We start from the raw sequence: 54,820 nt of genomic DNA on the forward strand, positions 1-54,820 counted from the left end.
ACCCACTGCCGCTCGCCCGGACATACGCCAGGAAGTCCGCAGCCCGCTCCGGAGCCTCGGGAACCCCGCAGGCCACGACCACCGCGCCGGGCAGCATCCGCGGCTCCATCACCCGCAGCACCGGCAGGAAGCGCTCCGGGGCCCCGCCCAGCACAAGCAGATCCACGGGCCCCGGCGGAACAGCCACGCCGCTGCCCCCCTCGCACTCCACGACCCGCCCCCGCCCGTTCTCCCGCAGCGCCTCGGCGACGAAACCGACCAGCCCGGCCCCGCACACCACCACGCTCTCGGCCCCGGTGGCGATCACCAGCTGCCTCAACAGGGTCCCGGCAGCCTCGACAAGCGGATCGTCGGTCGTACGGACAACGGATGCGGTGTTCGGCATGACAAAGCTCCCCCGTGGACGAGTGCTCGCAATGACCGGCGGTCGATGTGCAGGCCGTCGATGTCCGCTCCCAGCCTTACAGCCCCCGTCCCCACGGGCGACCGTCCTCGACGCTCCCCCCACCCACCGTCGAGCCACCTTCGAGCCACCGGACCGCGCCCCACCGCCACGGCGAGTCACCGCCGCCGCCCGTCCGCACCCCAGCGGCACCACCTGACCAGCGAAGACAACAATCTTGCGAGCCCGGAATCCTTATCCGCTAGGCTAGGCGCCGGATCCCACGGATCCCCCCGCCTTCGTAGCTCAGGGGATAGAGCACCGCTCTCCTAAAGCGGGTGTCGCAGGTTCGAATCCTGCCGGGGGCACAGCGCCTGACCAGGCATGGAGCTTCGAACAGCCCCCTCGGAGTGATCTCCGAGGGGGCTGTTTTCGTGTGTGCGGGGACGTAACGCTAGGCGACGTCCTGGTTACGGGGTTTTCTACCGACCCCACGGGGCGTCGGCGGCCTCCTGCTCGAACTGGGGCATCAGCGAGGTGTAGGTGTCCGTGTGGCTCGCGATCACCCCAACCGGAGAAGTGACCGCTTACCTCGCGGCGGGAAGCACCTCCAAGGTCACCTGGATCAGTCTGGATGGCGCCGCCTGCCGTCTGGACGCACCCGACGAGGTTGACTGAGTCGAGCCCGTCACCGCCCGGCAGCGGTCTGGCTGGCCCTCCATTCAGGAGCCTCGGGCGTGTCCTGGAACTCCAGGAGGTGCTGTCCGGCGAGCCGCTGCAGGGCGGCGCGCACGACTGCCGGTGTGACGTAGAAGAACTCCCGGCGTAGGTTTACCCGGTTGACGCGGCGGGACTCGAACTCCTGGTGCAGGCGGCGTTCCAGGCCGACGGCGTCCTCACTGAAGATCAGGGCGTGTACGTCGAAGCGGAAGGGGACGGACGCGTCCCCGAGTTCGATGACGCGGTCCATGGGATCGAGGCGCCGGGTCATACCGATCTTGACCATGCGTTCGCCGAACGCTCCGACGTTGGAGATGACGTAGACGTATCCGGCCCGGATGTTGGCCTCGCGGGCCTCGACCGCCTCCAGTTCGGCGCCCAACTCGGCGAGTTTTCCTTCGAGTTCGGCGATGGCGGCCTCATCGCCGGTGCCGGGTTGCCGAGTACCAGGGAGCCGACGGATCAGGTCTACCCCGGCCGACCGCTGACACCAGCTCTCCGCAAACCAGAGGTGGTCGACGTCTCTCACGCCAACGTTCGCGCCGCAGAAGACCAGGCCATGGCTACCCTCAAGGCTTGGCGGCTCCTGCGCAAGCTCCGTTGCAGCCCGAGCCGCATCACCGAGCTCGTCCGGGCGGTCCTCGCTCTCCAACTCAACATCCTGATGGATACCCAGACTCCGGGCGTTGCCAGCGAGGAAGCGATCCTTCGAGGAGCGCACCGGATCCACCGCGTCCCCTTGCCCTCTGTGAGGTAACGCTTCCGCTTCCCCACCATGGCCACTTCCCCAGGATCGAAGAATCCAGCGTCCAGGTGTCGAAAGTTCGGGGGGCCGCTCCACTCGACCCTGCCCCTGCACCTCGGCCTCGCCCTCGCCCCGTCCGGGGCCCACGCCGGGCACTCACAGAAGGGGAATCTTGAGTAAGTCCAGATATAATAAACCCACCTATCCATACAGAGGTGTGCCGTGGACAAACCTGCCGAGATGTTCGACCGCGACTTCGAGTGGGCCGAGCTGACCCGCTTCGCCGCCCTACCCGGCCCGCGCGCCACCCTCGGCGTGGTCTCCGGCCGCCGCCGCCAGGGCAAGACCTTCCTCCTGGACGCCGTCACACGGGCAAGCGGCGGCTTCATGTTCACCGCCACCGAGACCACCGAAACCGACGCCCTGCGACAGTTCGGCGAAGCCCTCGCCCGCCACCGCGACCAGCCCACCCCGTTCCGCTTCGCCCACTGGGACGAGGCCGTCACCGAGCTCATGCGCATCGCCGACAGGGGCGGCCCCACCGTCGCGGTCATCGACGAGTTCCCCTTCCTCGCCAAGGCCTCCCCCGCCCTCCCCTCGATCATCCAGCGCGCCCTCGACCCCGCCGCCCAGCACACCAACACCCCCGTACGGCTCCTGCTGTGCGGCTCCGCCCTGTCCTTCATGGGCGGACTCCTCGCCGGCAACGCCCCGCTGCGCGGCCGCGCCGGCCTGGAACTCGTCGTCCCCACCCTGGACTTCCGCCTCGCCGCCGAGTTCTGGGAGATCACCGACCCGCGCACCGCGCTGCTCACCCACGCCATCGTCGGCGGCACCCCCGCCTACCGCCGCGAGTTCACCCAGGGCGACGCTCCCGCCGGTCCCCACGACTTCGACGCCTGGGTCACCCGCGCCGTCCTCAATCCCGCCCGTCCGCTCTTCCGCGAGGCCCGCTACCTGCTCGCAGAGGAACCCGAACTCCACGACACCGCGCTCTACCACTCCGTCCTGGCCGCCATCGCCGCCGGAAACGCCGCACGCGGCGGCATCGCCGACTACCTCGGCCGCAAGTCCACCGACCTCGCCCACCCGCTCAGCGTCCTCCAGGACGTCGGCATGATCACCCACGAGGCCGACGCCTTCCGCCGCAACCGCTCCGCCTACCGCATCGCCGAACCTCTCATCGCCTTCTACCACGCGGTCATGCGCCCCGCCTGGGGCGATCTGGAACGCCCCGGACGCGCCCCCGCCGTCTGGCGCCGCGCCCAGTCCACCTTCCGCAGCAAGGTTGTCGGCCCGCACTTCGAACAGGTCTGCCGCGAATGGGCCCGCTGGCACGCGTCCCCCGCAACCCACGGCGGGCAGGTCACAAGGGTCGCCAGCGGGACCGTCAACGATCCTGCCGCGAAGACCAGCCACGAAGTCGACATCGCGGTCCATGGCGAGACCGACAGCGGCCGCGAAACACTACTCGCCATCGGCGAAGCCAAATGGAACGACGTCATGGGAAAGGGCCACCTCGAACGTCTCCAGCACATCCGTGCTCTCCTCACCGCACGCGGCACCGCCACCGACGTCACCCGGCTACAGTGCTACAGCGGCACCGGCTTCACCGACGAACTGCGCCACCTCGCCGAGAACGACCCCGCCATCCAGCTGATCGATCCAGTTCGCCTCTACCACAGCGACTGACCCGGTCGCAGTCACCGCCCCTGTACGGGGAACATGGCCTCCGGATGGAAGCGCGCCGGAAACCGCCGTCCGGCAGCCGTCTCCCCACCGCCCGCCGAATTCGAACAGATCATCCAGGAAGTGGGCCGGGAGGCGACCCAGACTGAGCAGTTCCCGAACGGAGCAGGAGCGAGCTAGCCTGCAGTCAGGCAGCTGACCTGCAAAAACAGCGAACCATCAAGCCTGCGGAGGACGGATAAGTAAACGTATGATCATGCCCCCAAAGCGGGGGTCGCAGGTTCGAATCCTGCCGGGGGCACAGTTTCTGACCAGCGCGTTTACCTCACGAGGTAAGGCGGACGGCGTTCAAGGCCGACTAGACGGCAGCCGAGTCCCGCCGGGGAACGCCCCTGCCGAGCGCTACAAAGCGCTCGTCGAGACGTTCGGCAACGGCATGCTCGACGGTTTCCGCCGTGTGTTCATGCCGGACGAGCTGATCAAGAGCACCGAGCTGGCGGCGAGGCTGAATCAGGCGGGCTGGGAGCTGCATCCGTCGTTTCCCGCCTCGGGCGGACCGGTGCCCTGGATGGGCAACGAGCACGAGCAGCCGCTCCGGTCCGCGGGGGGATACTCCCGCTGTCCGACGTCCTCGCCACCGTCGTCGGTAGGTGCGGACGGCGCGGCGGCGCACAGGGCGCCGAGCACGTACGGCAGATCCTCGGTGCCCGCGCCGATCAGCACCCGTGCCCCGGGCGCCGGTCCGCCCACGGCCTCGCACTCGGCGACGAGCGGGAACTGCTCCTCCTTCGGCCCGGGCTCCGCCGACCCGTCGGTGCGCCGGTAGCCGAACCGAAGCCGCAGCGGGTCGTCCCGGTGCGGAGACCGCACCCGGACCAGCCGCAGCGCCCCGGGGAACGGCTGTACCCCGAAGGTGCCGGTACCCGTGGCCGGTCCGGGCACGGCAGCAAGCCCCTGCGGGCCCGTCCGCAGCCACCCCGCCGACAGTGCCTTCCACGGGCCCGGCCCCCACACGGCACCGGGGAAGCGGCGCTCGGTCACCGGCGCGAGGGGCTCTATCCGGTCCAGCGCCGGCAGCCTGCGCCGTACCCACCAGTGCGCCCAGCAGGCCATGCCCACCGCGCTCACCGCGCCCACGACACCCGCGGTCCACACCATCGCGCGTGGCGAGGATGCCGAGAACAGCGCGCCCAGGGCCCCGCCGAGCCCCGCCATGGTGAAGGTCACCCCCGGAGCCGCCGTCTGCCAGGGCCAGTTCAACCGGGACGCACCCCCGCGCACGATCCGCCACAGCCCCGCCCACAGAGCCGCCGCGCCCAGCCCGGCGACGGCCGCCCCGAACGCGGCGGGCGGCGTGAACTCCCGGCCGGGATAGTGCGCTGTGCGGATCGTCCGCTCTTCTCCGCCCGCCGAGACCTCCAGCAGCCGCACCGAATCGCGCCACCAGTACAGGGTCGCCTCGCCGCGCCCGCCGGCAGCGGCTTTGATGACGTCCTCGTCTGCACGGTCGACACGCAGCGTGAGGGCCAGCGGGCGCCCGTCGGACCGGCCGAACTCGATCAGGTAACGGTCACCACCCCTTGTTTCCCGCTTCCGTAGGACGTCATCCACCGCCACCGGCTCCGCCCGCAGACAGAAGGGCTCCCGGTAGAGATCCCCGCACACCTTCAGGCGGCCCGTGGCCCGCCCCTCGGCGTCACGTATCGCCAGGCGCGGGAAGCCGAGGTCGTCGGCGCGACCGCGCTCCGCGCTCTGCGCCAGCTGCCACACCACCCCGAACAGCACGATGGCCAGCACGACCCGCACCGTCCCCCACACCACGTCATGCACCCGCCCGCGCACGAGCCCCTACCTCCCTGCCCCGGACGTCAGTTGCGCCGGTGCTGCAGGTCAGAAGTCTGCCATCAGGGGGAATATCGAAGGAATGCGGGGAAAGGTGGTGTGCCAGCCAGCTGGCTGGCCGGCCGGCGGGTCAGCCGGTGCGGTTCAGTCGGCAGACCCCCTGGGCCCGAAGCGGACCGATCGTGATCCGGACTCAGGACGGAGTAGCGGCGTTGCTCGGCCCGCTCGTCGGTCCACTCGGCCAGGTTGAGCTCGTGAGGATCGACTCCATCGACTCCTTCGATGAACTGGTCGTAAGCCGTGCGGCTCAGCGCATCCGCTCCAAGGCGGACGCGATCGGCGGAAGCCCCGGCAGAGACGGACCGCAAGCCGTCCGTTCCGGACTGATCAACAAGTGACCAGTCGGTCTCCCCCGTTCATCTCCGCGAACTCCGCTGTCGCAGCCTGCGCCATGGTGACGAAACGTGCTGTCAGGGGGTGCCCACCGTGCGAGGGGTGGACCAGATTGAGGGGGACCGTCGGTGCGTCCGGGATGGCGAGGAATGATACGAAGGGGTGGATATGCTGCCGCCCGACGAATTCGGGGACGACCCCCATGCCCTTACTGGAGGCGACGGCCTCAAGCCATTCGTCGAAGTTGCTGCACACCACGGAGACACCGGGCCGGTGTTCCGTCGGCCAGTCGGCCAAGTTGGTCGTACCACTCACTTCGTTCAGGACGAGTTGGTGATCGGCGATCTCCCGCCAACTGATCTCGTGCCGTTCGGCGAGTTCGGAACGTGTGGAGACCGCTACGACCCTCCGCTCGTGCAACAGCGTGACGACTTCCATGCCCGGAGCCGTGAGCCGGCCCCTCAGGATCGCGATGTCGGCATCACCGCGATCCACTCCCGCGAGCTTCGCATCATGCCTGTGCGCCTGGACCGATACGCCGGTTTCCTCCTCGAAGCGCGCGATGACCTCTTGGGGCCATCCCGTGGGAAACCCCCATGCGAAGCCCACACGGAAGGTGTCGTCGTCCGACTCGGGGCGCAGCGCCGCCTCCAACTGCGGCAGTAGCACATGAAGTCGGTCATAAAGACTCTCACCGGCCGGCGTGAGGGTCACGTGCCGGGTGGTCCGTTCCAACAGGCGCCGGCCGAGCAGTTCCTCCAGGCGACGGATGTTGCGACTGAGTGTCGGCTGGGACACGTTCATGCGCTTCGCGGCCCGGGTGAAGTGCTTCTCGTCCGCCAAGGCCAGGAACCCACGCAGGTGATGCAGCTCGATGCTCATGGAGAGCAGCATATGAAGTGGCGTGAAAGCAACTGGGGCGCGCGTCGGCCATGTACGGGTCACTGGTCCGACGCGGTGCTCTCACTGAACTGAGCGGCGGGCTCCGCGTCGGACCGGCTTCCCTTCGTCCAGGGGGACTTCAGTCCCGGTACTCCTCCTCCGTCACGTGCTCCTGCCACTCGGTCGGGCCGTCCGTGACGGCGATGTGGGTCATGAACGTCCCCGCTGCCGCGCCGTGCCAGTGCTCCTCACCCGGGTGGCAGATCACCGTGTCACCAGCCCTGATCTCCTGGCGTTCCCCTCCCCGGGACTGCACGACTCCCACGCCTTCCGTGACGTGGAGCACCTGGCCGGCGGGGTGCCGGTGCCAGGCGCTGCGCGAGCCGGGCGTGAACAGCACGTTGCGCACTTCGGCGTTGGCGGTCGCTCCGATACGCGGCCACAGCCAGACATCGCCGGAGAAGCGCTCGTCGGGACCCTTGGTCGCATCGCCCGGGTGACGGTTGACGTCCATGGCATGAACTCCTTGATGGTTGAACGGTCATGGTTGATGGTTGGCAGGAGAGGAATTGGTGGTTGGCAGGAGAGGAAGGAGTGCGCCGCCGTCGACAGACGGTGCGGGACACCCCGGTTCAGCGCTTGGCGGCGGCCTCCCCCGCCCCGGCCTTTCCCGCCCCGGCCTTTCCCGCCCCGGCCTTTCCCGCGAGCACGATCAGGGCTGAGGCGGCGATCGAGAGCGCGGCCAGAACGGCGTTGGTGGTGTTGAACGCGTCCTGCGGCGCCCCGCCGCGGGCGGCGAGGTCCAGGTACACGGTGCCGATGACGGCCACGCCCAGGACTCCGCCGACCTGCAGCGTCGTGTTGAACAGGCCGCTCACATCGGGCGCGAAGCGGGCTTCGACGGATTCGGTCAGATGGGTCAGGGTGCCGCTGAACGCGGCGCCGTAGCCGATGCCGCCGATTCCGAGGAGGACGGTCAGCCAGAGGGTGCTCTGGGCGCCGGCCGCCACCCCGGCGAAGGCGATCGCCATCAGGAGACCTCCCGCCGGCGCGGCAAGCCTTCTGACGCGCGCAGGCAGCCGGCCGAGGAGGGGGCCGACCAGGGCGAATGTCGCCACCCAGGAGATGGGAATCACGCCGGAATAGGCCGCGCTCCGGCCGAGACCCTGTTGCAGGTAGAGGGCCAGGACGAACAGGAGCGCGAAGTAGCCGGCGCGGGTGGCGGCCTGGGACACCAGCGCGAGGGCCACGTGCCTACGGGCGAGCAGCGCGACGTTCATCAACGGGCTGCCCCCGCGGCGCGCGATGCCCTGCTCGACCTTGGCGAAGAGGACGAACGCCGGCAGGGAGCCGGCGAGACACAGCCACGTCCACAGCGGCCAGCCGGCGTCCCGCCCGAGCACCAGAGGGGTCACCAGCAGGAACAGGCCGAGCGACAGAAGCCCGACGCCGCGCATGTCGAGCTTCTTGTCCCGTTCGGTCTCGTCGTCGGGCAGGAAGACGAACGAGGTGATCAGCAGGACGATGCCGATCGGCACATTGATCAGGAAGATCGGCCGCCACCCGGCACCCAGGATGTCCGCCTGCACCAGGATGCCGCCCAGGGCCTGGCCGATGACGGAGCTGACCCCGAGGACACCGGTGTACGCGCCCAGGGCTCTCCGCCGGGCGGCGCCGTCGAAGTGCACCTGGATGCTGGTCAGGACCTGCGAGACCATCAGGGCCGCCCCGATGCCCTGCACGACTCGCGCGCCCACCAGAGTGGCGCTGTCGGGCGCGAGTCCGCAGGCGAGCGAGGACAGCGTGAAGACGGCGAGGCCCCACAGATAGACCCGTCGCCGGCCGCGGATCTCGCCCAGCCGGGCACTGGTGATGAGCAGCATGGCGTACACAAGGGTGTACCCGGAGACGATGAGTTCCAGTTCGCCGCCGGACGCGTGCAGGCGATCACGGATCGAGGGGACCGCGACGTTGACCACGGCGATGTCCACGTTTCCGAGGAACATCCCGCCCAACAGCGAGGCCAGCATCCAGCCTTGCCGCGCTCCGCGCCGCGCCGGCAGCCCTTGACGCGCCCCGGTTCGCGTCGGCTCGTGTGCAACTGACGTGTTCAAGGAATCCACCCCGAGAGTGTAACTACTAGTATGTACAGTCGCAATCGGCGCCGAACGACGGCCGAACGACGGCCCGGCAGCGCTAGACCGCGTCCCGCTGCACCAGCTGGAACTGCATTCCGTCGGACGTCTCGGGCCGGGTCCAGGCATTGAGGTTCGGGCCGACCGGCACGGGCTCGGTGGTGGTGAACTCGACCCCGAGGCCCTGGACCGCCTTGATGATCCGGGGTACGTCGTCGACCTCGACGCCGATGTGCTCGATGCGGGCCTGGTTACCGTCACCGAGCCGACGCCGGCGGGACTCCTCGGTCGTGGGCTCGATGAGCTCGATCCGGCCGTCCCCGCACTGGTAGAACGCGATCCTCACGTTGCGCTCGGGAACGTCCTGCGCTCGTTCCAGACGCATACCCAGGCTCTCGAGGAACGCCTTCGCCTCGTCGATGTCGTCGACCACCACGCCGATGTGGTCGATGCGCTTGAACATGTACGCCTCCTGATGTCGGTCCGACCGTCCGTCGGCCGGTCGGTCGGTCGGTCGGTGGTTTACGCGTGCTCTTCGGAGAAGTTGTTGTGGATCGCCGCCAGTTGGGGCAGATTCGACATGTTGAGCAGCAGCAGATCCTCGTCCGCTGCCGGGTTTTCGAAGTGGTGCGCGGACCAGGCCGGTATGAGGAGGATGTCGCCCGCGCTCAGCCGGGTGGAGTCTCCCGTTTCGTCGAAGATCACGGTGCCCGCACCGGACCGGACGAAATAGAGGTGCCACCAGGAGTGCGCGTGCGGGGTGGTCCGGTCACCGGGCCTGACGGCCTGGAAGGTCATGGACGTACCGGGGATGATCTCGTGGCTGCCGCCGGGCGCGGCCAGGGTGAGCGTGCCGTATTCCGTGTGTTCGGCCGCTTCGAGTTCCTTGGCCAGGGTCTTCCACTGCCATACCACCGGGGCCGGCCGGTCCCGCACATGGCGTTCGCGGAACTCAGGGTACGGAAACTGACTTCCGGTCTGTACCGGCATGGTTGTCCTCCTGGACGAGGTCGTCTCGGTGTCGGATGTCCGCGAACATGTCGCGTACGGAGGTGTCGGCGTCGACGGCGAACTGCGAGGTCAGCCCGTGCCGGGGCAGCGCGTGCGTGTAGAACCGCGGTCCCTCGACGAGATAGCCGACCGCCCAGGCGCCGCGGAGCGGCCCGCCGGCCGCCGTGACCGGCCGACCCTGTTCGTCGACATCGATGCCGCCCGGCTGGAACGTGCCGTTCGCGTACGGGCGTACGAGACCGCGTGCCAGCAGGTTGCGGATCAGCGGTGACCTGTCGCGCTCCGGGTGGAAGGCGTCGAGGCGTGCGATGACCAGCGCGTCGGCATGGCGGATCTCCGTACCGCCGGTGTACTCGGTCCGGATGGCGAACCGCGCCTCGTCCCGGTCGAGGACCACCGTGCTCCCGGGACCGCCGGCCAGGTCCACGATCCCCGCCCGTATCAGCGCGAGGAGCTGGTGGTTGCGGTGCCGGGGCGGGCCGAATGAGACCCGGTTCATGGCCCCGACACAGGTCGAGTTGAACGTCCGGTGGGACTCCGGGGTGAGCCCCGCGAACTCGACGGCTTCCCGCAGGCTCGCCCGGGTGTCGCGGATGACGTCGGTGGCGGCTTTCACGGGACTTGTCCGGTTGCCGAGCTCCGCCTGTTCGAGGTCGTCGACGACGTGCTCGACGAAGAACCTCGTGAACTCGTCCTGGCTCGCGAAGCTTCGTCCGCCCAGCGGGTCGACGATCTCCTCGACGGCGCGCCGGTCGTCAGCGGTGAACTCGTACTCCTCGGGCGCGAGGGGGCGCTGTTCCACTGCCGCGCGGTAGGCGTACCCCATTTCCGTCAGCAGCAGCGGAAGGACTTCCTCCGCGAAGTCGAGACGGGGATCGCCACGGTGAAGAGCGGCCTGCTCCCGAAGGGCTCGTACCGCTTCCTTCGTGAAGAACCGCGGCTGGTGTTGCCCGGTGATGCCCTTCTGGTTCACCCCGCGCGCGCTGAAAGGCAGGCACTGGCGGGAGAACAGCTGGATCCGGGGCTCGCGTCCGGAAGGGCGGTACGCCGTGTCCCACCCCGAGCCGTGGAACTCGCCGCCGCGGCCGACCGTGAGTTCGGAGATGACGTCGTGTGCGGTCAGTCCGAAACCCTGGACCGCGACGGTGGAGCCTGGGGCGACCTCTCCCAGTCGGCCCACCGGGTAGGGGTTCGAGCAGTAGACGAGCCATGGGTTCCGGTCGGCGTTCTCGTGGGCGAACTCCTCGAACGCCCGGTCCTCCGCGGTGGGGATGCGTTCGCAGTGACCGGTGGCGAGGAAGACGTAGTCGCTCGGGACCACGTAGCCCTTCGCCAGATGGACGGTGAAGCCTCCATCGCCGTGCGCCTCGATGTCCACGGCCCGGTCGCGGTGGTGCACGACGCGGACGTGTGACGGCAGGGAGCGTACGGCCCGGTCGAAGACCCAGCTGAGGTAGGTGCCCAGCATCTGCCGGGGCAGGTAGGCGTGTTCACCCAGCGGGTCGCCGGCGTCATCGCCCGTCGGGAGGAACACTCCGCCGAAGTCCCGGTAGCCCGCCGTCGCCGCCCACTCGGTGAACGAGGGGCCGGCGCCGTCGGTGAGCATGGTCACCTGGCTGGCGACCGTGTTGGTCAGCAGGTGGGCAGGCTGGCCTGCCGGGTGTGCGCCCTGGCCGCCGTCGCCCGGGTCGATGAGGTGCACGTCCAGCGTACGGCCCGCCGGCAACCGGTCGGCGAGTTCCGATATCCGCTGCAGGATGCTGAGGCCGCGGGGGCCGACACCGACGACGGACACCTTCAGGGCCGTCATCGCGCGGCTCCGCTCGCCGCCGTGGCGGCCGCGATGCCGTCGAGCACGGGCTCGTGGAGGCACACCCAGTCGGGCGCTTCGGCAAGCCGGGGGAAACGCTCCGCCACCTGCGGATCGTGGCCGGGAATGATGTGGTCGTCGCCGTCCGCCAGGGCCTCGATCCGGTCGTAGCCCTCCAGCATGGGCGTGAGGTGGTCGAGGATCGGGAACGGGCTGCGCAGCCGGATGTTGGCCCAGAGATGGCTGGCGTCACTCGCCAGCACGACCCGGCCCCGGGCGGTGGGGACGCGGACCACCTGGGTGCCCGGCGTGTGGCCCGGGACCGGGTGCACCGTGACGCCGGGGATGATCTCGGCCTCGCCCCGGTGCAGCACGAGCTGGTCCTCGAACAGTCCCTGTACGGCGGTCTGTACGTTGACCGGTTCGAACGGCTTGCGCACGACGTGGTGGCGCATCGCCGGCCCCGTGCAGAACCGGAGCTCCTCCTCCTGGAGGTGGATGCGCGCGTGCGGGAAGCGGTCGAGGTTGCCGGCGTGGTCGTAGTGCATGTGGGTGATCACCACGTCGGAGACGTCCTGCGCCCGCATGCCGAGGTCGGCCAGCGCCGCGACGGGGTCGCGGAAGAGGGTGCGCTTGCGGCGCCGTGCCATCTCCTCGGGGAACCCGGTGTCCACCAGCAGGAAATGCCGGTCGTTGCGGACCACCCACAGGTAGAAGTCCATGGGCATGTCGCTGCCCCGGGTGAACTGCCCTTCGTCCACCAGGAAGTTGTCCCGTGCGGGCCGGTCGGCGTGGGTGCCGAACCGCAGTGCCAGGACTTCGTAGGTGTTCTCGGCCATGTCTCTCACGCCCCCACGAGGTCGAGCGACCGGCCGGGGGCGGGACGCCCGGCCGCGGCCGTCTCGTCTTCGAAGAAGAACCTGGGCTCCTCAAAGGCCGGGACGAGCTGGTCGAACCAGGTGGCCGTGGGGTCGAACCTGGCGTAGAAGGGCCGGCGGACGATGCCGCCCCGGCGCGCCTGCAGGAGTTGCAGGGCGAACACCTTCTCCCCGCGGATCGTCGGTACGCCGTCGATGAGGACCTTGCCCGGGAACGCGCTCATCGACGGGCCCCGCACGGTGCGGGACAGGCCGGAGACGGCGCCGTAGGCGGTGCGGAAGATGTCGTACGCCTCGGCCAGCGGCAGCTCGAAGTAGGCGCGGGCACCGGTGTCGCGCTCGACGAACATGTAGTACGGGATGGCGCCCAGCTTCACGCCCTGGGTCCACAGTTCCCGCCAGGCGTCCGCGTCGTCGTTGATGTGCCGCAGGACAGGGGACTGCATGCGGACGACGGCACCGGTCGCCGTGATGCGGCGCAGGGCGTCCTGCGCGATGGCGGGCCGCAGTTCGGCCGGGTGGTTGTAGTGGCCCATCAGCGCCAGGTGCTTTCCGGCGGCCACCACGCGTTCGAACAGCCGCAGCAGGTCACCGGCGTCCACGTCGCTGACGAAACGCTGCGGCCAGTAGCCCACGGCCTTCGTGCCGATCCTGATGTTCTGGACGTGCTCCAGCCCGGCCGACAGGAGGGGCTCGAGGTACCGCTCCAGCGTGGCCGTCCGCATGATCATGGGATCGCCGCCGGTGATCAGCACGTCGGTGACCTCGGGGTGCTGCTTGAGGTAGGCGACCAGCCCCGCGGCGTCCCGTGCGGCGAAGTGCAGGTCGTCCTCTCCGACGAACTGCGGCCACCGGAAGCAGAACGTGCAGTAGGCGTGGCAGGTCTGGCCGGCGCTCGGGAAGAACAGGACCGTCTCTGCGTACTTGTGCTGGATACCCGGGACGACCTCGCCGTCCAGTTCGGGCACGTTGTGCGTCAACTGGCCGGCCGGGTGCGGGTTCATGCGCGACCGGACCAGGTGGATCTGTTTGGCCAGCTGCTGCTTGTCGCCCGCCCGCAGCAGGTCGCGCAGGGTGGCGTAGTCGTCGGGATCCAGCATCGACTGATGCGGGAAGTTGAGCCGGAATATCGGGTCGTCGGGTATGCGGTCCCAGTCGATGAGCTCATCGAGTACGTATTGGTTGGTCCTGAACGGCAGGACGTGCGATACCACGTCGACCGCCTCGCGAAGTTCCGTCGGAATGCGCTCCCATTGCGGTGTCCGCTGAATCGACGAGCGGTTGTAGGGCCTGTACTTGGCAGGGTCGGCGTCAGCCATGTGAATTCCCCGTCCGAAGGGCGGATAGTTGCGTGAAGTTCCTGACGAGATGGCGGCGAGCGGGGATCGACCGTCGGCGGCCGGTGGTCGGTGGTCGGTGGCTGCATGGACGCAGGCTCCCGCTCCTTGTCTGCTTTCTCGCGCCACCGCACGGCCGACCGGAAGCCGGTCGGGGCGATTCCCCTGCTCGCCGCCGAGAAAGCTAGTCAGCGATTGCGACCGGTGAGAAATAGACAACTCGGCAGATTCATTCGGGCCATGCATGAATGCTTCCATCGACCTGGCGCATAAATCATGTGCATACTGCATCAATGCGCTTGGCCGGCTCCTAGGATTGGCGCCGGCTCAGACAGCGGCAGACGGAATCGGGGAGCTCTCGTTGAACGGTCGGCTCAGTGTCGGCATTGCGGGGACGGGGCCGCGCGGGCTCACCGTGCTGGAACGGCTGTGCGCCGGCGCGGCAGCGCGGCCGCCCGCCGGGCCCGTGATCGTGCATGCCGTCGACCCCGCTCCGGCCGGAGCCGGCCGGGTGTGGCAGACGGATCAGTCGCCGCAGCTGCTGATGAACACGGTCGCGGAGCAGATCACGGTGTTCACCGACGCCAGCGTTTCGTGCGCCGGCGCGGTGGTGCCGGGTCCGAACCTCTACCAGTGGGCAACGGGCCTCTACCAGTGGGCGACGGCCGCGGCGATACGACCGGGGGTCGGCTCCGTGACGCTCGCCGAAGCCAAAGCCGACGCCGACGCCCGCGCGGTCCTCGGACTGGAGTCCGTCCGGCTCTTCGGCGCGATGGAGGCCCGCGCCTCATGAATGCCCTCGTACGGAGCCGACGTCCCCCGCAGGACCGCTCGGCGGGCCTGCCGGCCGCGGCGGGCGTCGCGGCGGTCACCGTCCTGACCTCGCTGCCGGTGTTCCTGCCCGGGGCGGCGAACGGCCTGATCTGCGCGGAGCTCGGGTGGAGTTCGGTGCGGACGGGAGCCATCCTGGCCGCGTACTGGCTGGCGTCCCTGACGGGCGCGTTCCTCAGCAAGCGGGCCGCACTTCCCCGGGCATTGGAACGCACCCTGGCCGTCGCGCTGGCCGGCACCTGTCTGGGGCTGTTCGCGGCGGCGGTGGCGCCCATGGCCGGTCTGTGGATCAGCTCGGTGGTTGGGGGCACGGCCTACGGCTACACCCAGCCGCACACCAACGCCCTGCTCATGCGGCGGTGCGCACCCCGGCTGCGCCCGTTCGCCTTCGGCCTGAAACAGGCCGCCGTACCGGCCGCCACCCTGATGGCCAGCGGAGCAATGCCCCTGCTGGCCGGACCGGTCGGCTGGCGAGCGGTGTTCCTCGCGGCCGCGGTGCCGTGCGCTCTGGGCAGCGTTCTCCTCGCACGGAAAGGGTCCTCGGACGGACCGTCCGCGGTCGCCGCCCCAGGCGGCAGCGAGCCCCTGCGCGGGAACGTCCATCTGCTGGCCCTCAGCTGCGCCGGGTTCTTCGGCGCGATGGTGGGCAACGGACTGGGCGGGTTCCTGGTGCTGGCACTGACGGCACGGGGAGCGTCGCTGTCGACGGCCGGCGCGGTGGCAACCTCGGGTGCCGCGCTGAACATCGTGATCCGCCTGGCCGCAGGCTGGCTCGTCGGCCGCAGGCCCCGTGCCGCGTGGGGTGCGCTGACGGGACTGTTCCTGGCCGGTGCGGCGGGTACCGCACTACTGACGCACCCGGACCCCACCGCGGCCACGGTCGGGGCCCTGCTCGCCTACGGCGGCGGCTGGGGCTGGGCGGGCCTGGTGCACTACGTCATCGGCCTGCCCTACCCCGGCCGGGAGCAACGGGCCACGGCCTACAGCCAGATGGGGGTCTCCCTGGGGGCCGCCGCCGGGCCGCTGATATGCGGCCTGCTGTTCGCCGCCGGGCGCCCTGCCGCCGCATGGTGGGCGCTGACCGCGGCCGGGGCAGCCGCCGCCGCCTGTGTCCTCCTCGCCCGGACGCACGTCCCGCCCCGCCCGGAGGGCGGGACGGTCCACGGTGCCGGCAGCTCCGGAGATCACGGCTGTGACGGCCCGTCAGCCCCTACCGGAGTCGGCCACGAGGCCCGCCACGACCTGCTTCGCACCGTCGACCGCCCGGCGAAACGCCGCAGGGTCCTGATGGGCGCGGGCCAGGACGTAACCGCCCTGCACCGTCGCCATGATCAGTGACGCCATCGCGTCCGGGTCGGTGCCGGGCCTGAACTCTCCTGCCCGCACGCCCTCCGCCAGCACCGCGGACAGTCGCTCACCGAGCCAGGTGAAGAAGTCCGCCGTGGTCGCGCGCAGGTCGTCGTCGGCAACCACCTCGAAGTCCTGCACCAGTCGCCCCATGCGACAGCCGGCGAGCGGGTCCCGTTCGAGGTCCAGGAAGGCGTTGATGCGGGCGACTGCCGACCCGTCCCCGGCCAGCGCCTCCTCCGTACGGGAGCGCAGCTGATCGCTCATCTGCGCCATGGCCGCGACCGCCAGCTCCGCCTTGCCGGAGAAGTGGTGATACATGCTCCCCTGGCCGGCCCCGGCGCGCTCCAGGATCATGGCCGGGCTCGTGCCCGTGTACCCGCGCTCCCACAGCAGCTCGCCTGCAGCCCGGGTCAGCGCCTCCTTCTTGCTCATTCCCTCACTGTACCTACCACTCGTTACGACATGACGGCATGACGACATCGCCGAGACAGCTGCTCCGACGTCGGGCCACCGAGGCGGGCGGGGTGTCGCAGTGCTCGAATCCTGCTGCTGCGGCCCCGCTGACGGCCGCGTGAGTTTTCAGGCGGCCCTCAGGGCATGCCTCGCCGGTGCGCCGGGCCCGGCTCGCGGATCAGCCGGTACGGCTCGCCCGCGAGCCGGAGCCGGTTCTCGTCGTCCACGCGGCAGCCGAGGCGTTCCGGGAGGCCGCGCAGATACGCGAGGGCGGGGGCGGTGAGGCGGATCCTGCCGTTGGCGAGGCGGGTGATGCCTGCGGGTTCGGCGAGCGCGGTGAGCCGGGTGGCGTGGGTGCCGGGCACCTCGGCGGTGTACGTGGTGCCGGAGTCGGCTCGCTGTTCCAGGGCGAAGAGGACGTCGCCGTAGCGGGCGTGGGCAAGGACGGCGAGGACGGCGCGTACGGCCTCCATCACCAGGCCCTGCTCCAGCACCAGTTGCTGTCCCCGATCCCCGAACCCGGCTACGACTGGCAGGAGATGGACATCCGCAGCCGCCTGGGCCGCGCCTACGTGGCGACGGGCCGTATCGGCGAGGCACGCGGGCAGTTCCAGGCAGTGGTCGCCGTTCACCGCGCCCGCGCGGACCGTGCGGCGACGGCGACCGCGACCGCGGGGATCACGCGCGCAACGGGTCCCGGAGACGGCCGGTAGAGGGAGCCACGACCGACTCGGGAACGGCCGCACGCCCGGCGCCGCACGGCCGGCCAGGCCGCCCCGTCCGCCGCGCCCGCCCCGCCCCGCCGCCCCGCCGCCCATCGGCCGTACCGGTCATTTTCCCGGGCCGTTCGGGGGAAGCTGCCGTCCGCTCCGGCGCGTCGGGGGTCGGGCGGGGCAGCGGTGAGTGGAGAGCGCGGGCGCTCACTGTGCCCGTGCGGGAGAAGCGAGAGCGGGGCAGGACCGTCGGGCGTGCCCCCGTACAGAGACGGGAGTGGCTGGATGCTCGAGCGAGCAGCCCGGACGGTGCGGCGCCGGTGGGCGTCGACGGCGACGGCGGTGACAGCGGCGGCGACGGTTGTGGTGACGGCTGGGGCGGTCGGGACGGCGGGGGCGGACCCGGCCGGGCCGAAGACCGCACCGAAGGCCGGGCCGAAGACCGGAGCGATCGTGGTGGACTGCACCCGCAATCCCACCGCCCTGCAGCGGGCGATCGACAGTGCCATCACGAAGTCGGAGCTGAAGGTGAGAGGGACCTGCATCGGGCCCTTCACCATCGACAAGAGCCTGTCCCTGATCGGCGACAAGCACGCGGTCCTCGACGGGAACTTCGAGGGGCCGGCCGTCACCGTCAACGGAGGTGGCTCCCTGGTCCTGCTGAAGAAGCTGACCATCACCAACGGCGCCGGCAACGCCACGGACCCGGCAGGGCTCGGCGGCGGCATCCTCAACAACAACGGCAACGTGACCCTGAGCGACTCCACGGTGCGTCACAACACCGCCGGGTCGGGCGGCGGCATCGCGAACAACGACAGCAACCCCGCCGACGCCTTCACGGCCACGGTGAACGTGATCCGCTCCACGGTGAGGCACAACACCGCGACGGAACGCGGCGGAGGCATCTTCAACAGCAACGGCACGGTGACGCTGTCCCGCTCCACCGTGCGCCACAACATCGCGGTCGAAGGCGGCGGCATCCACAACGACGGCAACACGGTGGCGCTCGCCGACTCCAAGGTGTTCCGCAACGGCGCCACGCAACGCGGCGGCGGCCTCTTCAACAACGCCGGGACCACGACGCTGATCCGCTCCGAAGTGGAGCGGAACACCGCGGGCGCCGGGCTCGGCAGCGGTGGCGGCATCTTCGAGCAGGGCGGCTCGGTGACGCTGAACAAGACCAAGGTCCGCCAGAACCACCCGGACAACTGCGCCCCGGCAGGCACCGTCCCCGACTGCATCGGCTGACGTCCGCGCGTCGCGTGGCAGGGGGCGCTCAGGCCCGGCACACCAGCAGCATCTGTGCCGCCGCGTGATGCGCCCCCACCCGCGCCGCCCTCCCCCAGTCGCGCCCGCGGTCGACCAGCTGCACGGCGAACGTCGCACCGCCCTTGACCGGGTAGCTGCCGACGGGGACCAGCTCGCCGCGGTGGACGGTCTGGCGGACGCCGAAGGCGGTGTACGCGGAGCCGGGGTCGTCCGGGTCGGCGAGGACGCGGTAGACGGTGGGGTCGCCGGCCGTGTCGGTGGCGTGGGTGGTGCGCGGGACGAAGACCGCGAGGGAGCACTGCGCGTAGCGCGCGTCGAGGTCCCAGACCCAGGTCGCCGTGGAGCCCCGGTCGTGGTCGGGGCTGCCGGACATGGGGACGGCCGAGAAGCTGCCGTCGCAGCCGCCCTCGCGCCGGCCGCCGGAGGGGACGGTGTACCAGGCGGCGCGGCCGTTCTCGAAGCGCCCCCTCTCGTGGTAGCGGCCCGTAGGACAGCCCGGGCCCGCCCACTCCTCGAAGCCCTCGCCGCTGGCGTCCGGATCGGGCAGCGACGTCGGGCCGACCCGCGTCGGTATGCCCCTGCCCGCGATGTCGTCGTCGGCCCGGGCCTCGCTGTCGGCGTCCGAGCCGGTGAGCAGCGCGACGGCGGCGACGAAGCAGCCCAGGACGACCACGACTCCGCCGGCCAGCAGGCTCTTGCGGGCCCTGGACAGCGTCGAGACACGGCCCGCGAGCGTCTCCCGCGCGATCCATGAGCCGGCGGAACCGCCCAGGCTGCTGCCCCGCACCACGTATCCGCAGTCGGAGCAGTTCATACCCGGCAGCGGGCCTCGCCTTTCACTGCCGCAACGTTCGCACGCCATACCAGCTCACTATGCAGCAACCCCAGCCGTCACGAGGGGCGAACACCGAGACCACGACGCGCCGCCGGGTTCAGCGCAGTTCCTCCGGGCACGGCGTACCCCGCGGCAGCTGATACGGCGCCGCCAGCCGGTACACACCCGGGCGCGGGGCGAGGAGCTCGGTCCACTCGTCGCCCTCCGCGTCCTCCTCCGCCTTCAGCAGGCAGCCGGCCACGTTGACGTACGTCCTGGGCGATGTGTCGTCGTCCTCCCGCAGCTTCGACGCCTCCGTCTCCCGCGGCTGCTCCACGCTGCGCCCCTGCTCGTCGACGAGGCCGAGCCACGGCGAGTACGGGATGCGGATCAGCACCCGGCCCGCCGCGCGCACGTCGATCCTCAGCTCCCCCGCGCCCGCCCGGTCCACCGTCGCCGGCGGGTCGGCCAGCGGCATCGGGTCCCGGACGGCGAAGAGCTGCCAGTTCGCGTCCGACCAGACCCGCTCGAGATACGGCAGTCCGTCCTCGACCAGCTCGGCCTCCCGGTCGGCGCCCGAGTCCGGCCTGCCGCTCGGCAGCACGACGTAGTGCACCGCCCAGCGGTCGAGCCACTCGCGGTAGTTGCCGGCGTTGAGGGTGTCGTCGTAGAAGAGCGGGTTGCGCTCCATGTCGGCCTGCCGGTTCCAGCCGCGCGCGAGGTTGACGTACGGAGCGAGCGCGGATGCCTCGCGGTGGCTGCTGGCGGGGACGACCTCGACGCGCCCCTTCTCCGCACCGACCACCTGGAGTTCGTTCACGAGCGGGGCGAGTTCGCGGGTCCAGGACGCGGCCGGTGCCGTACGGACGATGTCGTCGACGCTCTTGAAGCCGATCCAGCCGTTGAGCCCGAGGAAGGCGACGAGGACCGCGCCCCACTTGAACGTGCCCGGCACGGTGTACGGCAGCGCCGCCAGCAGCACCACGCCGGCGAACAGCATCGCGAGCCGCGAGACGTTCGAGCCGATCTGCGAGTCGACGAGGAAGGTGAGGAGGGTCCCGGCGGCGTACACCGCGGCCCCGGTGCGGACCGTCCGCCATTCCTTCGGTACGAGGACGAGGACGAGGGCTCCGAAGAGGAGCGGCAGCGACGTCGTCCCGAGCGACATCGGCTGCGTCCCCGCGAACGGGAACAGCCATGCCGACAGCGCCACGACCGCGACCGGCGCGAGCCCCAGCGCGTACGCCCCGGGGCGCCGCTTGTTGAGGAACAGCGCCGCCGCGACGACCCCGAGGAACAGCCCGGCGACCGGGCTCGACGCGGTGGCGAGGCCCGCGAGCGGCGCGGCGGCGGCCGCCTTCGCCCACCGCTTCCTGCGCCAGCGGTAGGGCCAGCAGAAGACGGCCGCGACCGCCCCCAGCGCGAAGAGCATCCCGAGCCCGAACGTGACCCGGCCGGACAGCGCGTTGCACAGGAACGCGAACACCCCGGCGAGTGCGCATGCCATCGGATTGCGGACGGCCCGGATGCGGGTGAGGACCAGCGCGGTCAGCGCTGCGGACAGTGTGCCGACGATCATCATCGTCGTCCGCACGCCGAGGACGGACATGAGGTACGGGGACACCACGCTGTACGAGACGGGGTGCATCCCGCCGTACCAGGCGAGGTTGTACGCGGAGTCGGGGTGCCGTCCGACGAACTCGGCCCAGGCGTCCTGGGCGGCCAGATCGCCGCCGCTGTTCGCGAAGGCGAAGAACCAGACGACGTGGGCGACTCCGGCGAGGAGCGTGGCCGCGGCGACCGGGTGACTCAGGGCGCGGCGGGTGCGCTGCCGCAGGCTGTCGTGGACGTACGCGTCGACCTCGTGGTCGGCGTACGCCGGCGGCGGCTCAGCGGTGATCACTTCGGCTCTTCCCGTCCGTTCCGTTCCCGCGGACGCGGTCCCGTCCCCGTACGTACAGGGACGCGTCACGGGGATGTCACGTTGCCCGGACGCTAGCACGGGCGTTCTCAGGGGCGTTCGGGGACGACAAGGCCGCGGCCCCGGTACGGAGTGGTGCTCCGTACCGCGGCCGCGGGCGCCGGGTTTCGACGGGTCTGACGGGTCCGACGGGTCAGGCGATGCGGGTCAGCTTCGCGCCGAAGCCGGGCTCGACCAGGTCGCCCTGGAGCGCGATGGGCGACGACGCCTTGCCGGTGCCGCTGCCGACCGAGACCTCGCCGACGACCGTGCCGGCCTTCGCGGTGTGCGGGATCGGGGCCTTGCCCGCGCTGATCGTCAGATCGACCTTGAGGCCCGGCCAGCCGAGAGCCTTCACGTCCTTGGTCGCGACAACCGGGTAGCGGCCGCCGAGGCCGTCGTCCACGTACCCGACGACGTCGCCCTTCTTGACGACGGTCGCCGAGGTGACGGCGGACTGCGCCGCCTTGATCAGCTTGAGGCTGTCCTGGAGGGACGCCTGGAGCTTGGCGTCGACGGTGGCCCCGCGCTGGATGCCGAAGACGGCGCCGTAGATGCGGCGGACCTTGCCGTCGACCTCGGTGTTGGCGGACCAGAGGAGGTTGCCGCCGGCCGGGGTCGAGGAGCCGGTCTTGATGCCGCTGACACCGGGGTTCAGCAGGATGTTGTTGTTGTTGTAGATCTTCTGGTCGATGCCCTCGATCGCGATGTCGGGGGTGTCGACGATCTCCCGGAACACGTCGTACTGCATGACCGCCTTGGCCAGCTTCAGCTGGTCGGTTGCGGTGGAGACGGTGGTCTTCTCCAGACCGCTCGGGTCCGTGTACGTCGTGTCGGCCATGCCGAGTTCCTCGGCCGCGGCGTTCATCTTCTCGACGAACGCGGCTTCGGAGTCGGAGTCCCAGCGGGCGAGCAGCCGCGCCGCGTTGTTCCCGGACGGGATCATCAGCAGTTGCAGCATCTGCTTCTCGGTGAACTTCTGGCCCTTGCGAATGGGGGCCGTCGACTCGTCGGCGGCCTTGGACTCGTCGTCCGCCTTCTGGTCGACCTCGATCTGCGGGCCGGTCTCCTTGCCCTTGATCGGGTGGTTCTTGAGGATCACGTACGCGGTCATCGTCTTCGCCACGCTCGCGATCGGGGCGGGCTCCTGGGCACCGTGGGTGCCGAGGCTGCCGACGCCCTCCACGTCGACCGCCGACTGGCCCTCGACGGGCCAGGGCAGTTCGGCCCCGGCGCCGTCGAACGTGTAATCGGACTTGGCGGTCAGCGTGAGGACGGGCTCCGGGAGCGGGCGTACGAGCTGTACGACCGCGAAGACGACCAGGAGCAGCCCGACGAGCGGCGTCCAGATCTTGATCCGCCGCACGACCGTGCGGACCGGGGTCTGGGCCGGCGGAGGCGTGTTCGTCAGCTCGGCGAGCAGGTCGAGCGGGGGCTTGGGCGGCAGCGGCTGCTGCCTGGTCCGCTCGGGCTCCGTGAGCGACGCGGGGCCGGCGGGAGTGGCGGGAGTGGCGACGGCGGGCGCCTTGGGGGCCGCGGGCCGCACGGGCCGCGCGGGCGTGACCACGTCGTCGCGGCGCAGCGCCACGAACTTGCTGGTGCGCTCGGCCTCGGACTCCGGCTTGGGCGCGGGCTCCGAGCCCCCGGCGGACTTCGCGGGCGGCGGCGTGATCTTGAGCGCGGTGGTGGGCTGGTCCACGGCCGGGCGCGGCAGCTTCTTGAACACCGCGGTGGGCTGGTCGACCGGCGCGTCGTCCTCGGACGGACCGCCTTCGGAGTCGCCTTCGGAGCCGTCGTCGGAGTCGTCGTCGGAGTCGTCGTCCTCGGCGGTCACGGCGTCGGCTTCCGGCTGTACGGAGTCGTCGGCGGTGTCCGCGTCGGCGGTGGTCTCGGTGGCCTCGGCTTCCGCGGTGGCCTCGGCACCGTCGGCTTCGGGCTCGTCGGAGTCGTCACCGTGATCCGCGCCCGGCGCCTCGTCGTCCTCGGCGTCGGCGGCATCCTCGGCTTCCGCGTCGGCGTCGGCGTCGGCGTCGGCGTCGGCGTCGGCGTCGGCGTCGGCAGCCTCCGGCTCGACGGCGTCGGCACCCGTTCCCGCGTCCTCCGCGTCCTCCGGGCCCGCCTCGGCATCGTTGTCCGATTCGTCGGCGCCCTCGGGGTCGTCGTCCTCCGCTTCCGCCCGCTCCGCCCTGGACACCCATGCCGCGACCGCCGCCCGCAGCCGGGCGTCGTCGCCGTCCGAGGCGGCCTCCGCGGCCTCGTCCGGCGCCTCTCCGGCCTCCGGGGCGCCGGGGGCCTCGTCCGCACCCTCCGGAGCCTCGTCGGCCTCGTCCGCAGCCTCGTCGCCCGCCTCGGCAGGGGACGGCACGGTCGTGAACACCGCCGTCGGCTGGTCGACCCGGTCGTCGGCCCGGTCGTCACCCCGCTCCTCGACCCGCGACTCGACGCGCGCCTCCGCCCCGCGGAAGACGGCAAGCCTCGGATCGCGTTCGCCCGGAGTCGTCTCCCCCGACGACTTCCGCTGCTCCGACTTGTCGGGGGACTCGCCCGCCACCGTGCCTCCTCCATGCCTACGCGCCGCGAAACGCGCTGTCCGAACCATCTACCAGTGTCCTGTGTGAGCGCTTGGCCCCCGTGCTAGACGAGAACGACATACCTGCCGGTTCCCGTACGAAGCACACAGGCGCTCTCGACAGACCAATGTGAGAGGCGTCACCCTGTCATTCATCCACGCGGGGAGGCATGGATGGGCAGGAGCCGCAGAACACTTCCGGAGGAGCTTCTGCTGCTCGCTCTGGACCCGGCAACGGGTACCACAGCGCAGCCGCAGTCGCTCGACCTCGGCCTGGCGGGAGCGCAGCTAGTGGAGCTGGCTCTGGCAGGACGGATAGCCCCTGACGGGGATCGTATCGCCGTGGTGATGCCACGGCCGACAGGAGATCCGACTCTGGACTCCGCACTGGAACTGCTGCGCAGGCGCGGCAGTCCGGTACGGGCCGTCCACTGGATCGGCGGGCCCCGGCTGGGGTTGCGCCAGACCTACCTCTCGCATCTGGAGCGGTGCGGCATGGTGCATGCCGTGGCGGGCCAGATGTGCGGGGTGCTGCCGACGACTCGCTACCAGGCGACGGACACGGCGATCAGCCGGGAGATCAGGGCCCGGCTGGACAGTGCGATCCGCACCGGCGTACCGCCGGACCCGCGGACCGCGGCGCTCGCCGCGCTGGCCCACGCGGTCGGTCTCGGCAAGCATCTGTACCCCGGCAACGAGGGGCGCTCGTCGCGCTCCCGGCTCCGGGATCTGATCAGGCACGACCCCATGGGCGGTCTCGTGGCGCACGCCGTGATGGACGTCCAGAACGGTGTGGCCGCACAGCCGCGCCGCAATAACCCGGCCGCGGGCGGCCGTCCGTCGGCGGGCGCCGTACCGGTGCAGCCGCGCGGCGGAAGCATGGCCCGCGCCGCCGTGCACTGAGCACCACCACGCACCACCACCAGCACCACCCTGTGCACCAGCGCAGAACAGCAACAGCAGCACCACGTGCAACACCAGGCGTACAAGACCCGGTTCGGGAGCCGCACCGAGCGCGCGGGGCAGTCGTCGAGACTACCCCGCGCGCTCGCCTTGTCATGCGTGTCGTCATTTTCCAGCGCAGGCCGCACCATTGGTGGCAGTCTGCTGAAACGTAGACACGCACAGCGACAAAGCCGTGCGAGAAGCAGGATCCCGCAGCCGGAGGTGCAGTTTCCGTGGCGTCCAGTGTCAACCCCACCGTCAGGCGCCGCCGCTTGGGCCAGGAGCTGCGTCGGCTCCGCGAGCTCAAGGGCATGACCGCGGAGGAGGTGGCGGAGCGCCTTCTCGTCTCCCAGTCGAAGATCAGCCGGCTGGAGAACGGCCGGCGGTCGATCAGCCAGCGCGACGTCCGCGACCTCTGCGGGGTGTACGAGGTCGAGGACCACCGGGTCGTCGACTCCCTGATGCAGATGGCCAAGGACTCCCGCCAGCAGGGCTGGTGGCACGCCTTCGGCGACATCCCCTACAGCGTCTACATCGGCCTGGAGACCGACGCCGCGAGCCTGCGGGTGTACGAGCCGCAGATCGTGCCGGGTCTGCTCCAGACCCGGACGTACGCGGAGGCCCTCATCACCGGCGCGCTGCCCGAGTCGCCGGTCAGCGACGTCGAGAAGCGCGTCCAGGTCCGGTTGCGCCGGCAGGAGCGCATCCAGACACCCGACAACCCGCTGCGGCTGTGGGCGGTGGTCGACGAGGCGGCCCTGCGCCGGGTGGTGGGCAACCGGCAGCTGATGCGCGAGCAGTTGGAGTTCCTCGTCGAGCAGTCGCAGCTGCCGCATGTCACGGTCCAGGTGCTGCCGTTCGACATGGGTGCGCACCCGGGCATCACCGGGCATTACGCCGTGCTCGAATTCCCCGACGCGTCGGACTCGAGCGTCGTCTACATCGAGGGCGTCACCAGCGACCTTTATCTGGAGAAGGCGAACGACGTCCACAAATACACCGTGATGTACGAGCACTTGCGCGCCCAGGCGCTCAACGCGGACCAGACCCGCGAGTTCATCGAGGACATCGCCAAGGGGTACGCAAGGTGACGTCCGGGTAACGAAGTTGCGGGGCGGGCACGGTACACCGTGGCAACCGGTTCCCGGAAGCCCAGTGCGGAATATGCCATCCGGTCGGGTGAACGGCCGTTCTCAGAAACAGGGGCCGCCAAGTAGCGTCGTGATCACGCCGTCAAGAACGTCGGCGGCAACGGCCAACCTGAACCGGAGATTCACATGGCTATTCAAAAGGGCGCCCTGGACACGTGGACCAAGTCCTCGTACTCCGGCGGAAACGGCGCTTGTGTCGAGGTCAAGTCCCCTGTCGAGCAGGCCGTCGCCGTACGCGACTCCAAAGTCCCCGCCGGCCCCAACCTCACCTTCGTCCCCGCATCGTGGAACGCGTTCGTGCACGAGGTGGGCAACGGTTCCCTCTAGGCACCGGACCCACGCCTCACCTCCTCAACCCATCGTCGCTCGACCGTACTCACACCGTTCGGCAACGAAAAGAGCCCTCTCGACTGGTCCGCCGTCCCGGCCGAGGGGGCTCGGCGTTTTCCGACAGGCCCTGAGGCACCCGTTCAGCGCAGCTGGTCCACGTAGCGGTCCGTCCCCGGCACCGTGGGAATGAACGGCGCCACCAGCTCCACCCGCCCCAGCTCCCCCGCGTCCAGGTCCGCGAAGTGCTCCTCCCAGCAGGCGCGGGGGTCCTGGTCCAGGAACCAGAGCAGGGTGAGCCGCGTGTCGACACCCTCCACCTGCTTCACGTACGACATCCGGTCGAGCGGCAGCGGCGTCGGCCGGAAGACCGTCACCATCGCGGCCGGAGAGCCCGCGAGCCGCTTCGGCAGCGACCGCGACCGCAGCCACTCCAGCAGCTCCGTCCGCCGCTCCGGCCCGTCCGCGTCGATCACCTCCACCACCAGACCGGCGTAGGGATGGTCGAGCGCGTGATAGTCGCGCGGGCCCGCGGCGCCGTCCCGGTAGACGGTCGCGGCATGGTCCTGGAAGGCCGTGAAGACGTGCGTACGGTCGTGGTAGACGCGGCCGTCGCGGTTGAGCCGCTTGTTGATGCCGACGGTCCACTTCATGTGGTCGTCGTAGCGCCCCTCGGTGATCCAGTATGTGGAGATGTAGCACCCGGCGGTCACCGGCTGGGCGATGGCGGACTTCTCCGGATAACGCAGCAGTTGCAGCTCCCGGGTCGCCACCCAGCGCCGCCCCGCGTACATCCAGGGCATCGCCATCGCGCCCGCGTAGTAGTGGTCGTCCTCGTACCAGCGGTTGTACGCGTACTCATGGCCCGGCTGCGGCTCGACCATGGTGATCAGGGCATGGCCGGGGTGGACTCCGTACGGGCCCACGGCCGCCAGATCCGCGTACACCTCCGACAGGGTGTCCTCGCTCACGACGCTCCCCTTCCTTCCTCCGTCCGACGGACCTACTCTGACGCTCCGTCAGATGGATGACCAGAGCCGGGAGCCGCACAGATGCTGCTGCAAGGGAAGACCGTCATCGTGTCCGGCGTCGGCGCCGGGCTCGGGCACCAGGTCGCCGCGACCGTCGTACGGGACGGCGGCAACGCCGTCCTCGGCGCGCGCACCGAGGCGAACCTCGCCAAGACCGCCGCCGAGCTGGACCCCGAGGGCGCGCACACCGCCCACCGGTCCACCGACATCACCGACGAGACCCAGTGCGAGGCGCTCGCGGCCCTGGCCGTGGAGCGCTTCGGGGGGATCGACGCGGTCGTCCATGTCGCGGCCTGGGACAGCTACTTCGGCGGCCTGGAGGACGCCGACTTCGCCACCTGGCAGCGGGTCGTCGACGTCAACCTGCTGGGCACCCTGCGGATGACCCGCGCCTGCCTCCCGGCGCTCAAGGAGCGCGGCGGTTCCGTCGTCGTCATCGGCACCCAGTCGTCGGTGGCCGCACCCTCCCAGGTCCGCCAGGCGGCGTACGCGGCCTCCAAGGGGGCGCTCACCTCGGCGATGTACTCCCTGGCGCGCGAGCTCGGCCCCCACCGGATCCGGGTCAACACCGTGCTGCCGGGCTGGATGTGGGGTCCGCCGGTCGAGGCGTACGTCCAGTTCACGGCGCACACCGAGGGCGTACCGGAGCCCGAGGTGCTCGGCCGGCTGACCGAGCGGATGGCGCTGCCCGAACTCGCCACGGACGGGGACGTGGCGGACGCGGTGGCCTTCCTCGCATCCGACCGGGCGCGGTCGATCACGGGGCAGTCGCTCCTCGTCAACGCGGGCGAGCTGATGCGGTAGCCGCACTCCCCGCCCCTCCTGGGCCGCACGGGCGAAGTCCGCCCGGTGCGGCCCTCTTTGCGCCCCTTCTCAGTCATGGATATGAACAGAGGTCAATGAATCGAACGATTTTACTTCCCCTTGACCTTTCAACGCGTTGTCGCGGCCAGTCGCATGGCCACACCATGAACGGCGTTCACAAGGCGGACCCCTGGAGGGGGACAGGACATGAACAGTCTCGACTGGACCGTGCTCATCGGCTACTTCGGCGTGATGGTCGCCATCGGCATCTGGTCCCACAAGCGTGTGGACAACGTCAGCGACTTCTTCACCGCCGGCGGCAAGATGCCATGGTGGCTGTCGGGCATCTCGCACCACATGTCCGGCTACAGCGCGGTGATGTTCACGGGGTACGCGGGCATCGCCTACACCTACGGCGTCACGTCCTTCGTCACATGGTCCCTCCCCATCGCCATCGGCATCTTCATCGGCGCCAAACTCTTCGCACCGCGGCTGAACCGGCTGCGCTCGCGGCTGCATGTCGCCTCGCCGCTCGAGTACCTCAAGAACCGCTACAACCTGAAGACCCAGCAGGCCCTGGCCTGGTCGGGCGTGCTGCTGAAGATCGTGGACGTCGGCGCCAAGTGGGCCGCGATCGCCACCCTGCTGTCGGTCTTCACCGGGATCTCCCTGAACCAGGGCATCCTCATCACCGGTGTCATCACCGGCATCTACTGCACGGTCGGTGGACTCTGGGCCGACGCACTGACCGAAATGGGCCAGTTCATCATCCAGTTCTTCGCCGGTATCGCCATGCTCATCGCGGTCATGGCCGAGCTGGACGGCTTCTCCACCCTCTGGACCATCTGGGACAAGCCCGAGCTCCAGGGCCACGGCGCGCCCACGGCCGGCCCGTACACGGTGACGTTCCTGCTCGCGTTCCTCTTCATCAAGACGTTTGAATACAACGGCGGGATGTGGAACCAGGCGCAGCGCTACATGGCCACCTCCAGCCCCACGGAGGCGACCCGCTCCGCCCGCCTCTCGGCCATCCTGTGGTTCGTCTGGCCGCTGGTCCTCTTCTTCCCGATGTGGTGCGCGCCGCTGCTCGTCGAGACGCAGAAGGCGGACGCCTCGGACTCCTACGCGCTGATGACCGAGCAGCTGCTGCCGCACGGCCTTCTCGGCCTGGTCATCGTCGGCTTCTTCTCGCACACGATGGCCATGTGCTCCTCGGACGCCAACGCCATCGCCGCCGTCTTCACCCGCGACATCATGCCGGTGCTCTCGAAGAAGGCCCGGACGTGGACCGAGCGAGCGGGTCTTTACGCCGCGCGCTGGACCACGGTCGCCTTCCTCGGTCTGTCGATGGCCATCGCCACCCAGGTCAACTCGCCGACGTTCAAGAACATCATCACGGTCGTGATCACCTGGGTCGCCGGTCTGATGGGACCGATCGCGATCCCGTTCATGCTGGGTCTGCTGAAGTCGTTCCGTAAGTCCGGGCCGACCGCGGCGCTCAGCAGCTGGGCGCTCGGCCTGCTCGCCTTCTGGCTGGTCAACTACCCGATCAGCTGGAGCATCGAGGGCGGTACGCCGCTCCAGTACAAGGTCTCGGTGCCGCTGGCGATCTCGCTGGTCGTGTACGTCCTGGTCGGCTTCGTCAAGCCCGAGGACACCCCGGAGCGGGACGCGGTCCTCGCGCAGATCAACGGCGACGGGGACGACGGCGCGGCGACGGCCGCCGTCCCGGCCCCGGCGGGTCCGGCGGCGGTGCCTCCGGTCCGGGAGGGCGCGGACGGCTGAGGTCCCCGCTCCGGCGGTCCTCGCCCGGCCCGAGGGGCCCGGCACCTCACGGGGGTGCCGGGCCCCTCGTCCGCGGTCCGTACGGCCGTCAGCCGCGCGGGTAGCGCTGGAGCCAGCCCTCGCCGGAGACGGCCGGGCCGTGGAGGGCGGGGCCCTGGGTCATCTCCATGGCGAAGTCGTCGGCGAGTTCGAGGATCGTGGAGCGGCCCTCCAGCTCCGCGAGCCAGGCGGGCGGCAGCGCCGTCTCGCCGTGCAGCGCGCCGAGGAGCGCGCCGCAGAGGGTGCCGGTGATGTGGGAGGCGCCGTCGTGGTTGACGGCGAGGCGCAGGCCGTGGCGGGCGTCCTCGCTGACGAGGGTGGCGTAGACGGCGACGGCGAGGGCCTCCTCGGCGTGCTCCGGGTCGCCCAGGGCGGCGACGCGGGCCGGGCCGGGGATGCCCTGCCGTACGGCGCCGAGGGCCTGCTTCAGGGCGTCGGTGACGGGCAGGTGGCCGGGGCGCGGGGCGAGGAGGGCGAGGGCGCGCTGGACCGAGCCGTCGACGGTCTCGCCGCGGGCCAGTCCGTGCACGATCACGGCGAAGGCGCCGGCCGAGAGATACGCGGTGGGATGTCCGTGGGTCTGGGTCGCGCACTCCACGGCGAGCTGGCAGACGAGTTGCGGCTCCCAGCCCACCAGCAGTCCGAAGGGTGCCGAGCGGACCAGGGCTCCGGCGTCGCGGGCAGTGGGGTTCTTGGGCTTGTCGAGGGTGCCGAGGGTCTCGTCCCCGAGGCCGGTGAGGCTGGCCCTGTCGGGGTCGCGGCGGGCGTAGAGCCACTCCTCGCGGGCGAGCCAGCCGTTGTCCTTGCGGCGTTCGTCGGGGCCCCAGTCGCGCTGGGTCGCGGCCCAGCGCAGATGGGCGCGGTGCACGTCGGTGGGCGGGTGCCAGGCCCCGGTGTCGCGGCGCACCTGGGCGCGTATGAGGCCGTCGACGGTGAAGAGGGTCAGCTGGGTGGCGGCGGTGACGGCGCCGCGGCGGCCGTAGGCGGGTACGTAGTCGCCGACGCCGTCGGTTCCGTGGCCGGTGCGGATCTCGTCGAGGGTCAGCTCCGCGACGCCGGCGCCGAGCGCGTCCCCGATGGCGGCACCGAGCAGACAGCCGCGTACCCGGGCGCGGAAGTCCTGCTGCTCGGCTCGGCCCCAGACGGCTGAGGCTGCGCTGGTCGCTGTGGTCACGCGGCGTCCCCTCCTCACTTGTGCGCAGCACTGTAATCGAACGCGAGAGATCGCCTCACGGGCGGAATCCTGCCGGGGCGGTTCGGGACACGCCGACGACCGGGCGTCCTTCAGGCCGGATTCGATCGCTGTTCATGACGGATTTCCGGATGGGCCGTGCGGAACCCATTGGATCCGTTCCATGACCCTTCTTACTCGTGTCACTTCAGTGAAGGCCCCCGCCACCTGCGCCGCGGTCGCCGCCGCCGCGCTGCTCACCGGACTGGTCGCGCCCGGTGCCGCCGCGGCCCACCCGCACCACTCCCCCGCCCACCACGGCCAGTCCCGCACGGAGGTCCCGTTCGTCGCCGCCACCGTGACGGCGGGCGACGACGGCTCGTACACCGTCAGCTGGAACGCCCCCGGAGTCCGCAGGGTCGGCGTCCGCGCGGGCGGCAGGACCGTGGCGCACGGCGACGGCCGCGACTCGGTCGTCGTGCGCGGGCTGCCGGCGGCCGACCGCCAGTGGTTCGACCTCGTCCCCGAGCGCGGCGGCTCACTGCGCCTCGCCGACCGCCTCGTCAAGCTGGAGGGCACGGTCAACTTCCGTGACGCGGGCGGCTACCGCACCCGCAACGGCCAGTGGGTGAGGATGGGCGAGGTCTACCGCTCGGACTCGTTGGAGAAGCTGACCGCCGGTGACCTGGCCAAGCTGGCGCGGCTCGGCATCCGTACGGTCTTCGACCTGCGCATGGCGTCCGAGCGCACCGCCGCGCCGGACAAGGTCCCGGCCGGCGCCACGCACGTCGTCGCCGACGTCATCGGGGACTCCCCCGTCTTCGGCGCCATGCCGACGACCGAGGCGGAGGCGGTGAAGATGATGGTGGACGGCGAGAAGGTCATGGTCAGCGGCGAGTCCGCGAAGGCCGCGTACACCTCCGTCCTCGGCGGCATCGCCGACGACGACAAGCACGCCGTCGTCTTCCACTGCACCGCGGGCAAGGACCGCACCGGCTGGTCGAACGCCGCCCTGCTGACCGCGCTCGGCATCCCGCGCGAGACGGTCATGGCCGACTACCTCGCCAGCAACGCCTACCGCCGCGCCGCCAACGAGGCGATCCTCGCCCATATGCCGGCCGAGCAGGCGGAAGTCTACAAGCCGCTGCTCGACGTGCGGCCCGAGTACCTGAACTCCGGTTTCGACGAGGTCCAGGACGAGTACGGCTCCTTCAACCGCTACCTGGACAAGGCGCTCGGCATCGACGCCCGGGAGCTGCGGGAGCTGCGCAAGGACCTGCTGGTCGGCTGAGACCGGCACCCCGCAGGCATCCGTACCGCCCAGAAAGGCTGAAACACCCATGCAGCGACGCCACTTCGCCGCCGCCCTCGCAGCCGCGACCGCCGGCCTGGCGACCGCGGGCACCGCGACCGCCGCCACCCACCACCCGGGCGCCGTCCCCGGCGGGGACGCCGCGCTCCTGCGCACCATGCTCGCGGCCCTGTCGGAGGAGCTCGACGACCGGCAGACCGCCCGCACCCTCGTCCCGTACCTCCAGGACATCGGCTTCGACTGGCACCCGGAGACGGCGCCCCTGGAGAAGCTCGACTTCATCGTCGCGTACGGGTTCGGGAACCGCGCACCGGCCGGCGGCGGGGACCCGTCCAAGGTCCTGTACGAGCCGGGTCCGGTCAACGAGGAGCTGGCCGACACCGTCGCCCGGGTCCGTGCGAAGCGGGACATCCCGGTCTACGCCCAGTGGGAGATCGCGCGTTTCCTCGACTCCAAGTACGGCATGGACCGGGTGGTCTCGATCGAGCCGGTGATCGCGCCGGACGGCACGATCACCTACCTCAGCACCGACGGGGTCGCCGCGCAGGTCGTGGAGGCCCGCAAGCAGCTGCCCGGCGGGATCGGCACCGCGGGCGTGATCGGTTTCCGCGACCACGTCAAGCGCTGTGTGCTGACGACGCGGGACCGGGGCATGACGGCATACGCCCCGCGCGGCTTCGCGATGCCGGGGACGTACGACCCCGAGTCGGGGCAGCCCTGGACGCGCCGGCGCGATCTGTACCTGGTCACCGACATGATGGCCCAGTGGACGATGCTCCAGAAGAAGCTGATCACCGCGGCCTACCCCAACGGCTGACCTGCCGGCCCCCGGTGCGCTACTCCAGCACCGGCAGCAGCTCGGGGAGGTGCCCGTCCGACGCGAGCCCCGCGGCGACGCGCTCGGGCGGGACCTCCCCGTATGTCGTCGTACGGGGCCGTGCCGGCCTTCCCGCCGCCTCCGCGATCGCGACCAGGTCGCGGATGGAGCGGTACGAGCCGTAACCGGAGCCGGCCATCCGGGAGATGGTCTCCTCCATCAGCGTGCCGCCCAGGTCGTTCGCCCCCGAGCGGAGCATCTCGGCGGCGCCTTCCGCGCCCAGCTTCACCCAGCTGGTCTGGATGTTGGTGATGTGGGGGTGGAGGAGCAGCCGCGCCATCGCGGTCACCGCCCGGTTGTCGCGGGCGCTCGGGCCGGGGCGGGCGATGCCGGCCAGATAGACCGGTGCGTTGGTGTGGATGAAGGGCAGGGTCACGAACTCGGTGAACCCGCCGGTCTCCTGCTGGATCCGGGCCAGGGTCCGCAAGTGCCCGAGCCAGTGCCGCGGCTGGTCCACGTGCCCGTACATCATCGTGGACGAGGAGCGGATGCCCAGCTCGTGGGCGGTGGTGACGACCTCGATCCAGGTGGCCGTGGGCAGTTTGCCCTTCGTCAGCACCCAGCGGACCTCGTCGTCGAGGATCTCGGCGGCGGTGCCCGGGATGGAGTCGAGCCCGGCCTCCTTCGCGGCCGTGAGCCACTCGCGGATCGACATCCCGGTGCGGCTCGCCCCGTTGACGACCTCCATCGGCGAGAAGGCGTGCACATGCATGTCCGGGACGCGCTGCTTCACGGCGCGCGCGATGTCGAAGTAGGCCGTGCCCGGCAGGTCCGGGTGGATGCCGCCCTGCATGCAGACCTCGACGGCGCCGACGTCCCACGCCTGTGCCGCCCGGTCGGCGACCTGGTCGAGGGAGAGCGTGTAGGCGTCGGCGTCGGTGCGGCGCTGGGCGAAGGCGCAGAAACGGCAGCCGGTGTAGCAGACGTTGGTGAAGTTGATGTTGCGGGTGACGATGTACGTCACCTCGTCGCCGACGACGTCGCGCCGCAGATCGTCGGCGATCCGGCAGAGCGCGTCGAGCGCGGGCCCGTCCGCGTGGAGGAGGGCGAGGGCCTCGTCGTCGCCGAGCCTCGTCGGGTCGTCGGCGGCGGTGGCCAGGGCGGCGCGTACGTCCGTGTCGATACGGGACGGCACCATGCCGGGCGCGGCGGCCTCGCGGAGCGCCTCCCAGTCGCCGTAGACGTGGTCGAAGTCCTCGCGGCGGTCGGAGGTCCTGCCGTCGGTGTCGATGGTGCGGTGCAGATCGGTCCGGCCGCCTGCGGTGAAGCCCTCGTCGGGCTCCTGCCACGGCAGTCCTGCGGGCCTGGCGTCCTCGTCCGCGAGGCCGGTGTCCGGGTCGGCCAGCGCCCGCACGTGCGGCAGCAGCCGCGGATCCAGCCAGGGCTCGCCGCGCTGGACGAACTCCGGGTACACGCAGAGCCGTTCGCGCAGCTCGAAGCCGGCCGCTGCGGACTGCTCGGCGAGCCGCTCGATCCCGGGCCAGGGCCGCTCGGGGTTGACGTGGTCGATGGTGAGCGGCGAGACCCCGCCCCAGTCGTCGATCCCTGCGTCGATCAGCCGCCGGTACTCGCCGTCGACGAGGTTCGGCGGCGCCTGGAGGCAGCCGGCCGGGCCGATGATGTGGCGGGCCACGGCGACCGTCGCGACCAGGTCGTCCAGCTCGGCGTCCGGCATGCCGCGCATGGCCGTGTCCGGCTTGGCGCGGAAGTTCTGGATGATCAGCTCCTGGATGCCGTGGTAGGCACGGGCGATCCGGCGCAGCGCGAACAGCGAGTCCGCCCGCTCCTCGTACGTCTCCCCGATGCCGATCAGCAGCCCGCTGGTGAACGGCACCGAGCTGCGCCCGGCGTCCTCCAGCACGCGCAGCCGCACCGCCGGCTCCTTGTCCGGCGATCCGTAATGCGGCCCTCCGGGCTCGGACCACAGGCGGGTCGCCGTGGTCTCCAGCATCATGCCCATGGAGGGGGCGACGGGCTTGAGCCGCTGGAAGTCGGTCCAGCTCATCACCCCGGGGTTGAGGTGCGGCAGCAGCCCGGTCTCCTCCAGGATGCGGATCGCCATGGCTCGTACGTACGCGATCGTGTCGTCGTACCCGTGCGCGTCGAGCCACTCCCGCGCCTCGGGCCACCGGTCCTCGGGCTTGTCCCCGAGCGTGATGAGCGCTTCCTTGCAGCCCAGTTCCGCCCCGCGACGGGCGACGTCCAGCACCTCGTCCGGCGACATGAACATCCCGTGCCCGGAACGGCGGAGCCTGCCCGGCACGGTGGCGAAGGTGCAGTAGTGGCACTTGTCCCGGCACAGCCGGGTGAGCGGGACGAACACGCTCTTCGAGTACGTGATGACCCCTGCCCGGCCGGCGGCCTCCAGCCCGGCGTCCCGCACCCGCGCGGCCGACGCGCACAGGTCGTCCAGATCCGCCCCGCGCGCCTGCAGCAGCACGGCGGCCTCGGCCACGTCGAGCGCGACACCGTCGCGGGCTCGCTTGAGGGCGCGGCGCATGGCGTTGGCGGTGGGGCGGGCGGTCGGGGCTGCGGGCTGGTCATCGGTCATGCAGCGAGCATACGAGCGGAGGCGGGCGTTCACGCCCTGCATACGAGCCAGGGCGCAGGTCCCCTCCGACCTGCGGGTCACGGTGTATCCGCTTGCAAACGCCGACGCCGGTTGCCATACGGTGGACGTCGGCGTGTGGGCGTGTGGTGAACGGGGGGGCTGCCGGCATGGATTTGACCGCGGAGATTGCGGCAGTGCGCGAGGGGCGCGGTGATCCGGGGCGGCTGCTGGGCGACTTCCGGCGTGCGGTGGTGCTGGCACCGGTGGCCGGTGGTGGGCTGATGTCGGCGGAGAGCGGCGGGGTCCGCTGGCTGTACGCGTTCACGGACGAGGGTGCGCTGGCGCGGTTCCTCGGTGCGCGGGGTGCGGCGGGTGACGCGGAGTGGGAGTACGTGTCGATCCTCGGCGCGCGTTTGCTGGACGCGGTGATTCCTTCGCTCGACGGCCCGACGGGGGTGGCGGTCGATGTCGCGGACGAGGACGCTTCGATGCTGTTCCCGCCGGTGCCGGGGATCGTGCCGGAGGCGGTCGCGGTCGATCCGGGGGCCGGCCTCGCCGGGGGTGCCCGGTGAGCGGGGACAAGGACCTCGAGGTCGATCCGGCGGCGATCAGGAAGATCACCGAGGGTCTGCGGGGCGCGGTGGCGGAGCTGCGGGAGATCGGCACGGCGGGTGGCGCGTCGATGGGGGCCGGGTTCGGCGAGTTGTCGATGACCGGTATGGAGTCGGGGCATTCCGGGCTCGCGGGTGATTTCGAGGACTTCTGCGAGCGCTGGGAGTGGGGGGTGCGCGGGCTGGTCCAGGACGCGGGTGTGCTGGCCGCGCAGACGGGCATCGCGGCCGGAGCGCTGTGGGAGGAGGACCAGTACCTCCAGGGCGCTTTCAAGGTCGGGGCGAACGCGGTGTACGGCAATCCGCACGCGAACGAGGGCGACATCGAGAAAAAGGCGTGGGGTGAGGTCTTCTCGGCCGACGTCTACCAGCCGGACTACTCCGGGGAGTCGTTCCGCAAGGCGGACCAGGACATGGATGGGACCTGGTCGGACACGGGCGACAAGCTCGGCAGCGAGGGGTGGATCGGCTCCTTGAAGGACCTGGCCGACGGGGGCGATGACTGATGGGCTGGCGTGACTTCGTACCGGACGTCGTCGAGGACAAGGCGGAGGACGTCGTCGAGGGCGTCGGCGACGGTGTCGAGTGGCTCGGCGACAAGACCGCGGACCTGGCCGAGGAGGCGGGCTGGGACGGCGGCGCCGACTGGATCCGCGACAAGAGCCGCTCGGCCGCGAACTACCTGGGCGCGGACGTGGCCGAGCTGGAGCTGGGCCAGAGCGAGGACCCGAAGAAGCTCGTCCACGGCAGCGTGAGCACGCTGCGCTCGACGGTCACGCACCTGGAGAAGCTCCAGTCCGCGTTCGACAAGGTCGGCGAGGGCCTGAGGGGTGTGGACGCGGACGGTTTCCGGGGTGAGGCGTCGAGCGCCTTCCGGGAGGCGTCGGCGACGCAGCCGCCGAAGTGGTTCAAGGCCGCGGACGCCTTCGAGAAGGCGGCCGGCGCGGTGAGCCGTTTCGCGGAGACGGTGGAGTGGGCGCAGGGCCAGGCCAGGGACGCCATCGCCGAGTACGACGCGGCGAGGAAGCTCTCGCAGGACGCACGTGCCGCGTACAACGCACGCGTGGACGAGTACAACACGGCGGTGGAGGCGAGGAAGGACACCCTTCCGCCGCGTCCGTCCGGTTTCACGGATCCCGGCACGGCCAAGGCGAACGCGGCCCAGGACAAGCTGGACGAGGCACGCCGCCAGCGCAACGAGGCGGCGGAGACGGCCCGCTCGGCGGTGCGCGCCGCCCGCGACATGGCCCCGCCGAAGCCCTCGTACGCGGAGCAGGCCGAGGACGGCTTCGTGGCCATGGCCATCGACGCGAACCACCTGGTCGGTGGCGTGGTCAAGGGCACGGCGGGCTTCGCGAACTTCGTCCGCTCCGTGAACCCGCTGGACCCGTACAACCTGACGCACCCGGCCGAGTTCGCCATGAACCTCAACTCGACCGCGGCGGGCCTGGTGACGGCGGTGAACAACCCCGTCGGCACGGCCAGGACGATGGTCGACGAGTTCATGAAGGACCCCTCCGAGGGCATCGGCAAACTCATCCCGGAGCTGGTCGGCAGCAAGGGCATGGGGGCGCTGAAGAAGGCGGCGACGGCGGCGAAGTACGCGGACGACGTCAAACCGCCCGGGTTAGGGCCCAAGGGGGGCGCCGCAGCCGATGAGTTCGACAATTTGGCGAGCAGGGGGTCCGGCGAACAGCTCCCGTCGTTCGATGAAGTGAAAAGGGCTGTTGTCGAGAGCAAGCCAGAGGTGCTGGCACGCCAATGGCCGGACGACGATGGTCGTTATTACGCGAGTCGTGTCCTCAAAGGAGGTCGCCCGGACGGCGAGACGGTACTTGCAGGACACGGATACATCGAAGGCGGAGCAGGTGAGGTGACCGTACCGCCGGGGACCTCCGTATCCTTCTACGTAGCGCATGGCGAGCGAATCCCCGGCCTCAATGGCGTTGCCGTGGAAGGAGGATCCTATCCAGGTCCTGCTGTGGAAACCTTTGGCCCCGGAGACCGAATACCCAACTACACCCTCGCCCCGCCTGAAGCGAAGGGCCAAGGAGGCTTCACCGTATACGAGAATTCCACCACAGTCGCCCAGCGAACCATGCTCGGCGAACTCCTGAAGGAAGGAATGGGGAACATCCACTGGGCAGCTTGCCGAGAATTCAAGTAGTTTACACCGAGAAGTCGGACCTATGGGAGAACTGAGACATGGCAGGGGAACGTGGATTCGACGGATCCTGGACTCTGACGGACGTCGCCTTGATCATCAAGAAGTCGGATCTCGACCCCGAGGCGATCACGCAGCGCCTGGGAATCGAGCCTTCCGCGACCCGAGCCCCAGGACCTGATCGATGGGGCCCTCCTGGCGACACGGATGGGCAATGGCGCCTTCAGTGCGACGAACGAACGACAAGGATCTTCTCCGAGCAGCTCGACGTGATCCTCAAAGCAGCGGAAGGGTGCGCCCAGATCCTGGCCATGCTCAGATCGGAAGGTTTCGAGGTCACGCTGGTGGTCAGAGGTTACGCCGATAACGACTCACAACTCTCGATCCCGGCCGCAGGGATGGCCAGAATTTCCCGCCTTGGCGTACCGCTCACACTCAGGCCAAGCCTCAGCGAACGGTGATTCCCTCCCCAAAGGAGCCTTCTGTGCATACTATCGAGAAGAACTCATGGACTTCAGTCACCACATCGCTGGCAGTGACTCGAGAAAAAGTAGACGCCGCCTTCGTCAGCCAGACTCTGGGGCTCGCTGATTCCCCAGCCGACAGCACCGGAGCCTTCATTGCTTTCGGATCCGAATGGTGGGCGTACACATTCGACGAGAGGTTCCCCGGAGGCCTTGAGGGGCAAGCAGTCGCACTGGTCCAGCAGATTTCCCCGCGAATGGACGGGCTTCGGAAGCTTCATGATGCCGGGTACGCGGTTCAAGTAGCTGTCTCGGGAACAGTCGAGACGGGGAATGAATTGAATGTCTCCCCTAACGCAGTCGGACAACTGGCGAGGCTTGGTCTCCCTGTTTCATTCACTACCCTCACAGCGTCGGGAACGCACGATGAAGATCCGCTCAGCTGGCTCGACTGACTCGGTTCCTTCGCACAAAGCGCCTGTACACACCAGCGGCCTCTGGGAGCTCATCCGACAGGTTTCGGCTCAGGACCCGCGTGAGCGTCAACTCGCAAAAGAAAACGGGCCCCGATCCGCCCGCGCTTCAGGGTCACGGAGCATTCACCTCGCCGTGATCCTCGTCGGGCAGCGGACGGGTGAGCTCGGCGGTCAAGTCGGGCTCGGCGAGGATCCGTGCCGTCGCGCGCCATTCCACGACGACGCGGTGGAGGTTGGCGTGGATGGCCAGGTCGACGACGCAGTGCGTCGCGTCGACCAGTTCGGCCACAAACTGCCGGACCTCGTCATCCGAGAGATGTCGCACCCACGGGAACACGGACAGCAGCGCACTCAGTGAGGCTCGGGCCCCGCCCCCGGTCCCTGGAGATTCCCCCTCCACTACCGGTCGTGAAGCACTGTCGGTCTGGTCACCGGGACCACAGTGAGAAGGTCGTGAAGCCCCTTGAAGTCATCGGGGTTGGTGGTGAAGAGCGGGAGGTCCTCTGCGACCGCGATCGCGGCGATCATCAGGTCCGCGACGCGGCGCCGCGGCTTGCGACCGGCGCCGATCACTGCGGCGCAGACTCGGCCGTAGGCACGAGCCGCCTCCACGTCGAAGGGAATGGGGTCGAACTCGTTCTCCGCGCGCTGCAGCACGTCCATCCGGCGGGCTCGCTCCGCGTGCTCGTCGTAGTCGTCCTGCTCGTCGTTACGACGTACTTCGTGCGGGCCCGCCGAGAGCTCCGCCAGCGTGATGGCGCTGATCGCCATCTCGGCGGGAAGTTCCTCCGGATCGAGCCACTTGCGCAGGATCATGATGTTGGTGTCGAGCAGACCCTGCTCGTGCTCAACGGGCATAGGGGTCGTCCTGCTCCTGATCCGCGGTGGCGTCCCGGTCCGCTCGGAAGGCAGCCAGCGAGATGTCGGGCGCCGTGCGGGACATGGCCGCGAACTCGCCGCGCGGGACGAAGCGCCTGCGCTTCCTCAGCGGGATCAGCTCGCCGATCTGATGACCGTCGCGGGTCACGGTGAATGCCTGGCCGCCTTGGACAGCGTCCATGATCTCTTTGGACCTCGTGCGCAAGTCGCGTTGGGTGATCTCCGGCTGTGCGGTCATGCCTCCACGATAGCCAGGCGTGACACACCGTGCTACTCGGTGGCACACCCGGAGGTCCGTTTGGGCAGGCACTGGCCTGCTGGCCGCGGAGGGAGCGGGCCGAGGGCATCCAGATCGGCAGCATCCCGGTCAGCGTCCAGGAGCTCTACCAGCATTTCCCGCACCTCGTCTTCATCGAGGTGGCGCACACACGGAACGATCCCGGGAAGCGCGAGGAGCAAACACCTCGAGGCGCCGCTCACCGGAGGGCAGCTCGGCCCAGGCCGTCTTGCCGACCATGCGGTCTGTCACGCCCCAGGCGGCGGGAGCGCGACCACCAGGAGGAGGCCGCGGCCCGTCTCGGTGTCGGCGGGCGGGGGTGCCGCCGGGGCAGCCGAGACGCGTTCGCCACGAGTGTGGAGACCTCGTTGCGGAGTGGGGGGGCAGACAGCAGCAGACGAAGCTCGAAGTCGCGGCCCGGAACGCGGCCGTGGGTGACCGCGTTCGCGGCGAGTTCGGCGACGATCAGCGCGGCGGTGTCGGAGTTCTCTTGAACAAGCGAAAAGAAACGATCGATATTCTGGACAGGGCCGGTCCCACAGCCGGACTAGGATTACAACCTCATTCCGTGTCCTTCGGATGTCGGATGGATGCCTTCACAAGCCACACCGTGCGGTTGTCCACGTCCACTAAGTAGCGGACTCGACCTCCACCGGTGACCTCGTACTCCCATTGCGGAAGCGCCACACCGCGCCGGATTCCCGTGGACAGCGCACGGCCTCGGAGGCGGTGCTGCCGAGCCGTCTCCGGCTGAGGCGCGGGGTCGGTCCGCAAGATGTCGAAGCACGTTCGTACGGCTGATGCCGCCTGCTGGCCGAACTCCTCCCAGCCTTTCGCCGCCTCGGCCGTGTCGAATCGCACGTCCCACTCGTCGCCGGAGGGCGGCGGCGCCGCGCGATCCCCTCGCTTGGGGGTCACGGAGCGACCACCGGCCCGTAGTCGGTCTCGTGGTCAGCCTGAAGCTTGAGGGCCTCGGCGTACTCATCAGGGTCGGCCTTGATCCGTGCCGTGGCTTTCCATCCGGCCACCACTCCGTTCAGCGGACCGAAGACATCCAGATCAGCAGCATCCCGGACAGCATCAACCAGCTCTACCAGCATTTCCCGCACCTCCTCTTCATCGAGGTGGCGCACCCACGGAAAGATCTCGGGAAGCGCGAGGAGGAGAGCACGGGCCCCTTCGTCGGTCTTCACCAGCGCGGCGAACGTGTGGGCAATCGTGGCGACCGCAGCATCCCGGCGCTCTTCACGTTCCATGGTGGTCAGCACCAGGTCAGCACCATCGCGCCGCTCGATCCGCAGTCGCTCGGTCCTCGTGAGCCGCTCAGCCACGTCCCCCGGGCGCTTGGACAGCTCCGAATAGGTCACAGCCTCGGTCGGTGTCATAACAGGAGGATACCTCGGAACTAGTTCCGAGGTCCACTGCAAACCCAGCACGGCGCCGCTCACCGGAGGGCCAGCTCGGCCCAGACCGTCTTGCCGACCGTGCGGTCTGTCACGCCCCAGGCGGTCGCAAGGGCGACCACGAGGAGGAGGCCGCGGCCTGTCTCGGTGTCGGCGAGTGGGGGTGTCGCGGGGGTGGTCGGGACGCGTTCGCCGCGGGTGTCGGAGACCTCGATGCGGAGTGTGGGGGCGGACAGCAGCAGGCACAGCTCGAAGTCGCGGCCGGGGACGCGGCCGTGGGTGACCGCGTTCGCGGCGAGTTCGGCGACGATCAGGGCCGCGGTGTCGGAGAGTTCGCTGTCGTAGGGGATGCCCCACGCGTCCAGGCGGTGCACGGCCAGGTGGCGGGCGAGGCGGGCGCCGCGGCGGGTGGCGCTCAGGCGCTGGGTGAACTCGGCGGTGGGGGTGGCGGTTTCGGCTTTCATGTCACTGAGCGTGTCCGGTCGGGACTACCCTGACCAGGAGTGACGACGCGACGGAGCGTAGCCGTACGGGTACGGTCGGGGCGCTGTACGGGTCGTCGACCGTGACCAGTGCGGCGAGCGAGGGCGGTACGGGGTATGGCGGATGTGGAGCGCGATGAGCGGCCGGAGCGGCCCGTCGAGGAGGACGGGACGGCGCTACTCTTCAACTCGCTGGGCAAGCAGATCAAGGTGTTGCGCGAGGAAGCCGGGCTCAGTCAGCGGGAGTTGGGTGCTGCTACACACTGCGGCGAGGCGCTGATCTCCTCGATGGAGCGCGGGGTGCGGACGCCGCAGCCGGCGTTCCTGCGGCTGGCCGACGAGGTTCTGGGGGCACGGGGGGTGCTGAAGGCCGCGATCCCGGATGTGGAGAAGGCGCTGGCGAAGGCGCGGACGCGGCATCCGGACTGGTTCCGGGATTACGCGAAGGCCGAGGCGGAGGCCCTCGCGGTGCACGACTACAGCAATCAGGCCGTTCCCGGCCTTCTCCAGACCGAGGAGTACGCGCGGGCCGTCTTCACCCAGCGTCGTCCGTTGCTCGACGAGCGGACCATCGAGAAGCGTGTGGCCGACCGGCTCGCGCGCCAGCAGATCTTCGAACGCTGGCCGGCGCCGACGTTCAGCTTCGTGGTGGAGGAGTCCGTACTCCAGAGGCCGAACGGTGGGCCAACCGTCCACGAACACCAGTTACGCCGATTGCTACACATCGGTCGACTGCGGACCGTCGAGCTTCAGGTGATGCCGACCGATCACGAGGAACACCCGTGCATGGATGGCGCGTTCATTCTGCTGACACCCAAGGGGCGGCAGCAGGTGGCGTACACGGAGATCCAGGGGCATTCCCGTCTGATCACTGACCAGGATGAAGTCCGCGTCTTTGCCGAGCGCTATGGGATCATGCGGGCGCGGGCCCTGTCGCCCCGGGAGTCTTTGTCCTTGATCGACAAGATGCTGGGAGAACGTCGATGAACACCGAGCAGCTCCACTGGTTCAAGAGCAGCTACAGCGGCGGTGAGGGCGGCGCCTGCATCGAGGTCGCCGTCGAATGGCGCAAGTCCAGTTACAGCAGCGGCGAAGGCGGCGAATGCGTCGAGATCGCCACCTGCCCCACCACCATCCACGTCCGCGACTCCAAGAACCCCGGCGGCCCTCAGCTCGCCTGCGCCCCCGCCTGCTGGTCCGCGTTCATCTCGTACGCCCAGGAACGACTCGCGCAGCGCTGAAGGGCGGGGCCATGTGGCCACGGGTGAACGGCATGCGAGCGCTGGAGCTCGGCACCGCCGGTGAGCTTCGGGAGAGGCTGAACGCCCTCGTTCTGGCTGGGCAGAAGACCGCCACGACCGGGCTGCTCGCCGAGTACGTCGAGGAGACGGAGGGCCTGGAGTTCGCCGGCGAGCGCCTGGCGCTCCTCGGCAGCGACAGAGACCACGTCGCCACGATCGAGATCATCGGCGTGGAGCTGACCACGTTCGGCGACGTCACCTGGGAACACGCCAAGGCCGAAGGAGAGGGCGACCGTTCCCTCGAAGAGTGGCGCACCGGACACAGCCGCTTCTGGGACGCCATCGGCACACCCGTCGACGAGGACACTCGCCTCGTGTGCCTGACCTTCGGGCTCGTCACACCTTCCTGACACCTTCGCGGGATTTTGTCCGCATCGAGGTTCCCCCGACTCGGTGGGCCCTGCCTCGGCGCGCCACGGCCCTAACCAATCAAAGAACCCGGGAAAGAACCTCTCCAAACCCTCCCCCGACCCCCTCGCCGCCAAGCTCACTCACATGGGTGATCCATCCCAACCTGGCTGGCGCATATGCCACTTCACAGTGCAGGCTCAGCTTCGACAACCGCACAAAATGACGGCCCCCGGCCGGGACTGGCATCCCGATCGAGGGCCTGACCACCAAGGAAGCAGCAACCTTCCCGATGACTGACTCGCAGCTTAACGCGCCCTCGTCCGCGCCGTCGCCCGTTCTCAAGCCGGGCGTCCAGCACATCAATGTCCCCCACACGGATTGCTTCGTCGTGGTAGGCAACCACCTCGCCCAGCACACCGATCTCTCGCTGACCGCGATCGGGCTGGCCGTCCACATCCAGTCGCTGCCGACCGGGGCCAGGGTCTCGATCAAGCGGCTGGCCGAGCGGTTCCCCGAGGGCGAGATCCGGATCGCCGCCGCGCTGCGGGAGTTGGAGGAGCACGGGTATCTCGCACGCGTCCAGGTGCGATTACCGTCCGGCGCGATGCTCGCGCTGACGCTCTCGTACAACAACCCGGCGGCAACGCCCCCCGGACGCGGACCGGCAGGAGCCGGAGGCCGAGCCGGAGCAGCCGTCTCCGCCCCCGCCCGAGCGTGAACCCGATCCGGAACCCGACCCGGCGCCTACTCCCGCCGCGCCCGCCACCTCGCTCCTCGCCGGGCTACGGCGCGCCGACCCGCGCCTGATCCTCGCCGAGCGCGACGTACGCCGCCTCGCCCCGGCCGTCGAGACCTGGCTGGAGCGCGGCATCGCCCCCGACGCCGTACGCCGCACCCTCACCGCGGGCCTCCCCGCGGGCCGGATCTCCCGTCCGGCCGGGCTCCTGGCCTACCGGCTCGCCGAGTTCCTTCCCCCGCCGCTCCCCGCGGTCCCGGCGCCACCGCCGCGCCCCGATCCGCTCCAGAACTGCGACCGCTGCGACCGCGCCTTCCGGGCCCCGCAGCCAGGCTGCTGCCTCGACTGCGACACGTCGGCGATCGCGCCGGGGCTTGCCGCGTGAGCCACACGGCGATCGAGCTCGTACGGCACCGAAGCCCCGGACAGGCGCGGCACAGGCTGGCTTCCTGGCCACACGCCGGTGTCCCAGCCCTCTCGCATCATCATCGCCCGCTGCGGGCACAGGTGTCACTGGTGGGTCCGGCTCGGCCTGCGCTAGCGCGACTTGCGGCAGCACGAGTGCTGCCGCAATCGACAAGACCTGAAGAACGTACGTATGTGCATGGTTGCCTCTCCGTGGACAAATGAGAGGCAGATCACCCTTTGACGCGAGATCCACCGAAGTGAGCCATGATCGTACGATCGAGGGCCATAGGGGGACGCGTCAAATGATCAAGCTCATGCCGCGACGCGCCCACCAATGGGCACTCACCATCGCGGCGGCCGTCGCACTGGGGGGCGGCGCGGAAACGGCGGCCGCCGAACAGATTCCGTTTCCAGGAGCCGGATATGTGCGCGTGGAGGGACCGACCGCACCCGGTGGCCTCGTCGCCATCACCGTGAAAGAGGAACCCGGCAATCCGCATCCGACGGCCGTTTCGATGTCCAGTCCCGCCCTGGAATCAGACGCACCGCTCGGAGACACAGGCAGGGCCTGGGTCGGCGCGGCTCGCGTTCCTGCGGCGACGAAGCCCGGAACCTACAAGGTCAAGTTCGAGCTGACGTACAAGGACGCTCAGTGCGTGAACGAAGAGGACCGGGACAGCGTCTGCGACTACGAACCGACCGTCCTCTGGAGCAGGGTCACCGTCGCAACCGCCGCAGGAGGACAATCGTGCGGCCTGGGATTCGGACAGGGCGCGGCTGTCGGTGCGGCTGGGAGCGCGCTCGCGGTCGTCGCGGCCGTGATCGTGATGCGCAGACGCAGCAGGCGGTCATCTTCGCGCACGGCATCGAGTCCATAGCGACGGTCTCCGCAGGCACAACGCAGCGCAGACCACTGACGCCGTCACCAGTGAGAAGCAGACCTGGGGAGACAGGCCAGCGCTTGGTCGGGTCCCTCGTGCTCCGAGGACCGACGCCAGGCTGACGTAGGACCCCTGAAGGACACCGTGAACAGCATGAGCCCCGAACAGATTCAGCGCATGCACGAGGTGGTCCAGCACCTCTCCGAGTACGCCGAGCATCTGGAGAAGGGCTGGAAGGTGGAGACAACGGACGGGGAGGTGAAGCTGGTCATGATGAGCCCGAACCTGCCCCACACAACCAACGTCGATGCTTTCCGCAACCAGATCAGGGAGCAGACGCCGGGCATCTCAGCCGTCAACGACACTGACATGACAGACCCGGTGACCGGTCTGGAAAAGGTCCCCGACCTGATGGCGTTCCCCACCGAGGATGTCGATCCGCAGGCCGAGTCCGTCAACCCGCGCGCCGTGCTGCTCGTCGTGGAGATCGTCTCCACGATCAACCCCAAGAACGACCTCGTCACCAAACTTGAGGACTACCCGAGGATGGGCATCCCCCTCTACGTCGTGGTGGATCCCCTCAACGGCACCATCACGGTCCATTCCGAGCCGGAAGAGGGGCCCGACGGGCTCAGGTACCGCTCCTCGATCCCCTACGAGTTCGGTGAAGTCGTCCCTGCCGGGAAATGGACCTTCAACACCTCGGGACTCGTTCGCTACCGGTGACGCCTCACGCGTGAGCCGTGTGCGCGAGAAACGCGCTCAACTCAGTGGCGTCCGGAAGGAAAGTGCGGAAGGCTCGCGCGCATGGTTTCGGTAGTGCAGAACGTGGCGATCGACTGTGCGGATGCCTACGAGCTGGCCCGGTTCTGGAGCGGGGTGACCGGTCGGCCGCTGCATCCGGAGGACAAACCCGGCGATCCGGAGACCCAGGTGCTGCTGGCGGAGGGCCCGGTGCTGCACTTCAACCAGGTGCCCGAGCCCAAGAAGATCAAGAACCGGATCCATCTCTGTCTGCGGCCTGAGACGTCGCGTGAGCAGGAGGTGGAACGGCTGCTGGGCCTCGGTGCCACCTTTGTCACCGATCACCGGAACCCCGACGGCTCCGGCTGGGCAGTCCTCGCCGACCCCGAAGGCAACGAATTCTGCGTCCTTCGCAGCGAGTCCGACCGGGCCGCGATGAACTCCTGACGCACAGGGGCACGCGATCGCTGCGACAGCTGTCCGTGGTTGCTGCCGTCACTACTGCCGTCAGCAGCGACGACCTCCGGTGAATTCCGGGAATGGGGAGATTCTTCGGTCGTCAGCTGTCGGGAGGCTACTCAGGCCGCTTGGTGATGTGGGGTGAGTTCGATGGTCAGGTCGGCATCCAGGGCGCGTGCCAGGCGTCGCAGGAGGGGGATGGTGGGTACAGTGCCGCCGCCTTCGATCCGGGAGATCTGGGGCTGCTTCATCCCGCAGCGTTCGGCGAGTTCGGTCTGGGACAGACCCAGGGCGGTGCGCCGGTCGTAGACCAGCTGGCCGAGATCGTGGGCCAGTTCGGCCTCCTCGTACAGGCGGTCGTACTCAGCGTTGTCCTCGACCGCTTCGCCGAGGAGCTTGCGGTGGTGGCGGGTCTTCCACTCGGCATGGTTCATCGCAGTTCCTCCTTGATCGGGCGGCTGTAGATGTCATGTTCGGTGGCCGGCGCATGACTGGCCTCGCATGAGACCTGGACTGCGCGGGCTCGATCCACCTCTGCCATCTCGCGCATCTTCGTCTTACGGAAGACGGTCAGCAGGACGACACGTCGGTCGGGGGCAAGCCAGTAGGTGATGCGCTGAGCGTTGCTGCCGAGGTCGAAACGCAACTCACGGAGCTTGCCTCCGAGGTGGCGGCTGTAGGGCTCGCCCAGGGTGGTCGCGTTCTCGGCGAGGCGGTCGACCTTCTGTTCGGCTATCACGTAGTGGTGGGCGGGTAGGTTCTCCAGCCAGAGGCGGACCTCGGGCTCGATCTCGATGGTGTACCGCTCACCGGCCATGGCTTCGATGCTATATAGCTCAGATGATATGCGCCAGTGGGGGCTGCCGGCCTGGCCGGCCGGAACCGTCGTGGACCTGCGCTCCACCGTCGAGTGCGTCGAGGCGGAGCACCCGCTCGCCTCGCACGGGGCCACCGTGCACCGGCTCCCGCTGATGGCGGACGAGGACATCACGGGCGCCGGACACATCACGCAGTACCGGGACGGGCTCGCGGGCCTGTACCGCTCGATGGTCACCGACGCGGGCGCCCGCTTCGCCGACCTCCTGCGGGCGGCGGCGGACGGGGACGGGCCGGTGCTGGTCCACTGTGCGGCGGGAAAGGACCGCACGGGCGTCTCGGTGGCGATGCTGCTGAGCCTCGCCGGGGTGGACCGGGCCGCGGTCGTCGCGGACTATGTGCGCACCGAGGCCGACCTGCCGGCGGTCATGGAGCGTCTGCGCGGCCACAGCCCCGCCTACGCCGTCCCGGAGGGCCTGGAGGAGTTCATGGGCTCCCCGGCCCACGCCATCGAGGCGGTCCTCGACCTGTGGGACGCGCACCCCGGCGGTGTGCGCGGCTGGATCGGGGCGCAGGGGGCCGACGAGGCCGTGATCGAGCGCTGGATCACCCGCGTCCGCGAGTCCTGAACCCGGTCGGCCGTGGGACGGCGGCCCGCCCGGCCGCCGTCCACCCCCGGGCAGCAACCCCCCGGCCGCACCCCGTTCATGCCCTGCCTCCACCATCCGCCTCATGAACACACCCAACCGCCGCCTCAGACGCATGTGCGCCGCGTCCCTCGCGGTCACCGCCTCGCTGGCCCTCCTCGGCTCCGCCCCCGCCCCGGCCCCGGCCCAGGACTCGGCCGGTGAACGACCCGTGAACCTCGCCCACTTGGGCACGTACGCCGGCGACAAGGCCGAGATCGTCGCGTACGACTGGACCACCCGCCGCGCGTACGTCACCACGGCCGACGGCCTCGCCCTCGACGTGCTCGACGTGCGCGACCCGGCGAAGCCGGTGAAGATCGCCTCCGTCGACCTGTCCGCGTACGGCAGCGGGGCCGTCACCAGCGTCGACGCCCGGCGCGGACTGGTCGCCGCCGCCGTGGAGTCGGCGGACGCCGCCGAGCGCGGCAAGGTCGTCCTGATGCGCCCCGACGGCACGGTGATCAAGGCGGTGACCGTCGGGCACAGCCCCGACATGGTGACCTTCACCGGCGACGGCCGCCGGCTGCTGGTGGCCAACGAGGGCGAGCCCGTCGGCTACCAGCCGGGAGAGGCCGACCCCGAGGGCAGCGTCAGCATCGTCGCTCTGGACCGCGGCGCCGACCGGGCGACCGTGCGCACCGCCGGCTTCCGCGCCTTCGACCACCGCCGCCTCGACCCTTCGGTGCGGATCAGCGGTCCGGGCGCCACCGTCGCCCAGGACCTGGAGCCCGAGTACATCTCGGTGTCCGAGGACGGCCGCAGCGCCTTCGTGACGCTCCAGGAGAACAACGCGGTCGCCACCGTGGACCTGCGCTCCGCCCGCGTCACCGCGATCGACGGCTTCGGCTACAAGGACCACTCGCGGCCCGGCAACGGCCTGGACACCTCCGACCGCGACGACGCCATCCGGATCGAGCCGCGCCCGATCCAGGGCGTCTACATGCCCGACGCGCTGGCCGCCTTCGAGCACCGCGGCCGGACCTACTACGTCGTCGCCAACGAGGGCGACGAGCGCGAGTACGGCAAGGGCGAGGCCAAGTACGCCGACGGCATCCGCCTCGCCGACCTGGACCCGGCGCTGCTGCCCGCCGGCTTCGACCGCTCGCTGCTCGCCGAGACCGAGATCGGCCGCCTCCAGATCATCAAGCCCGCCGCGGCCGGCGACCCGGTGCGCACCTACGGCGGACGCTCGTTCTCGATCCGCGACGCCGAAGGACGTCTGGTCTACGACAGCGGCGACCTCCTGGAGCGGCTGATCGCGAAGATCGACCCGGCGAACTTCAACGCCGAGGGCGAGGGCGACTTCGACAAGCGCAGCGACAACAAGGGCCCGGAGCCCGAGGGTCTGGCCATCGGCGAGGTCGACGGACGGCTGATGGCCTTCGTCGCCATCGAGCGCACCAACGGCGTGATGGTCTTCGACATCGGCGACCCGCGCAGGCCGGTGTTCCAGAACTGGGTCCGCACGGCCGGCGACGAGTCGCCCGAGGGCCTGGAGTACGTCCCCGCGTGGCAGAGCCCCACGCACCGCCCGATGCTGGCGGTGGCGAACGAGGGCACGGGGACGACCTCGTTCTACACGATCACCCGCTGAGGCGGGCCGCCTCCGGGGCGGCCCGACGGGACGTGCGGGCGGTGCCGGGTCACAGGTACCGCCCGTACTCGTCCAGGACGCGCAGCACCTCGCCCTCGCCCGCGGGCGGCAGTTGCAGCACCACTTCCTCCACGCCCAGTTCGGCGTAGTGCGCCAGCTTCCCCGGTGACGGCAGGACCGCGTACGGGACGACCTGGAGCGCCTTCGGGTCGCGGCCCGCGTCCTCCCACGCGGCACGCAGCACCGGCAGGGACTCCGTCAGGCCGCGGCCGCCGATCGGGAGCCAGCCGTCGGCGTAGTCGGCGATGTGGGAGAAGAGGACGGGCCCGGCGGCGCCGCCCACCAGGGTGCGGGGGGCGGGGCCGGCGAAGGGCTTCGGGTGGGCGTGGGAGGGGCGTACGGAGGCGAAGTCGCCCTTGTAGGGGGTCGGTTCGGGGGCCCAGAGGGCGCGCATCACGTGCATCCGGTCGCGGGCGAGGTCGCGGCGGGCCGGCCAGTCGACGCCGTGGTCCGCGGCCTCCTCGCGGTTCCAGCCGAAGCCGACGCCGAGGGTGAACCGGCCGCCGCTGACGAGGTCCAGGGTGGCGATCTGCTTGGCGAGGGCGATGGGGTCGTGCTGGGTGACGAGGGTGACGCCGGTGCCGAGGCCGAGGCGGGTGGTCACGGCCGCCGCCTGGGCGAGGGCGACGAAGGGGTCCAGGGTGCGCCCGTACTCGCGCGGCAGGTCGCCGCCCGCCGGGTACGGGGTCGTGCGCTCCACCGGGATGTGGGTGTGCTCGGGGAGGTACAGCCCGGCGAAGCCGCGCTCCTCCAGTTCGCGCGCCAGCCGCACCGGCGCGATCGTCTCGTCCGTCAGGAAGATCGTCGTCGAGATCCGCATGCCCCAAGGTATGCCTCACGGCGGCGGGGAACGCCATACCGCCGCAATCCCTCAATCCCCCTGTCTTGCCCTGCGGTTCACGACCGGGTACGAGCGTGAAGGCATGTGCGATGACGAGAACCACCCCAGCAGCGGCATCAGCAGACGCGGACTGTTCGTGACGGGAGCGGCCGCCGCGCTTACGTTGAGCAGTGTGAGCTTCGCCGAGGCAGCAGAGCACGAGGGCACCACGACCAAGGTCGTGAGCGGCACCCTGCCGCCCGGCTCCCCCGACTTCGTCTACCTCCCCGTCCGGATCCCGCGCGGCGTCTCGGAGATCCGGGTCTCCTACGCGTACGAGAGGCCGTCCGTGCCCGCCGGGACCCAGGGCAACGCCCTGGACATCGGCATCTTCGACGAGCGCGGTACGGAGCTCGGCGGGGAGGGCTTCCGGGGCTGGTCGGGCGGGGCCCGCAGCGAGTTCTTCATCCGGGGCGACGAGGCGACGCCGGGGTACATCCCGGGGCCGGTCCGCGCGGGCACCTGGTCCATCGCGCTCGGGCCGTACACCGTCGCGCCCGAGGGGCTGCCGTACACGGTGACGATCACGCTCACGTACGGGACCCCGGCGGCGACGCCGAAGCCGGTCTACCCGCCGGAGCGGGCCAAGGGTCGGGGCCGCGCCTGGTACCGGGGCGACTGCCATCTGCACTCCTGGTACTCGGACGGGCGCCGCACCCCCGAGGAGATCGCCGCGCTCGCCCGCGCCGCCGGGCTGGACTTCATCAACAGCAGTGAGCACAACACGCACTCCGCGCACGGCGCGTGGGCGGCGGCGGCCGGGGACGACCTGCTCGTGCTCCTCGGCGAGGAGGTCACCACCCGCAACGGGCACGTCGTCGCACTCGGCACCGACCCGGGGACGTTCGTGGACTGGCGCTACCGCGCCCGCGACAACCGCTTCGGCCACTACGCCCGCGAGATCCGCCGCGCCGGCGGCCTCGTCGTCCCCGCCCACCCGCACGCCACCTGCATCGGCTGCAACTGGAAGTTCGGCTTCGGCGAGGCCGACGCGGTCGAGGTGTGGAACGGTCCCTACACCCCGGACGACGAGGTGTCGCTCGCGGACTGGGACAGCATGCTCGTCGCGTCCGTGCGCTCCGGGGGGCGCTGGACCCCCGCGATGGGCAGCAGCGACGCCCACCGCGACCCGGACCCCGTCGGCACCCCGCAGACCGTCGTCCTCGCCGACGACCTGACCCGCGAGGCGATCCTGGACGGCATCCGCGCGGGCCGCTGCTACGTGGCCGAGTCGAAGAACGTCTCGGTGGCGCTGAGCGCGTCCGGCGGGCGCGGGCGGCACGCGGGCATCGGCGAGCGGCTGCGGGGCGACTCCGACGACCCGGTGACGGTCCGCCTCGAGGTGACCGGCGCGCCCGGCCGCACCGCGCGTCTCGTCACCGACCAGGGCGTGCTGCACACGGCGACGCTCCCGGCCGAGGGCACGGGCGTGGTGGAGTGGCGTACGACGGCGGCGTACGCGGCGTACGTCCGCGCCGAGGTGCGCCACGCGCCGGTCGTCCCCGTCCCGGGGCTCCCGGGGCCGTTGGCGGCGTTCACGAACCCGGTCTTCATCGGCGCGTGAGGACGCCCTGCCCTGGCCACCGGAGAAGTTCGTCGAAGTGATCGGTTACGTGCAGCGGGTGCGCGCGTCGGCTTCCTGAAGAAGTACGGAACAGGCCCGGCCCCCGCAAGGGGGCCGGGCCCGGACGTCAGCCGGAGGCGGGGAGGGGGCGGAGGAGGCGGATCAGTCGGCGACCACCAGGGACGGGGTCTCCTTCGTCAGCACCTCGCCGCGGAAGAACGCCGGGCTGCGGCGCTGCATGACCAGCATGATCACGCCGCCCAGGAGCAGCAGGCCGACACCGATCACGAAGACCGAGCCGACGCCGAGGACCGCGGAGCCCGAGCCGTAGGCCGGGTCCCACATGTCGTAGAGCGTCTTGCCGAAGACCGCCGCCAGCAGGCTTCCGCCGAGGACCGGGAAGAGGCCCTTGAAGGTGAAGTCGCGGGCCGAGCGGAAGAGTTCGCCGCGGAAGTACCAGGCGCAGGCGAAGGCGGTGAGCGCGTAGTAGAAGCAGATCATGAGGCCGAGTGCGTAGATGGTGTCGACCAGGACGTGCTCGCTGACCAGGGTCATGACCGTGTAGAACACGCCGGTGGCGACGCCCGCGACGACGGTGGCCTTGCCGGGGGTGCGAAAGCGCGGGCTGACCTTGGCGAAGGAGGCCGGCAGGGCCTCGTACGCCGACATCGCGAGCACCGTGCGGGCGACCGGGATGAACGTCGTCTGGAGGCTTGCGGCGGCCGAGGCGAGGACGGCGACGAAGAGCGCGATGCCGAGGACCGGTCCCATCACCGGGCCCGCGAGGGCGGCGAAGACGTTGTCGGAGGTGTCCGGGTTGGCGAGGCCGAGCCCCTTGTCGCCGGCGCCGACGGCCATCTGCGCGGCGATGCCGGTGGCGAGGTACGAGCCGACGAGCACGACCATCGCGATCAGCGCGGCGCGGCCGGGCGTCCTGGCGGAGCCGGTGGTCTCCTCGTTGGTGGAGAGACAGGCGTCCCAGCCCCAGTACATGAAGATCGAGAGGGAGAGCCCGGCGGTGAAGGCCGCGAAGGACTGGACCGCGAAGGGGTTCATCCAGGACCAGGAGAAGTCGAGGCCGGTGTCGAGGGCGCCGCTGCCGGCCTTCTGGAAGGCGAGGACGACGAAGACGGCGAGGACGACGAGCTGGAGGCCGACGAGGGCGTACTGGACACCCTTCGTCGCCGTCATGCCGCGGTAGCTGATGGCGGTGGCGACGGCGATCAGGGCGAGGCAGGTGGCGATGTGGACGGCCTTGTTGCCGTCGAGTGCGGCGATGGACTCGCTGCCGCTGATCTCACCGGCGAGCAGCCAGAAGTAGGAGGTCGCGACGCCGGCGAGGTTGGAGAGCACGATGATCGTGGCGATCACCAGGCCCCAGCCGCACATCCAGCCCACGCGCGGTCCGAACGCCTTCACGGTCCAGGTGAAGGAGGTGCCGCAGTCCGGCATGGCGCGGTTGAGCTCGCGGTACGCGAAGGCGACGAGCAGCATCGGCAGGAAGCCGGCCAGGAACACGGCCGGCATCTGGAGGCCGACCTCGCCCGCCGTGGAGCCGAGCGTGGAGGTGAGGCAGTAGACGGGGGCGACGGTCGAGATACCGATGACGGCACTGCCGAGGAGGCCGACGGAGTTCCCGCCGAGCCCCTTGGTGCGGACGCCCCCATCGGGACGTCCCGGTACCGTGTCTCCGACCTGCGGCCGGGTCTCCAGCTGAGTCATGAAGAGGACGTTAAATGCTGCGGTTCTCGTATCCGGAGGCTTGAAGTCCGGATATTCCTCCTTGGATACTGCCGCCTAGGTGC

56 protein-coding genes, 1 tRNA gene and 2 pseudogenes (1 of these 59 running past the window's edge) are annotated in these 54,820 nt (G+C 70.1%); 31 read left to right on the plus strand and 28 right to left on the minus strand.

Annotated features, from left to right (window positions below; genetic code table 11):
• Positions 1-385: the 5' portion of a hypothetical protein gene (locus KK483_RS14370; protein WP_262005623.1), read on the minus strand. Its footprint begins 59 nt before the window's first position; the window shows 385 of its 444 coding nt (coding positions 1-385); it begins with the start codon at positions 383-385; the stop codon falls past the left edge of the window.
• Between the two features lie 292 nt (positions 386-677).
• Between KK483_RS14370 and KK483_RS14375 the strand changes: the two genes are divergently transcribed.
• Together KK483_RS14375 and KK483_RS14380 are read left to right on the plus strand one after the other, a co-directional pair.
• Positions 678-750: transfer RNA gene (locus KK483_RS14375), tRNA-Arg, on the plus strand.
• A 181-nt stretch (positions 751-931) separates the two neighbouring features.
• Positions 932-1,060 carry a hypothetical protein gene (locus KK483_RS14380; RefSeq protein ID WP_262005624.1) on the plus strand — a complete coding sequence of 43 codons (129 nt, stop codon included), beginning with the start codon at positions 932-934 and terminating at the stop codon, positions 1,058-1,060.
• A gap of 10 nt (positions 1,061-1,070) precedes the next feature.
• Here KK483_RS14380 and KK483_RS14385 read toward each other — a convergent pair whose 3' ends face one another.
• Positions 1,071-1,631: a GIY-YIG nuclease family protein gene (locus KK483_RS14385; protein ID WP_262005625.1), complete on the minus strand. Its 561-nt coding sequence runs from the start codon at positions 1,629-1,631 to the stop codon at positions 1,071-1,073.
• Here KK483_RS14385 and KK483_RS14390 point away from each other — a divergent pair.
• Both KK483_RS14390 and KK483_RS14395 read left to right on the plus strand, forming a co-directional pair.
• A pseudogene (locus KK483_RS14390) lies at positions 1,611-1,757 on the plus strand (IS5/IS1182 family transposase); the annotation flags it as partial. The gene KK483_RS14385 and the pseudogene KK483_RS14390 overlap by 21 nt on opposite strands.
• 330 nt (positions 1,758-2,087) lie before the next feature.
• Entirely contained in the window at positions 2,088-3,539 is a 1,452-nt protein-coding gene (locus KK483_RS14395; protein ID WP_399016061.1) for an ATP-binding protein, read from the plus strand.
• A gap of 507 nt (positions 3,540-4,046) precedes the next feature.
• Here KK483_RS14395 and KK483_RS14400 read toward each other — a convergent pair.
• A complete protein-coding gene (locus KK483_RS14400) occupies positions 4,047-5,378 on the minus strand; it encodes a hypothetical protein (protein WP_262005627.1) in 1,332 nt (443 codons plus the stop codon).
• A gap of 254 nt (positions 5,379-5,632) precedes the next feature.
• Between KK483_RS14400 and KK483_RS14405 the strand changes: the two genes are divergently transcribed.
• On the plus strand, positions 5,633-5,776 hold the full coding sequence (locus tag KK483_RS14405) for a hypothetical protein (protein WP_262005628.1): 144 nt from the start codon (positions 5,633-5,635) through the stop codon (positions 5,774-5,776).
• Here the strand turns inward: KK483_RS14405 and KK483_RS14410 are convergent.
• The 8 genes from KK483_RS14410 to KK483_RS14450 form a co-directional block, all read right to left on the minus strand.
• Positions 5,766-6,653, minus strand: a complete 888-nt coding sequence (locus tag KK483_RS14410; protein WP_313879065.1) for a LysR family transcriptional regulator — start codon at positions 6,651-6,653, stop codon at positions 5,766-5,768. The genes KK483_RS14405 and KK483_RS14410 overlap by 11 nt on opposite strands.
• A 139-nt stretch (positions 6,654-6,792) precedes the next feature.
• A complete protein-coding gene (locus KK483_RS14420; RefSeq protein WP_262005629.1) occupies positions 6,793-7,167 on the minus strand; it encodes a cupin domain-containing protein in 375 nt (124 codons plus the stop codon).
• A gap of 118 nt (positions 7,168-7,285) precedes the next feature.
• The gene (locus tag KK483_RS14425) at positions 7,286-8,683 is read right to left on the minus strand and encodes an MFS transporter (RefSeq protein WP_262005630.1); all 1,398 of its coding nucleotides are present in this window, start codon (positions 8,681-8,683) and stop codon (positions 7,286-7,288) included.
• A gap of 166 nt (positions 8,684-8,849) precedes the next feature.
• A complete protein-coding gene (locus KK483_RS14430; RefSeq protein WP_262005631.1) occupies positions 8,850-9,251 on the minus strand; it encodes a VOC family protein in 402 nt (133 codons plus the stop codon).
• Positions 9,252-9,310: 59 nt separating this feature from the next.
• Positions 9,311-9,778 carry a cupin domain-containing protein gene (locus KK483_RS14435; RefSeq protein ID WP_262005632.1) on the minus strand — a complete coding sequence of 156 codons (468 nt, stop codon included), beginning with the start codon at positions 9,776-9,778 and terminating at the stop codon, positions 9,311-9,313.
• Positions 9,741-11,609 (minus strand): FAD/NAD(P)-binding protein, encoded by a 1,869-nt coding sequence (locus KK483_RS14440; protein WP_262005633.1) that lies wholly within the window; start codon positions 11,607-11,609, stop codon positions 9,741-9,743. The genes KK483_RS14435 and KK483_RS14440 overlap by 38 nt, the downstream gene beginning before the upstream one ends.
• Positions 11,606-12,448 (minus strand): N-acyl homoserine lactonase family protein, encoded by an 843-nt coding sequence (locus tag KK483_RS14445; RefSeq protein ID WP_262005634.1) that lies wholly within the window; start codon positions 12,446-12,448, stop codon positions 11,606-11,608. Before KK483_RS14445 ends, KK483_RS14440 begins: the two co-directional genes overlap by 4 nt.
• 5 nt (positions 12,449-12,453) lie before the next feature.
• Complete coding sequence (locus KK483_RS14450) at positions 12,454-13,806, minus strand: KamA family radical SAM protein (RefSeq protein WP_262005635.1); 1,353 nt, start codon at positions 13,804-13,806, stop codon at positions 12,454-12,456.
• Between the two features lie 379 nt (positions 13,807-14,185).
• Here KK483_RS14450 and KK483_RS35310 point away from each other — a divergent pair, with 379 nt between their 5' ends.
• Together KK483_RS35310 and KK483_RS14460 are read left to right on the plus strand one after the other, a co-directional pair.
• A complete protein-coding gene (locus tag KK483_RS35310; RefSeq protein WP_313879069.1) occupies positions 14,186-14,617 on the plus strand; it encodes an FAD/NAD(P)-binding protein in 432 nt (143 codons plus the stop codon).
• Positions 14,614-15,792: pseudogene (locus tag KK483_RS14460) on the plus strand (MFS transporter); the annotation flags it as partial. The gene KK483_RS35310 and the pseudogene KK483_RS14460, both read left to right, overlap by 4 nt.
• Positions 15,793-15,858: 66 nt before the next feature.
• On the opposite strand, the gene KK483_RS14465 reads toward KK483_RS14460, so the two are convergent.
• Both KK483_RS14465 and KK483_RS14470 read right to left on the minus strand, forming a co-directional pair.
• Positions 15,859-16,437 (minus strand): TetR/AcrR family transcriptional regulator, encoded by a 579-nt coding sequence (locus tag KK483_RS14465; protein WP_262005636.1) that lies wholly within the window; start codon positions 16,435-16,437, stop codon positions 15,859-15,861.
• Between the two features lie 158 nt (positions 16,438-16,595).
• The gene (locus KK483_RS14470) at positions 16,596-16,931 is read right to left on the minus strand and encodes a hypothetical protein (protein ID WP_262005637.1); all 336 of its coding nucleotides are present in this window, start codon (positions 16,929-16,931) and stop codon (positions 16,596-16,598) included.
• On the opposite strand from KK483_RS14470, the gene KK483_RS14475 reads away from it, so the two are divergent.
• Positions 16,893-17,171 carry a hypothetical protein gene (locus KK483_RS14475; protein WP_262005638.1) on the plus strand — a complete coding sequence of 93 codons (279 nt, stop codon included), beginning with the start codon at positions 16,893-16,895 and terminating at the stop codon, positions 17,169-17,171. The two genes, KK483_RS14470 and KK483_RS14475, sit on opposite strands and share 39 nt — an antisense overlap.
• Positions 17,172-17,456: 285 nt before the next feature.
• Positions 17,457-18,419, plus strand: coding sequence for a hypothetical protein (locus KK483_RS14480; RefSeq protein ID WP_262005639.1), 963 nt, complete (start codon positions 17,457-17,459; stop codon positions 18,417-18,419).
• Between the two features lie 28 nt (positions 18,420-18,447).
• On the opposite strand, the gene KK483_RS14485 is transcribed toward KK483_RS14480, so the two are convergent.
• The 3 genes from KK483_RS14485 to KK483_RS14495 all read right to left on the minus strand — a co-directional run bounded on the left by KK483_RS14485 (position 18,448) and on the right by KK483_RS14495 (position 23,765).
• Positions 18,448-19,254: an adhesin gene (locus KK483_RS14485; protein WP_262005640.1), complete on the minus strand. Its 807-nt coding sequence runs from the start codon at positions 19,252-19,254 to the stop codon at positions 18,448-18,450.
• Between the two features lie 118 nt (positions 19,255-19,372).
• Complete coding sequence (locus KK483_RS14490) at positions 19,373-21,091, minus strand: MFS transporter (RefSeq protein WP_262009494.1); 1,719 nt, start codon at positions 21,089-21,091, stop codon at positions 19,373-19,375.
• Positions 21,092-21,368: 277 nt separating this feature from the next.
• Positions 21,369-23,765, minus strand: coding sequence for a D-alanyl-D-alanine carboxypeptidase family protein (locus KK483_RS14495; RefSeq protein ID WP_262005641.1), 2,397 nt, complete (start codon positions 23,763-23,765; stop codon positions 21,369-21,371).
• Between the two features lie 192 nt (positions 23,766-23,957).
• Here KK483_RS14495 and KK483_RS14500 point away from each other — a divergent pair, with 192 nt between their 5' ends.
• The 3 genes from KK483_RS14500 to KK483_RS14510 all read left to right on the plus strand — a co-directional run bounded on the left by KK483_RS14500 (position 23,958) and on the right by KK483_RS14510 (position 26,206).
• On the plus strand, positions 23,958-24,686 hold the full coding sequence (locus KK483_RS14500; RefSeq protein ID WP_262005642.1) for a GPP34 family phosphoprotein: 729 nt from the start codon (positions 23,958-23,960) through the stop codon (positions 24,684-24,686).
• A gap of 275 nt (positions 24,687-24,961) precedes the next feature.
• On the plus strand, positions 24,962-25,819 hold the full coding sequence (locus KK483_RS14505) for a helix-turn-helix transcriptional regulator (protein ID WP_262005643.1): 858 nt from the start codon (positions 24,962-24,964) through the stop codon (positions 25,817-25,819).
• Positions 25,820-26,005: 186 nt separating this feature from the next.
• Positions 26,006-26,206 carry a DUF397 domain-containing protein gene (locus KK483_RS14510; RefSeq protein WP_262005644.1) on the plus strand — a complete coding sequence of 67 codons (201 nt, stop codon included), beginning with the start codon at positions 26,006-26,008 and terminating at the stop codon, positions 26,204-26,206.
• Between the two features lie 143 nt (positions 26,207-26,349).
• Here KK483_RS14510 and KK483_RS14515 read toward each other — a convergent pair whose 3' ends face one another.
• Positions 26,350-27,177, minus strand: a complete 828-nt coding sequence (locus KK483_RS14515) for a hypothetical protein (RefSeq protein WP_262005645.1) — start codon at positions 27,175-27,177, stop codon at positions 26,350-26,352.
• 81 nt (positions 27,178-27,258) lie between these two features.
• Here KK483_RS14515 and KK483_RS14520 point away from each other — a divergent pair, with 81 nt between their 5' ends.
• Together KK483_RS14520 and KK483_RS14525 are read left to right on the plus strand one after the other, a co-directional pair.
• The gene (locus KK483_RS14520) at positions 27,259-28,041 is read left to right on the plus strand and encodes an SDR family oxidoreductase (RefSeq protein ID WP_262005646.1); all 783 of its coding nucleotides are present in this window, start codon (positions 27,259-27,261) and stop codon (positions 28,039-28,041) included.
• Between the two features lie 207 nt (positions 28,042-28,248).
• Positions 28,249-29,826 (plus strand): sodium:solute symporter family protein, encoded by a 1,578-nt coding sequence (locus KK483_RS14525; protein WP_262005647.1) that lies wholly within the window; start codon positions 28,249-28,251, stop codon positions 29,824-29,826.
• A gap of 88 nt (positions 29,827-29,914) precedes the next feature.
• On the opposite strand, the gene KK483_RS14530 is transcribed toward KK483_RS14525, so the two are convergent.
• Positions 29,915-31,039 (minus strand): ADP-ribosylglycohydrolase family protein, encoded by a 1,125-nt coding sequence (locus tag KK483_RS14530; RefSeq protein WP_262005648.1) that lies wholly within the window; start codon positions 31,037-31,039, stop codon positions 29,915-29,917.
• Between the two features lie 181 nt (positions 31,040-31,220).
• On the opposite strand from KK483_RS14530, the gene KK483_RS14535 reads away from it, so the two are divergent.
• On the plus strand, positions 31,221-32,327 hold the full coding sequence (locus KK483_RS14535; protein WP_262005649.1) for a tyrosine-protein phosphatase: 1,107 nt from the start codon (positions 31,221-31,223) through the stop codon (positions 32,325-32,327).
• A gap of 49 nt (positions 32,328-32,376) precedes the next feature.
• The gene (locus KK483_RS14540) at positions 32,377-33,165 is read left to right on the plus strand and encodes a hypothetical protein (RefSeq protein ID WP_262005650.1); all 789 of its coding nucleotides are present in this window, start codon (positions 32,377-32,379) and stop codon (positions 33,163-33,165) included.
• A 19-nt stretch (positions 33,166-33,184) separates the two neighbouring features.
• On the opposite strand, the gene KK483_RS14545 is transcribed toward KK483_RS14540, so the two are convergent.
• Positions 33,185-35,776, minus strand: coding sequence for a bifunctional FO biosynthesis protein CofGH (locus tag KK483_RS14545; RefSeq protein WP_262005651.1), 2,592 nt, complete (start codon positions 35,774-35,776; stop codon positions 33,185-33,187).
• Positions 35,777-35,943: 167 nt separating this feature from the next.
• Here KK483_RS14545 and KK483_RS14550 point away from each other — a divergent pair, with 167 nt between their 5' ends.
• From KK483_RS14550 to KK483_RS14570, 5 genes are all read left to right on the plus strand, one after another.
• Positions 35,944-36,348, plus strand: coding sequence for a hypothetical protein (locus KK483_RS14550; protein WP_262005652.1), 405 nt, complete (start codon positions 35,944-35,946; stop codon positions 36,346-36,348).
• Entirely contained in the window at positions 36,345-36,893 is a 549-nt protein-coding gene (locus KK483_RS14555; RefSeq protein ID WP_262005653.1) for a hypothetical protein, read from the plus strand. Before KK483_RS14550 ends, KK483_RS14555 begins: the two co-directional genes overlap by 4 nt.
• Positions 36,893-38,554 (plus strand): putative T7SS-secreted protein, encoded by a 1,662-nt coding sequence (locus tag KK483_RS14560; protein ID WP_262005654.1) that lies wholly within the window; start codon positions 36,893-36,895, stop codon positions 38,552-38,554. The genes KK483_RS14555 and KK483_RS14560 overlap by 1 nt, the downstream gene beginning before the upstream one ends.
• An 89-nt stretch (positions 38,555-38,643) precedes the next feature.
• On the plus strand, positions 38,644-39,012 hold the full coding sequence (locus KK483_RS14565) for a DUF4279 domain-containing protein (protein ID WP_262005655.1): 369 nt from the start codon (positions 38,644-38,646) through the stop codon (positions 39,010-39,012).
• A 23-nt stretch (positions 39,013-39,035) separates the two neighbouring features.
• The gene (locus KK483_RS14570) at positions 39,036-39,470 is read left to right on the plus strand and encodes a hypothetical protein (protein ID WP_262005656.1); all 435 of its coding nucleotides are present in this window, start codon (positions 39,036-39,038) and stop codon (positions 39,468-39,470) included.
• A gap of 133 nt (positions 39,471-39,603) precedes the next feature.
• Here the strand turns inward: KK483_RS14570 and KK483_RS14575 are convergent, their stop codons facing one another.
• The 5 genes from KK483_RS14575 to KK483_RS14605 all read right to left on the minus strand — a co-directional run bounded on the left by KK483_RS14575 (position 39,604) and on the right by KK483_RS14605 (position 42,514).
• Positions 39,604-39,780: a hypothetical protein gene (locus tag KK483_RS14575; protein WP_262005657.1), complete on the minus strand. Its 177-nt coding sequence runs from the start codon at positions 39,778-39,780 to the stop codon at positions 39,604-39,606.
• 110 nt (positions 39,781-39,890) lie between these two features.
• Positions 39,891-40,349 (minus strand): type II toxin-antitoxin system VapC family toxin, encoded by a 459-nt coding sequence (locus KK483_RS14580; protein ID WP_262005658.1) that lies wholly within the window; start codon positions 40,347-40,349, stop codon positions 39,891-39,893.
• Complete coding sequence (locus KK483_RS14585) at positions 40,339-40,608, minus strand: type II toxin-antitoxin system Phd/YefM family antitoxin (RefSeq protein WP_262005660.1); 270 nt, start codon at positions 40,606-40,608, stop codon at positions 40,339-40,341. Before KK483_RS14585 ends, KK483_RS14580 begins: the two co-directional genes overlap by 11 nt.
• A 953-nt stretch (positions 40,609-41,561) precedes the next feature.
• Positions 41,562-42,032, minus strand: coding sequence for a prevent-host-death family protein (locus tag KK483_RS14600; protein WP_262005662.1), 471 nt, complete (start codon positions 42,030-42,032; stop codon positions 41,562-41,564).
• Positions 42,033-42,091: 59 nt separating this feature from the next.
• On the minus strand, positions 42,092-42,514 hold the full coding sequence (locus KK483_RS14605; protein ID WP_262005663.1) for an ATP-binding protein: 423 nt from the start codon (positions 42,512-42,514) through the stop codon (positions 42,092-42,094).
• A 135-nt stretch (positions 42,515-42,649) separates the two neighbouring features.
• Here KK483_RS14605 and KK483_RS14610 point away from each other — a divergent pair, with 135 nt between their 5' ends.
• The 7 genes from KK483_RS14610 (at position 42,650) to KK483_RS14640 (ending at position 47,400) form a co-directional block, all read left to right on the plus strand.
• Positions 42,650-43,519 carry a helix-turn-helix transcriptional regulator gene (locus KK483_RS14610; RefSeq protein ID WP_262005664.1) on the plus strand — a complete coding sequence of 290 codons (870 nt, stop codon included), beginning with the start codon at positions 42,650-42,652 and terminating at the stop codon, positions 43,517-43,519.
• Complete coding sequence (locus tag KK483_RS14615) at positions 43,516-43,773, plus strand: DUF397 domain-containing protein (RefSeq protein WP_262005665.1); 258 nt, start codon at positions 43,516-43,518, stop codon at positions 43,771-43,773. The genes KK483_RS14610 and KK483_RS14615 overlap by 4 nt, the downstream gene beginning before the upstream one ends.
• Positions 43,774-43,805: 32 nt before the next feature.
• Positions 43,806-44,183 carry an ASCH domain-containing protein gene (locus KK483_RS14620; protein ID WP_262005666.1) on the plus strand — a complete coding sequence of 126 codons (378 nt, stop codon included), beginning with the start codon at positions 43,806-43,808 and terminating at the stop codon, positions 44,181-44,183.
• Between the two features lie 290 nt (positions 44,184-44,473).
• On the plus strand, positions 44,474-44,902 hold the full coding sequence (locus KK483_RS35315) for a helix-turn-helix domain-containing protein (protein WP_313879082.1): 429 nt from the start codon (positions 44,474-44,476) through the stop codon (positions 44,900-44,902).
• A gap of 728 nt (positions 44,903-45,630) precedes the next feature.
• Positions 45,631-46,206 carry a hypothetical protein gene (locus tag KK483_RS14630; RefSeq protein ID WP_262005667.1) on the plus strand — a complete coding sequence of 192 codons (576 nt, stop codon included), beginning with the start codon at positions 45,631-45,633 and terminating at the stop codon, positions 46,204-46,206.
• Positions 46,207-46,362: 156 nt separating this feature from the next.
• Positions 46,363-46,935 carry a Uma2 family endonuclease gene (locus KK483_RS14635; RefSeq protein WP_262005668.1) on the plus strand — a complete coding sequence of 191 codons (573 nt, stop codon included), beginning with the start codon at positions 46,363-46,365 and terminating at the stop codon, positions 46,933-46,935.
• Positions 46,936-47,016: 81 nt separating this feature from the next.
• Complete coding sequence (locus tag KK483_RS14640; protein WP_262005669.1) at positions 47,017-47,400, plus strand: VOC family protein; 384 nt, start codon at positions 47,017-47,019, stop codon at positions 47,398-47,400.
• A gap of 131 nt (positions 47,401-47,531) precedes the next feature.
• Here KK483_RS14640 and KK483_RS14645 read toward each other — a convergent pair whose 3' ends face one another.
• Positions 47,532-47,846 carry a helix-turn-helix transcriptional regulator gene (locus KK483_RS14645; RefSeq protein WP_262005670.1) on the minus strand — a complete coding sequence of 105 codons (315 nt, stop codon included), beginning with the start codon at positions 47,844-47,846 and terminating at the stop codon, positions 47,532-47,534.
• On the minus strand, positions 47,843-48,229 hold the full coding sequence (locus tag KK483_RS14650; RefSeq protein ID WP_262005671.1) for a type II toxin-antitoxin system RelE/ParE family toxin: 387 nt from the start codon (positions 48,227-48,229) through the stop codon (positions 47,843-47,845). The genes KK483_RS14645 and KK483_RS14650 overlap by 4 nt, the downstream gene beginning before the upstream one ends.
• Positions 48,230-48,257: 28 nt before the next feature.
• Between KK483_RS14650 and KK483_RS14655 the strand changes: the two genes are divergently transcribed.
• Together KK483_RS14655 and KK483_RS14660 are read left to right on the plus strand one after the other, a co-directional pair.
• Positions 48,258-48,857: a tyrosine-protein phosphatase gene (locus KK483_RS14655; RefSeq protein WP_262005672.1), complete on the plus strand. Its 600-nt coding sequence runs from the start codon at positions 48,258-48,260 to the stop codon at positions 48,855-48,857.
• Positions 48,858-48,960: 103 nt separating this feature from the next.
• Positions 48,961-50,511: a choice-of-anchor I family protein gene (locus KK483_RS14660; RefSeq protein WP_262005673.1), complete on the plus strand. Its 1,551-nt coding sequence runs from the start codon at positions 48,961-48,963 to the stop codon at positions 50,509-50,511.
• 49 nt (positions 50,512-50,560) lie between these two features.
• On the opposite strand, the gene KK483_RS14665 is transcribed toward KK483_RS14660, so the two are convergent.
• Positions 50,561-51,391 carry an LLM class F420-dependent oxidoreductase gene (locus KK483_RS14665; RefSeq protein WP_262005674.1) on the minus strand — a complete coding sequence of 277 codons (831 nt, stop codon included), beginning with the start codon at positions 51,389-51,391 and terminating at the stop codon, positions 50,561-50,563.
• Positions 51,392-51,494: 103 nt separating this feature from the next.
• On the opposite strand from KK483_RS14665, the gene KK483_RS14670 reads away from it, so the two are divergent.
• Positions 51,495-53,015, plus strand: coding sequence for a CehA/McbA family metallohydrolase (locus tag KK483_RS14670; protein ID WP_262005675.1), 1,521 nt, complete (start codon positions 51,495-51,497; stop codon positions 53,013-53,015).
• Positions 53,016-53,177: 162 nt separating this feature from the next.
• On the opposite strand, the gene KK483_RS14675 is transcribed toward KK483_RS14670, so the two are convergent.
• The gene (locus KK483_RS14675) at positions 53,178-54,737 is read right to left on the minus strand and encodes an APC family permease (protein WP_262005676.1); all 1,560 of its coding nucleotides are present in this window, start codon (positions 54,735-54,737) and stop codon (positions 53,178-53,180) included.
• Positions 54,738-54,820 lie beyond the last annotated feature (83 nt).

This window comes from Streptomyces sp. FIT100 (genome assembly GCF_024584805.1).
Lineage (GTDB): Bacteria > Actinomycetota > Actinomycetes > Streptomycetales > Streptomycetaceae > Streptomyces.

Bases quoted from the DNA above. Each gene is read 5' to 3' on its own strand.
- KK483_RS14600 (WP_262005662.1), bottom strand. From the start codon at position 42,032: ATGACACCGACCGAGGCTGTGACCTATTCGGAGCTGTCCAAGCGCCCG.
- KK483_RS14645 (WP_262005670.1), bottom strand. From the start codon at position 47,846: ATGAACCATGCCGAGTGGAAGACCCGCCACCACCGCAAGCTCCTCGGC.
- KK483_RS14440 (WP_262005633.1), bottom strand. From the start codon at position 11,609: ATGACGGCCCTGAAGGTGTCCGTCGTCGGTGTCGGCCCCCGCGGCCTC.
- KK483_RS14615 (WP_262005665.1), top strand. From the start codon at position 43,516: ATGAACACCGAGCAGCTCCACTGGTTCAAGAGCAGCTACAGCGGCGGT.
- KK483_RS14500 (WP_262005642.1), top strand. From the start codon at position 23,958: ATGGGCAGGAGCCGCAGAACACTTCCGGAGGAGCTTCTGCTGCTCGCT.
- KK483_RS14640 (WP_262005669.1), top strand. From the start codon at position 47,017: ATGGTTTCGGTAGTGCAGAACGTGGCGATCGACTGTGCGGATGCCTAC.
- KK483_RS14650 (WP_262005671.1), bottom strand. From the start codon at position 48,229: ATGGCCGGTGAGCGGTACACCATCGAGATCGAGCCCGAGGTCCGCCTC.
- KK483_RS14450 (WP_262005635.1), bottom strand. From the start codon at position 13,806: ATGGCTGACGCCGACCCTGCCAAGTACAGGCCCTACAACCGCTCGTCG.
- KK483_RS14605 (WP_262005663.1), bottom strand. From the start codon at position 42,514: ATGAAAGCCGAAACCGCCACCCCCACCGCCGAGTTCACCCAGCGCCTG.
- KK483_RS14445 (WP_262005634.1), bottom strand. From the start codon at position 12,448: ATGGCCGAGAACACCTACGAAGTCCTGGCACTGCGGTTCGGCACCCAC.
- KK483_RS14585 (WP_262005660.1), bottom strand. From the start codon at position 40,608: ATGACCGCACAGCCGGAGATCACCCAACGCGACTTGCGCACGAGGTCC.
- KK483_RS14395 (WP_399016061.1), top strand. From the start codon at position 2,088: ATGTTCGACCGCGACTTCGAGTGGGCCGAGCTGACCCGCTTCGCCGCC.
- KK483_RS14670 (WP_262005675.1), top strand. From the start codon at position 51,495: ATGTGCGATGACGAGAACCACCCCAGCAGCGGCATCAGCAGACGCGGA.
- KK483_RS14430 (WP_262005631.1), bottom strand. From the start codon at position 9,251: ATGTTCAAGCGCATCGACCACATCGGCGTGGTGGTCGACGACATCGAC.
- KK483_RS14630 (WP_262005667.1), top strand. From the start codon at position 45,631: ATGATCAAGCTCATGCCGCGACGCGCCCACCAATGGGCACTCACCATC.
- KK483_RS14425 (WP_262005630.1), bottom strand. From the start codon at position 8,683: ATGCTGGCCTCGCTGTTGGGCGGGATGTTCCTCGGAAACGTGGACATC.
- KK483_RS14665 (WP_262005674.1), bottom strand. From the start codon at position 51,391: ATGCGGATCTCGACGACGATCTTCCTGACGGACGAGACGATCGCGCCG.
- KK483_RS14535 (WP_262005649.1), top strand. From the start codon at position 31,221: ATGACCCTTCTTACTCGTGTCACTTCAGTGAAGGCCCCCGCCACCTGC.
- KK483_RS14465 (WP_262005636.1), bottom strand. From the start codon at position 16,437: ATGAGCAAGAAGGAGGCGCTGACCCGGGCTGCAGGCGAGCTGCTGTGG.
- KK483_RS14510 (WP_262005644.1), top strand. From the start codon at position 26,006: ATGGCTATTCAAAAGGGCGCCCTGGACACGTGGACCAAGTCCTCGTAC.
- KK483_RS14525 (WP_262005647.1), top strand. From the start codon at position 28,249: ATGAACAGTCTCGACTGGACCGTGCTCATCGGCTACTTCGGCGTGATG.
- KK483_RS14655 (WP_262005672.1), top strand. From the start codon at position 48,258: ATGCGCCAGTGGGGGCTGCCGGCCTGGCCGGCCGGAACCGTCGTGGAC.
- KK483_RS14675 (WP_262005676.1), bottom strand. From the start codon at position 54,737: ATGACTCAGCTGGAGACCCGGCCGCAGGTCGGAGACACGGTACCGGGA.
- KK483_RS14550 (WP_262005652.1), top strand. From the start codon at position 35,944: ATGGATTTGACCGCGGAGATTGCGGCAGTGCGCGAGGGGCGCGGTGAT.
- KK483_RS14545 (WP_262005651.1), bottom strand. From the start codon at position 35,776: ATGACCGATGACCAGCCCGCAGCCCCGACCGCCCGCCCCACCGCCAAC.
- KK483_RS14520 (WP_262005646.1), top strand. From the start codon at position 27,259: ATGCTGCTGCAAGGGAAGACCGTCATCGTGTCCGGCGTCGGCGCCGGG.
- KK483_RS14435 (WP_262005632.1), bottom strand. From the start codon at position 9,778: ATGCCGGTACAGACCGGAAGTCAGTTTCCGTACCCTGAGTTCCGCGAA.
- KK483_RS14470 (WP_262005637.1), bottom strand. From the start codon at position 16,931: ATGGAGGCCGTACGCGCCGTCCTCGCCGTCCTTGCCCACGCCCGCTAC.
- KK483_RS14610 (WP_262005664.1), top strand. From the start codon at position 42,650: ATGGCGGATGTGGAGCGCGATGAGCGGCCGGAGCGGCCCGTCGAGGAG.
- KK483_RS14560 (WP_262005654.1), top strand. From the start codon at position 36,893: ATGGGCTGGCGTGACTTCGTACCGGACGTCGTCGAGGACAAGGCGGAG.
- KK483_RS14480 (WP_262005639.1), top strand. From the start codon at position 17,457: ATGCTCGAGCGAGCAGCCCGGACGGTGCGGCGCCGGTGGGCGTCGACG.
- KK483_RS14635 (WP_262005668.1), top strand. From the start codon at position 46,363: ATGAGCCCCGAACAGATTCAGCGCATGCACGAGGTGGTCCAGCACCTC.
- KK483_RS14580 (WP_262005658.1), bottom strand. From the start codon at position 40,349: ATGCCCGTTGAGCACGAGCAGGGTCTGCTCGACACCAACATCATGATC.
- KK483_RS14410 (WP_313879065.1), bottom strand. From the start codon at position 6,653: ATGAGCATCGAGCTGCATCACCTGCGTGGGTTCCTGGCCTTGGCGGAC.
- KK483_RS14420 (WP_262005629.1), bottom strand. From the start codon at position 7,167: ATGGACGTCAACCGTCACCCGGGCGATGCGACCAAGGGTCCCGACGAG.
- KK483_RS14620 (WP_262005666.1), top strand. From the start codon at position 43,806: ATGCGAGCGCTGGAGCTCGGCACCGCCGGTGAGCTTCGGGAGAGGCTG.
- KK483_RS35315 (WP_313879082.1), top strand. From the start codon at position 44,474: ATGACTGACTCGCAGCTTAACGCGCCCTCGTCCGCGCCGTCGCCCGTT.
- KK483_RS14540 (WP_262005650.1), top strand. From the start codon at position 32,377: ATGCAGCGACGCCACTTCGCCGCCGCCCTCGCAGCCGCGACCGCCGGC.
- KK483_RS14660 (WP_262005673.1), top strand. From the start codon at position 48,961: ATGAACACACCCAACCGCCGCCTCAGACGCATGTGCGCCGCGTCCCTC.
- KK483_RS14485 (WP_262005640.1), bottom strand. From the start codon at position 19,254: ATGAACTGCTCCGACTGCGGATACGTGGTGCGGGGCAGCAGCCTGGGC.